Source organism: Lunatibacter salilacus (assembly GCF_009797935.1).
GTDB lineage: Bacteria > Bacteroidota > Bacteroidia > Cytophagales > Cyclobacteriaceae > Lunatibacter > Lunatibacter salilacus.
On record NZ_VOLC01000027.1, the window covers coordinates 1 to 57,671 of the forward strand.

The window sequence follows — 57,671 nt, forward strand, 5'->3', positions numbered from 1 at the left end:
CAGCAGCCTGACGGACATGGAAACGGTAAGCAGGGAGGAGATGGTGAAACTTTACTCCATGAGGTGGGGGGTGGAAGAAGGAATCAAGAACCTCAAGCCAAAGATGAAACTTGGACACTTCGGTTCCAGAAAGCCGGGGGGAATATATCAGGAATTCCACGCCCATATCTTTGTCATGAATCTGGTGGCTCTTACAGGGTTGGCCGCCGTTGAACAGATTGAAAAAAAGACAGAGCACAGAAAAAGGGATTATAAGTATAATTGGCAAAATGCCTTCCGGTTTGTACGGGACGCCATTGTAAAAATGTTCAGCAAAGATAAACTCGGTAACCTGCTCGAAGAGCTCGTAACCCTAGTAAGCAGCTCAATTACCGCCATTCGACCCGGCAGAAAATTTTCCAGGGTCGGATTGGGCAGGAAGAATCCGACGAACCCCAATTACAAATAAAAAAAAGCAAAAGCCGGGGAACCGGAAAAAATTCTACATATCGCCGCAAAAACAGACTTCTAAAAAAGTAGAGGATGAATGATCCATGCCCAATCTCAAGGATCAATCGGCTACCTTACAAAATATCGGTCAGACGAGGAGACAAAACCAACAAAAATCGACTAACTTAATACCATTGAGTATCCACTACACCCTACTATTTCTAATCTATTTGGAGTACGTAATCCGTTTCCTGCCATTTGCAATGGCATACGAAAGAATTTATTAGTAAACACATAACAGACATTTTGAATACTTTCTTATTGAGATTTGAAGACGGCTCCAAAAAAACCATTCCTTCCATTTATAGACATCTATATTCATTTGTAATTTCCGTGCGGATAAACTATTTTCAGCTATGGGAGAGGCTTACCAAATACGAGATCAGGAAATGCCCTATTTTTTAACCTTCCAAGTGGTGGGATGGGCAGATGTGTTTTCAAGAAAGCTGTATAGGGACTGTATCTTGGAAGATCTAACTTATTGTAGAAAGGAGAAGGGACTTTTTCTCTTTGGTTATGTTATCATGACCAATCACCTTCACTTGGTTGTTCAACAAAAAGATGGAAAATTGTCAGGTTGGGTACGTGATTTTAAGAAGTTTACAGCAAGAAATTGCTCAAAATGATACTGGAAAATCCGCAGGAAAGCAGAAAGGAATGGTTAAAGATGATTTTTGCTTATCATGCTAAATTAAACAAAAGAGCCGGTGACATGCAATTTTGGACACATGAAATCGAGCATGAGAAAATCGTCCCACGCTGGGATGATTATTTTCGCGAGATTCAATCTGGCCTTAAAAATCAATTATTATCAGATTAAAACCATGCGATTGAACTTTATCGAACCGAAATGATTGAAAGTAGAATGAAATATATTCATGAGAATCCGGTAAAGGCAGGAATAGTGGAAAAACCTGAAGACTATATGTGTTCGAGCGCAAGGAATTATGCTGGGTTAGAAGGTTTGATAGAGGTCGATTATTGGTAATTCCGTCCATTTCCAATTGCAAATTGGAATTAATAGAAGGGTGTAGTTGCAAACAACACCCAGCCTGGGGATATTGTCAAATAATCACTTGAATATTCTGTACTCATATCCGATGGTATAAGCCAAATATTGACCATGGTATTTGTGGAGACTTGCGTCAAATGTTTCCCCTTCGTAGACAACTTCATGAAAATTTCTTGTTACCAATGGGCTACTAGGATTAATCCCCCACATAATGTCCACAGAAATTCTTCCTCTTGAATTCAATTTATAAAATACGCCAACTTCCGGTCTTAAAAAGACACTGAATCTTCTGCTGACACTTTCATTGCCATAAATATAAATATCCGTAATAGGAAGTTTATCGCCAACCCGGATGACTCCTCCGAATTCGTCCCCGGCATATTCATAATTGTCAAAACTGGTATAGTTCACTGGTACGGATAATGAAGCCTGGAACCCAAATCTACTGTCTGATAGAGGGAAATCTTTCCTTATTGTAGGAACGATTGACCAAAATGCCAGGGTCGGACCGTTTCCTTTGGCTATTTTTCTTTCCGGTTGAAAAACATTAAGTTCTGCAGTTGACCGGCTGAATCCAGCCTCCATCCCGATATATAGATGTTCCAAAATCTCCTGTCTGGCGTACAGATTATAATTCCACAAACGTGTACTTCTCGATTGTAGAACGGCAAGTGAACCTGAATTCTCCCAATCGGTAATAAATCCGCCTACCCTTGCCCCAACATATATATCCTGGCTCAAGGTTATTGATGCCGAGGTTAAAAAAAGAACGAACGCAGAAATAATGTTTTTCATCATTCTTTTAATAGCCTTTGGATATTCTTCTCAAATTAAAACTCCAAGCAATTGAGCCGTCTGAAGCAGAACCATGGTTTCCTCCAATTTCTACGTAATACTGTGTGTTTAAGAAAAATTTACTTAAACTTCTGTTGGCTTCATAGTAAGTAGGTTTAAGATGATTTGTTAGCGCATTCGCATAACTGTTCCCTGATTTAAATCCTATATTGTTTTTTCTGCTTACATACTCGTAATTATAGTAAATATACATGGTAGTAGGCTCGCTGTTCCAGGTGAGGGGTGAACCACTGGGCCTCCGCATATGCTTTGCTTCAGAAAACAACCTAAAATAGACTCCTACACTTTGATAAACATGTTTGGCCTCCAGTCTATATGTGAAATTGCTTCCATTGGAAGTAGTCCCCTCAACATTCTGTTTGGAATCATTGTTGTTGTCACATTTATCCCAACCACATCCTGAAGAAATAGTAGGTGCATATGGATCGTAATTTAAAATTCTGCCATTTACTGAAGATTTTTCAACTGTAGATTCTGCATTTGCCAAAACAAGATCCAAAACATCCTCCTCAAAACTAAAAATCTTAACGGCGGAATCCTCGAAATTATTATTTAAAATATCTTCTTTTAAACCAAGGTTGTCGGTAACTACGACAACGCCTCTGTTAAAATCCAGGTGGTAGAGATTTTCACCAATCATCAACATCCCGTTTTCATCCAAAATATCCAGGAGGACAGTCCCTTCCAAATCTTCCAAAAAACGTTTTGTTTCATCCGTAACTCTTTTGTTTGGATCAGATGATGAAATAACGTAATCCAGATTTTTGCCGAGGCCCCGACTGGGTGTAGTATCCACTACACCCTACTATTTCTTACCTACTTGTAGGACGTAATCCGTTTCCTGCCATTTGCAATGGCTTACGAAAGAATTTATTAGTAAACACATATCGGCCATTTTGAACACTCTGTGGAAAAGTGAAAAGTGAATAGTGAAAAGTTGTTGATGCCTAAAAAGTATTGACCGTTTAACTGGTACATTTGACCCCTTCCTCAGTAACTGAGAACAAACAGGCACAGCTGGAAGGGCAAATACGGGAATATCATCCGTTGGGTTAAAAATCAGTTAAGGTGTAGTTGCAAACTCATACACCCGGGCGGGGCAGGAATTGTGGAAAAACCTGAAGACTATATGTGTTCGAGCGCAAAAAATCGAGCATGACGAGATATTTACACAATGAGATGATTATAGTAGCGAGATTCCACCCCGATAAACCGGGGCAAGTTATGACCATTAAAAGACAATTATAATCATATGACATTACGCTGGGTTAGAAGGTTTGATAGCCGTCGATTATTGGTAATTCCGTCCATTTCCAATTGCAAATAGGAACTAATAGAAGGGTAGGACGAGCCGTTAATAAACAGTCCTGAGGACTGTTTTAGGCTTGGGCCGGGTTGTAGGGATGGCAAGCACCCAGCCGGGGAATAGTCGGTTCCGAGACGAAACGCTGTATCAACCGCGGAGGGGTTTTGGTGGAAAGGGCTGGGCTGTAATTAAGGGCTTTGGCGGCCAAAACGCAAACTAAACGCTATTTCTCAATCCCCCGGGTTGAAACCCGGGGCTATTAAGTCGGCCATCCCTACGGGATTTTGGATTTGTTTGAACGATCACTTTGTGATTCCTCTTCGGTATCACAAAGATAAAAATTTTCTCAAAACCCTTGTTTCAAAAGATAGTACCTACACCCAGCCGGGGTTGAAAGTGAAAAGTGGTGGGTGACGAGTTATTAGGTTGACTCGTCTCCAGTCTCAAACAGGTGAGGGGTTGATAGGATTATGGGTAGATAGACTTGTCCCATCTAAGCGTGAGTAAGACCGATGGAAAAGCTGTGTTAAAAGAACCTGTAAATCTAATTATCTATTCGCCTTTAAGTCGATACGGGGGATCTATTTCTGCCGAGCATGGCATAGGAGTACATAAAAAAAAGTATTTGACCTATTCGAGATCTTCGGAAGAGATAACCTTGATGAAATTACTTAAGTGTACATTAGACCCTACCAACTTATTGAATCCCGGTAAGATATTTTGACCTATTTTTTTGAATTGCAGCGTATTTTTCAATATTCAAGTTATATTTCTGTTATTGTAGTTTAATTTTATCGAAGTCAAAAAACCAATAAACCCAATATACCATGCATCCTGTTTCCAGATACCTTGCGAAAATTACCAGTTTTCTTGTTCTAGTTGTATTGATGAGTTTTTCAAATCTGACAGAAAATGATCTGCTCAATGATCCCAAACCCGAAAATATAGTAAAATCTTCCAGGTATCTCTATGTTGCTGTACCCGGTATCCGAAATTATTTGGGGTATGGGGGACATGGGCTGTTGGTATTTGATATGGACAACAACCATGACTTTGTAAAGCGGATTCCTACACAGGGATTTATGGCCAGTGGCAAGCCATCCAATGTAAAAGGTATTGCCGTAAGTGTATCCTTAAACAGTATTTTTATAAGCACCTTGGAAGGTTTGCAACGCATGGATTTAGCTACCGAAAAGGTGGTATGGGAGCGGGCCTATGAGGGTGGTGCGGACCGGATGTCCATTACGCCAGACGGTAAAACGATGTATATGCCGTCGTTGGAAAAAGATTTTTGGAATGTAATCGACTGCGAGACGGGAGATGTAATCAAGAAAATAGATGTAGTGGAACGGGCCCACAACACCATAATCGGACTTTCCGGAATGCATGCCTATATGGCGGACATTTCCTCACCCCTATTGCATGTTGCCGAAACTGAATCACACACAGTGGTCAAAACAATCGGTCCCTTTTCACATGGAATCCGCCCATTTACAGTAAACAGCTCCGAGACGCTGGTCTATGTCAATGTCAACGAGTTGTTGGGATTTGAAGTAGGGGACTTAAATTCTGGAGAAGTTTTAGCCAAGGTAGTTGTAGAGGGGTGGGACAAGGGGCCCGTTCGACGGCATGGCAATCCTGCCCATGGAATAGGCCTTACTCCGGATGAAAAGGAAATCTGGCTTTGTGATGGCCACAATATGCGCCTGCATGTTTTCCAGGCAGATCCTCCTTATCAGCAACTTACTACAATTCCCCTTCAGGATATGCCGGGATGGATTACGTTTAGTTTGGACGGTAAATATGCTTATCCATCAAGTGGGGAAGTTATTGATGTTGAAACACGGGAGATTATTACGCTACTTAAAGATGAACACCATAATTATGTTGCCAGTGAGAAAATGATTGAAGTCCATGTGGAAGACGGCAAAATTATCCGGGCTGGGGATCAGTTTGGGTTGGGGAGGAAGAAGTATTAAATTACGAATCTGGAATTACGAATTACGGCTGATACTCCCGTAATTTTTCATTCGTAATTCGTAATTTTTTCAAACCTACAAATTCTTTATACTCTCCCAATCCCAATCGTCATTCAACTGGGCGATGGCGTGGTGAGCGGTCATATCAAACTCACACGGAACCACCGAAACATAGTTGTTCGCTATTGCCCACTCATCGTTGTCCTCTCCTTTGTCAAAATTGACGAAATTACCAGCAAGCCAAAAATACTTTCTTCCATTGGGGTCATACCGGACATCGAAATCCTCCTGCCATTTGGCTCTGGCCTGTCGACAGATTTTGATTCCCTTTATTGCTTCGTTTCTTTTGGGTGGAAAATTCACATTCAAGGCCACTCCCTTTGGCATTCCTTTTTCCAATACCTGTCTGGAGATTTCTTTTACATAACTTTCTACATGAGAAAATTCAGCTTTGGAGCTATAATCGCACAAACTAAAACCTATGGAGGGGAAACCTTCTATCGCACCTTCAATAGCTGCGGACATGGTTCCAGAATATAGCACACTGATCGAGGTATTACTGCCATGGTTTATACCGCTAACTATCAAATCAGGTTTGCGGTCCTTTAATACATAATGCTTGGCCAATTTGACACAATCAGCCGGCGTGCCGCTGGATTTGAACGAGACCACATCTTTAAAAATCTCCTCCTCGTAAAGCCGAAGGGTGTTTCCAATGGTGATGGCATGACCCATTCCTGATTGGGGGCTATCCGGTGCTACTACAATGACCTCACCTAGGTCTTTCATGATATCTACTAGTACTCTGATCCCCCGGGAAGTGATCCCGTCATCATTGGAAACCAATATAAGTGGTTTTGACATTTAAGATTCTTGTTGTTTTAACTGATTGTAATAAGAAGTAATCCGGAGCAAATCACCTCTTTTATCGTGGGATAACCTATTTTTCCGCATAAACAATCTTACCTCCGAGGATTTATCATCCATGATTTCAAACAATTCACGCTTCTTTTGCCCGTACTTGAATATTTCCTGATTTTCCAAAAAATAAAAGTCAAAAGCCAATCGGCTAAACCCCATCATAGGCGGTCCCCACATCGGTCCCATATACATGCCCCGCATCATACCCATGTTATTCATCCCTCTATTGTCTACGGTTATGAATTCCCGACAGAGCAATGTGACACCTTCGCCTTCGACGAGCAACTCAAAAAACATAGGCACTTTATAATCGGAAGTAGCTGCATACGGGAGACTATAAAAGACCCTGATTCCACCATAATATTCGTCAAAGATTTCAAAATAATTGATGGATACGGCGTTTAGCGTAGTGAGGGATTCGTCCTGCAACTTGACAACGTTGTTTTCCAAATCATACATTACCTTGCCCGTAAGTACTTCGCCGGTTGAAAGAAATACTTTTCCATTATGCCATATTTGGGAAGGGAATTCCTGAGCTTTAACCGAAGAAATGATTACGATACTTAATATTAGGAATATAATCGACTTTTTCATTTCGTTTAAATTTTGGATTCTGTCCAATTATACGGAATTGAATTTCAAATGTTGGGGTTACAGGGTTTCATCTTGGGTTGATAGGTTGATGGGTCGATAGGTCGATAGGGATTCCATGTCAATTGTTAGAAATATGAGGTCCCATCAGAATTTTTACAATTTGATTTTATTTGAATTTTTGCTTAGGATGAGGTGGCCCATTTTATCCCGTTTGGTTTGTAAATAAACCTCGTTGTGGGGATTGGAATCTATTTCCAAAGGCACCGTATCGACAATCTCCAGCCCATACCCCAACAATCCCGCACGCTTTGTGGGGTTATTGGTAATTAACCTGATTTTGGATATTTCCAGATCACGAAGGATTTGGGCTCCTACACCATAATCTCTTTTGTCCATCGGAAATCCCAAGGCTAAATTGGCCTGAACCGTATCCATTCCTTCTTCCTGCAATTTATAGGCCTTTAACTTGTTGACCAACCCAATTCCCCGGCCTTCTTGATTCATATAAAGCACGACTCCTTTTCCCTCCTGTTCTACAAGTTCCATAGCTTTATGAAGCTGGGCACCACAATCGCAACGGCAGGAACCAAAAATATCCCCCGTGACGCAGGAAGAGTGAACACGTACCATGATAGGCTCATCTTTGTCCCATTTGCCCTTGATTAGGGCCATATGGATTTCTTTGGTATTGGTCTGCTCAAAAGCGATAAGTTCGAAATTCCCCCACTGAGTGGGCATGTCCACACCAATTTCCCGTTTTATAAGGGATTCTTTTTGAAGTCTATAGGCAATCAAATCCCGGATAGATATGATTTTTAAATCGAACTTTTTGGCGACTTTGATCAGATCTGGGAGACGTGCCATGGTGCCGTCTTCATTCATGATCTCCACCAAAACACCTGCTGGCTTTAAACCAACCAATCTGGACAGATCAATAGCTGCTTCTGTGTGCCCGGTTCTCCGTAATACCCCTCCCCGTTTGGCTTTTAGGGGAAATATATGTCCCGGTTTCCCAAGTTCTGACGGATGAATATCCGGATCAATTAACGCCTGTATGGTTTTTGCACGGTCACTTGCCGAAATCCCCGTAGTACAACCGTGTCCGATCAGGTCTACCGATACAGTAAATGGCGTCTCAAATGCCGCAGTATTGGTATTGACCATCATTTCCAGACCAAGCTCATCACATCGGTCCTCAATCAGAGGTGCACAAATGAGACCGCGACCGTGGGTAGCCATAAAATTGATGATTTCAGGAGTCACCTTTTCTGCCGCACAGATAAAATCGCCTTCGTTTTCCCTGTCCTCATCGTCTACCACGATGATCACCTTTCCGTCTTTTATGTCAATTAAGGCTTCCTCTATGCTGTTTAGCTTAATATTTTCTTTCATTTTAACCAATTATCTTTCACTACTATCTTCCTTAACACAAATTAAGTCGAATTAAATCTTATTACGGGAAACTTGTTTAAAATTAGTTTGATATGACTGTGCCCAACTGTTTGTCAATCTCTACCTGATATTTTTTTAATTCCATATAAACACCTTGAAGATCAGTAATATCCTTTTCTGACGCTTCACGCATTTTTCCCATAAGCTCCTGGATCATCTTTTTGACTACCCCCTTTTTTAGCCGTAGAATGCCAAAATAGACAGTTTTGGCCAAATCATCGGCCTCCATGATGGTGAAGATCTGATGCCGCTTCTCCCACAGTGCCGAAAGCTCGTATTTTTGGGTAATCATATGGATGACTTCCTGTTTGATTTCCGGATCTGACGTTTTGATGAAATAGTCCGCATCGGGAAGGATACCTTCGAGGAGGGCGCTTTTGTAGGCGGTGAAAATCCGTATAAATACCGGCGTTTCAAATTTTAATTCGTTCGTTTCCTCAATCAAGTAATCACAGACCCGCAGCTCTTCACTTACTTTCTCAAAGCCGTAGTTGATCAACAAGCGCATGGTCTCTCGTTCCTGCCGGAGTAGTTGTTGGCCGATTGTTTTTGAAGGAGTGGTTTCTGCGGTGGGTAATAGGTCCTCTGGGAAGCTGGTGCCAGAAGGAGGTTCCTTTTCTTGGGGTCTGGGACGGTTGGCGTCTTTAAGAAATATTTTATTTAATTCAGCTAGAATTAATTCTTCCTCAATTTCGAGCAGCCTGGATGATTCCTTTATGTAGAGCGTGCGCAAAATGGGGTCAGGAATCTTTGAAATACTCTGCACTACCTGGCGCACAGCAGCGGCTTTACTAATCGGGTCAAATTGACCTTCCTGCTTGACAATGCCGATCTTAAAGCTGATAAAATCCTGGGCTTTTTCCTTTAAATATAACTGAAACGCATCCGCACCTACTTTCTGGGCATAACTATCCGGATCTTCCCCGTCTGGAAATACCACCGCCTTTACGTTTAGGCCACCTTCCAGAAGCATATCTATGCCGCGAAGGGAGGCCTTGATGCCCGCCGCATCCCCGTCATACAACACAGTCACCTGGTCGGAAAAACGTTTGATCAGCTTAATCTGATTTTCGGTCAGGGATGTACCCGAGGAGGCCACTACATTCTCAATTCCCGCCAAATGCATGGATATTACATCCGTATATCCTTCCACGAGATAGCAGTTCTCCTGCTGCCGGATAGCCTGCTTGGCTTGATAGATCCCATATAGGACATCGCTTTTGTGGTAGACTGCCGTTTCCGGAGAATTGATGTATTTGGGTTGGTTTTTATCTTTTTTGAGGGTTCTGGCACCAAAGGCAATCGGTTTGCCTCCCAAGTTGTGTATGGTAAACATTACCCTTCCGCGAAACCTGTCGTAAAATTTCCCGGATTGCTGCTCACGTTCCAAGATTAGCCCGGCCTTTTGCAAGGCTTCCTCGGAGAACCCTCCGGTTTTAGCCTTTTCAAGAAGGGTGTCCCAGGCATCCATGGAATAACCCAGATCAAATTTTTCTATAACTGCCGGTGTAAAGCCCCGCTCCTTAAAATAACTTAACCCAATTGATTTTCCTTCCGGAGATTGCAGATTTCTGACAAATTCGTCTCTGGCAAAACTAAGTGCTATATACAGGCTCTCCTTTTCATTATAAGCCTGTACGGCTTCGGGGCTTGCCTGATGCTCATCTTCTATTATATCGATGCCATATTTCTGGGCCAGATGACGGATAGCTTCTGTGAATCCAACCCCCTCAATATCCATAATAAATTGAATGGGGTCACCTGCTTTTCCGCAGCCAAAGCATTTGTAAATTTGTTTGGCGGGAGAAACCGAAAAGGAGGGGGATTTTTCCTGGTGAAAGGGACAGCAGGCCCAAAGGTTTTGTCCCTTGCGCTTAAGTTGCACATAATCGTTGACAACTTCTTCTATATCTACCCTTTCCCGAACGCTGTCGGTTGTGACATTACTGATTCCCATTTGTGATGATGCCTAATCTGCCAACAAAGATACGCCATATCTTTAGATTAGACTGTTAGATTATAAAACTCGTTTTCAAACCAATTTTATTAATGGTTGTTTCTGTAATGATGGTAATTTCTTTAAAGTTGACAGCTTTCAAGCAATTCAGAATTCATGACTGAACCCAGGTCATGAATTCGAGATTAATTTTAATAAGAAGGTAATTCAGACTAAATTGCAAAAAATTTCGTAAGTAATAGATATGCGTCTTTCAGAAGATAATGTATTGAAGGCTTTGTCTACCGTGAATGACCCGGACCTTAAGCGGGATCTGGTTTCATTGGGTATGATACAGGACTTGAAAATCAGTGAGAATAAAATTTCTTTCAAGGTAGTGTTGACCACGCCGGCTTGCCCCTTAAAAGAGGTCATAAAAAATGATTGTATTCAGGCACTTGTGAAGGCATTTGGAGAGACACCTGTGCTGGATATCAGTATGACATCCAACGTAACCACGACCCGAAATAATTCTCCTTTACTTCCCGGTGTCAAAAATATCGTAGCCATCGCCTCCGGAAAAGGGGGAGTGGGAAAATCAACCTGTGCGGCCAATTTGGCCGTAGCTCTAGCCCAACTGGGGGCTAAAGTGGGGTTAATAGATGCGGACATTTCAGGGCCGTCTGTTCCCACCATGTTTAACGTGGAAGGGGAGCAGCCCTCCGTAAGACAGGATAACGGGAAAAACATCATTTTGCCAATAGAGCAATATGGAGTCAAACTGATGTCCATTGGATTTTTAACTCCAGCGGACAGCGCGGTGGTATGGAGGGGACCCATGGCAAGTTCTGCGCTGAAGCAGTTTATCGGGGATGTAGATTGGGGGGATTTGGATTACCTGTTGTTGGATTTGCCTCCGGGTACCTCCGATATTCATTTGACCATGGTGCAAACCATTCCGGTGACCGGTGCGGTAATCGTAACTACTCCCCAGAAAGTAGCGTTGTCAGACGCAACGAAGGGGCTGACTATGTTCAGGCAACCGCAAATAAATGTGCCTGTTTTGGGTGTTATAGAAAATATGGCTTATTTTACACCTGAGGAACTCCCCGACAATAAGTACTACATTTTCGGAAAAGATGGTGGGAAGAGATTGGCGGAAAAGTTTCAAGTTCCATTCTTGGGTGAAATCCCCATCGTCCAAAGCATTCGGGAAAGTGGGGACAGTGGTTATCCTGCTGTTCTCAAAGAAGGTGTATCCGGTGAAGCCTTCAACCTGCTAGCTGAAAATGTGGCCCGACAGGTCGCCATCAGAAATGCTGAGAAGAAAAAAACAGAGGTTGTTCAGGTAAATTCCTAATCAAAAAATATGCTTAATCAATATATAGATCAAATCGAAAGCGCTTTGGACACCATCAGGCCGTATTTGGAGGCAGATGGAGGAAATGTGAAAGTTATCGACCTCACCGAGGACATGGTTTTAAAATTGGAGCTTTTGGGTGCCTGTAGTTCCTGCCCGATGTCCACGATGACTCTCAAAGCGGGTGTGGAGGAAGCCATCAAAAAAGCTATCCCAGAAATATTAAAAGTAGAAGCGGTAAATGTTGAAATCGCTTAACGCATCCTGCGGTATCCTAGAAAGTGTTAGAAAAGCAGTTGTCCTGACAGCTGCTATTTTCTTGTTGTTTCCTTTTTTTCCGATAGGTCATTCACAAACCTACTTTGGGATAAACAATTCACATCAACATGATGAGAAATGTGCCAGTGTATTTTTGGAAAAACAGCAGGAGAAGGAGTTGGGCATATTCGGTACAAGAGAATATTTCGAATCCTGGATCCAAGACAAGCAAAGTGAGCTTTCAAGGTTGGAAAAGTCATCTCGAAAAACCGATGAAACTGTACGTCAGATTCCGGTGGTGGTACACGTAATTCACACCGGGACGGCTTTAGGCATGGAGGCCAATATTCCCGATGAGCAGGTTTTTTCCCAGATTGAAACCCTAAATCAGGACTTTAGGCGATTAAACCTGGATGCAGTCAATACCCCGGAAGAATTTTTAGATGTTGCTGCTGACGCAAAGATAGAGTTTGTCTTGGCCCGCAGGGATCCTGACGGAATGCCAACCAACGGCATTAACAGGGTTGAAGGACCCAGAGATAGTTATCCGCTTGGATTCAATGCCTTTATTTCCCAACTGGCCTCCTGGCCTCCGGAGGATTACCTGAATATCTGGGTGATTCCCATGCAGGCTCCAAATATCGGTTATGCGACCTTTCCCATTTCCAACGAATTGGAAGGGTTGGATTTTCCCGCTTCTACCCGGCAAACTGATGGAGTTACCATTGATTACCGTTATTTTGGTAGTGGTGGAAATGCGCTTCCCAGTGTTTCCGGCAGGACAGCTACCCATGAAGTTGGCCATTTTTTCGGACTTCGCCATATTTGGGGAGATAGTAATAATTGCGATGTAGACGATTTTGTCACAGACACACCCGCTCAACAGTCATTTACCACAAATTGTACGGCCACTCCCCGAATTTCATGTGGATCCAGGGACATGGTCGAAAATTACATGGATTATTCTCCCGACAACTGCATGAATATCTTTACCCAAGGGCAGGTAGACCGGATGAATGTGGTACTTCAATTTAGTCCTCGGAGAAACTCCCTGTTGTTTAGCAATGCATTGAATCAACCGGAATTATTGGAGAATGATATTTCTGTGGAGCGTATTCTTGAACCTGAAAATTATGTTTGTGCTCCGGAAGTAACCCCACGGATATTCGTTGCCAATAAGGGAAGCAACCAAATTCAAGAATTGGAAGTAGCCATTCGGTTGAATGGTAATGAGGTCGAACTGAGGCGTTTTCAGCTTGCCCTGAACTACGGGGAGACAACCACCTTAAGTTTTAATCCCATTTCAATTCCAACCGGGAACTCAAATATTTTTGAAGTCGAGGTGCTATCTGTTAATGGAACGGAGGATTCCGACCCCTTAAACAACTACAAAAATTCATTTCCCCGACATATCGAACATATTTCACTACCTTTTGTCTATTCACCGGCTGACTTTAATAATTGGGATATACAGAATCCAGACAATTCAGTTACTTGGGAGCAGATTTCCCTTCCTATTGATGGGACGACGGAATCACTGATTTACCTAAATGCTTTCAATTACAATGTGCAGGGAGAAGTGGATTATTTTATTAGCCCCAGCTTTGACCTTTCCGAGGTGGACGAGGCTCAACTCACCTTTAAGTTGGCTTATTCCCCTTTTGACAATGAGCTATATCAGGAAAGACTCACTGTGGCTGTTTCTGTCGATTGCGGCAACACCTTTGAGGTAGTGGATTATTTATATAGTAAACGGTATGAATCCTTGGCAACACAACCGCTGACGTTCTCGGGGTTTACTCCGAGCTCCAATGATCAATTCAGACGTGAACTGGTTAACCTCAGTGCCTATTCGGGGCTTTCAGATGTAAGGATTGCCTTTATTTCTTCCAACGGTTTTGGAAACAATCTCTATCTAAAAGATATTGCCATCAACGAATCGGAAATCTACCGCTATGATTTCAGGATTGAAAGGCTGTTAAGTCCATTGCCTGTCACTGCGGGAAACCAGGAAAATGAAATCATCGCTGTACAAAACACGGGCAATCTTCCCATTCGCCGCTTTCCGGTTGATATTATGCTTAACAGTAGGGAAGAGGATAAGGAAACGTTCGTGATCGAAGATTTTAATTTGGCCCCCGGCGAGATAATCCCCATTTCGTTGCCAAACACGATCAGAAACGGTCAGAACAGGATGGACTATCGAATATATGAACCGAATTTTGACCAGAATGGTGGTAATGAAAGTTTGCTTACGAGGTATTTTGTTCAAAGCGACGCTGAAATACAAAGTCCATGGAGGCAGAATTTTAATGGATTGGAGGCAATTGGCTCTTGGATAAGGATTAATCCGGAAAGGAATTTTACTTCCTGGAGACAATTTCCGCTTGCGGAAGGAGATCAAAACGTACTGGGAGTGGCGTCCCCAGAATCCAGTTTGTCCTATTGGCTGGCTTCTCCTCTATTTGATCTAAGTGAAACCTCCGAAGCGAGCCTTGTATTTGATTGGACAGCAGGAGGTTTTGAAGCGGGGTCTCCAATTGCCTTGGAAGTACTCGTAAGCAGGGATGGCGGAGTTACCGGTGATGTGGTATGGAGCAAGTCGGGCGGAGAATTGAATCCACTTGGATCTGGCACCATGCCTTCCATCAATAACCCGGATGATTTTAGGAGTGAGTTCATAGACCTAAGTGCCTACGCAGGCATTGAAGATGAGCAACTGAGGTTGTTCTTAAGGTTAAGCGACGAGGGAGCTGCGGGGGCCAGCGTTTATTTAAATAATTTGGAGTTATTTTATTCCAATGAACCTTTCCGTGTGGACCCCGGCCTAAACAACGCCCTGATTTATCCGAATCCAGCAGAGGATAGATTTCAAATCGTCTTCAACTTGGACGAATTTGAGGATGTGCAGATTGAAATATTGACGATGTCCGGCAAGTTGGCCTATGATAAAACATTTGAAAACACGCTTAATCAGACGTATAGCTTTGGAACGGAGTTTTTGCCCAAGGGAGTCTATATTGTGAAAATTACCAGTGGCGCTGTTTCCGCAACCAAGAGGCTAATTATCAAGTAAATTATACAAGTTTACGGATAGTTTACGTTTCTTTTTACCATGTGTAGCGATTCTTCAAACCTTTCCAACGGTAGGGATTGAATTTTCATTAATTTTACGATTCTAACACTGATTAAATTGATGTATGACAGATCTTAAAGTCGGATTAAAAAAAGTAGGTATCAACCTCTTAATTATGCTAGGGATAATTATGGTTTTGCTCTTTACCTTCTTTGCAATTTACCTGCCCAGTTACACCAACCACGGTGAATCGGTCACTGTGCCTGAATTGGAGGGAATGCATTACAATGAGCTTGAATCGTTTCTAAAAGCCAGGGACCTCAGGTATGAGGTCACACTTGACAGTGGATTTGTGGCGGAATCGAATCCCCTTGCCGTGCTCAAGCAGAATCCCAAACCCGGCACAAAAGTGAAGCAAAACCGGAAAATATACGTTACCCTAAATGCGGAAAACGCCCCCATGATCAAAATGCCGGGATTGGTAAACACCCAGTTGAAAAATGCGCAGGAGGTTTTAGCCAATTACGGTCTGATTCGCGGTGATATCGTGTATGTGCCGGATATCGGAATCAATGTCGTATTGGAACAAAAGTATAGGGGAAGGGATATTAGCGAAGGTTTTGAGATTCCGAAAGGCTCACAGATTGATCTGGTAGTTGGTGATGGGTATGGTAATCAAAGTTTACCCATGCCCAACGTGATTGGGATGGATGATGCGGAGGCAGAGTTTCTTATTTTGGGATCCGGGCTCAGATTGGGAAATGTCAATTATGTCCAAACAGACACCGTCCCAAAGGGCACCGTCATAAGACAACTTCCTCCTGAGGGAGTCAACGCCAAAACGGGGGAACGCGTGGACATTTGGGTTTCTGAATTGGAAGAAATACTGTAATGGGAATAGTTGACAGGAAATTATGTTTGATTGCCCTCGGAAGTTCGGTGCTGATGCTTTGCAGTACACCGCTTTGGGCGCAATTCAAACAGCTTCCTGTTGTCCATTCCGAAAACCCAACTTCAGATCAACCCCAAGCAAGATTATTGGAGGAGCCTCTTGCGTTGCCATTCTGGGATGATTTTTCCAGTGGAAATATCTCTTCAGAGCTGTGGGTAAGCAGGGGGGTCCAGCCTTCTATGACCTTGGGAATTGATCCGCCAACAATCGGGGTATGTTTTTTGGACGGAGTAGATTCCCGCGGCAATCCCTACGAAAGGGATCGCCTTATCAACGGTGAAGGGGATCAGTTGATTTCAAAGCCCATTGACCTTTCCACCACCACGTCCGCAGAAGAAAATTCCGTGTTCCTTAGTTTTTTCTGGCAGCCGGGCGGCAAGGGTGAGATGCCCGATGTTACAGACCAACTGGAACTTCATATATTGAATAATGATGGACAATGGGTGAAAATTTGGGAGGTATTAGGGGGCGATGAATCACTTAGACAGCAATTTACCCAGGAACTAATCCGAATTACGCCTGAATATTTCCACGAAAAATTTCAATTCAAATTTCAATACGTGGGTAGGCTTTCTGGTCCCTTTGATACTTGGATCTTGGATTATGTGTACCTGAACAAGGGGAGAAATGCCTCGGATTATTTCTATGAAGATAGGGCGCTGACCAAAGTGCCTAACAGCCCCTTTGGGACATATACCGCAATTCCGCTTTACATGCTTCAGGGACAAGGAAATGACTTTCTAAGTGAAATAGTGGGGCAATTCAATAACTTGAGTAATCGCTTTAGAGCGATGGAGTTTACCTTGGAGCTACGCAATCGGGAGACAGGCAGGCTTATAAAAAGCATCAATGCAAACACTCCGATCAACCCGGTGCCCCAGGCTCAGGAGAGACGTGATTTCGCCACCCGGCTTTCAGAACCCATTGTCTGGACAGAAGAAGAACCCTTCGATTTGGAAACACGGCTGTACCTTTCGACAGGTGATGAATTTAAGGTCCGTCAAGGCGTCGGCAGGGACACGGTCTTTGAGCCATCGATCGATTTTAGGGTAAATGATACCGTAAAATTCATGCTGCCAGTACGGGACTTTTTGGCCTATGACAATGGCTCCGCAGACTATTCCGCAGGTATCAACCAAAGGTCGGGAATGCTGGCCTTAAAATATGAGGTGGAAGGAGATGCCTTTATTTCGGGAGTCAGTATTAATTTTACCAATTATCTCCAGCGTGGAAATGCGGTGGAACTGATGGTGTGGGATTCCTTGGGTATGCAGCCCATATATAAGGAAGAAGTCCTGATCCCTGAATTAGAAGATTTAAATGATTTTGCCTATTTCCCGATTGATACTACTATCCGCGTCTCGGGTAATTTCTATGTGGGGTTTACCCAGTTTACCAATGATTTTGTTTATGTAGGGCTGGACAAAACTACCGACACAGGAGAGGAAGTGTATTTTAATGTGTATGGCACTTGGGAGCAAAACACTACGGTAGTTGGAAGCCTGATGATCCGTCCACATCTATCTTTGACGCCCCCGTTTATACCGGAAGAAACAACAGAGGAGGAAGTAAGAGTTTATCCAAACCCTGTCCTAAACCGCCTGACGGTAGAAGGGAACGTGGATGAGATTCGGGTGTTTGATTTTCAGGGAAGGCAAATTAATGTGCCTATTGATTCTGAGGAAAACGGTAAAGTGCTTACTTTTGTGAACCAACATAAAGGGATCTATCTGATTCGGTATAGGCACCAAAATAAAATGAAATCCATACGTATTTTAGTAAAATAACACATGAAAGACATTACAGTGAACGAATTAAAAGAGCGGTTAGATAAAGGAGAAAAATTCGTATTTATCGATGTGCGGGAAGAGTATGAATATGAGGATGATAATCTGGAGGCACAGAACATTCCATTGGGAGAACTTCCTGACAAACTGGATGAATTGGAAGCCCACAAGGACGAAGAAATTATCATTCACTGCCGGTCAGGAGCCAGAAGTGGCAATGCCAAAAACTTTCTGGCCAGTAAAGGCTTCTCGAATGTTAGAAACGTGTTGGGGGGAATTTTGGCCTACCGGGCGTTGGAAGAAGAGGAAAATTAGTATCTTCCTCTTCTTATTTAATAATAAAGGGTTGAGGCGTAAAGCATATAATAAATAAGAACACCGCCAACCAACCAAGAATTTTTTGATTTTTGGTTAATGGCGTTGGATCCATAACTTCAGGGTGGTTAATACCCAAAACCCTGCCTATGAGAAAGGCAAAAAACAGCCAACCACTGTATCCTTCCACACTTGGGAAAGCACTCACGATACTGTATTGAACAGCAACGATCAACAAGGCTACCGTCCACTTATTGGTGTTGGATAGTCCCGATTTGCGGAAGCAGATATAGACAAAACCCACATAGATTGGGAGGGCAATTATCAGGTAATTGAACTCCTCCTGAGGGTTTATAATGCCAAGCCCGGCAAAAAACAAAAAGGTGGTATAGGCACCAAAGGAAATCCTTTTGTGATTTTTTGGAAAAAGGCCGAAGATGATATGTCCACCATCCAATTGTCCTATGGGAAGTAGGTTGATGGCCGTGAAAAACAAAGCCAAATACCCCGCAAACAGATAGGGGAAGTGAATGACCTCGGACATATTGGGCATTTTTTCCGGATCGGCCAAGGTATTTTCCATGGCCCAAAACAGCAGATTATAGCCTAGTCTCAGGTCCATGGCGTCTTCGTTTTCACCGTGCACATAGTTAGGGTCCGCATATTCGGGGTGGATTTCGTAAATGAAATCCGCTTCCGGTAAATTGGTAAACCCGTAGATAAGAATAAAGAGTGCCAAAACAAACCCTGCCAGCGGGCCAGCTACGCCAATATCGAAAAACTTCCTGCGGCTGCTGACAAAGCTTTTCATATGGATAATAGCCCCAAAGGTTCCTATGGACGGTGCACCGATAAAGCCCAGCCATGCCGGAATAAAATAGGGTAGGGAGGATTTGACCCGATGGTGAATGGAGGTAAACAAATGCCCCAATTCATGTACAAGCAAAATCCCGATAAAGGGAATGGAGAAATGCAGGCTTCGCAGGAAGAATTCCCAGTCCAGCGGACGTTCGCTGGACAGTATACTCCTCCCAAATAGCCATTCCCCACCCGCAAGGGTAGTAGCGATTAAGGTCAGCACAAATAGAAGCCCATGCTTCAGGTACTCTTTGGTACTATACATCTTCAAAAAAACGGATTAGGGCATTGGGATGGTCGATATGCACGGTTTTTATACCAACCTTTTCTGCTCCCTTAAGGTTTTCCGGAAGGTCATCAAAAAACAGGCACTCCTGGGCTTCTCCTCCGATCTGCCGCACCACTTCCCTGTATATCTCTTCCGAGGGCTTACGTAGACCCATTTCGTGGCTTAAAAAGACTTTATCGAAGAGCATTGACCACTCGGTATCGGTAAGTTTTTCACTAAACACTTTGTCCACCACTTTGAAATGTATGGAATTGGTATTGCTTAGTAGATAGAGTGGATATTGTTCTTTTAGTCTAAGCAACAGTTGGATCCGGTCCATGGGAATATCCACCAAAAGGGCGTTCCATATTTCGTCTATCCAGGCGTCATCCCAGTCTTGGCTGAAATATTCCCGCACCCCGTTTCGGAAGCTTTCCTCGGATATTTTTCCAGTTTCCAGATTAAAATGTGTATCCGAGATCAGAAATTTTTTTCCGAGTCCGTGATCCTTTTCCGGAAGGCGGCTGTTTAACTTATTGAAGGTAAGGGAATAATCAATGTCATAGATGACATTGCCCAAATCGAATATTAAAAACTTGATTCCATTTAGCTTTTTCATGCACGGCAAAGTTGCGAAATTAAAACCAAATATGTAACATTGCAGTCCCAAAAGCAAGGTAAGCCACTAGGAAAGGGCAAATTTTGGTTTGAAAAAAAAGTAGCAAAAGCTATCTGGTTTTTTGAATCAGAAGCATAGATAAGTGGTTTGATTTTTGGGGAAGATTGAATTTGCCGGTTGTTTTCTCTTGTAGGGGATGGCCAAAATTAATAGGGCCTATAGCTCAGTTGGTTAGAGCTTCTGACTCATAATCAGGAGGTCCCTGGTTCGAGCCCAGGTGGGCCCACGATAAAATCAGCCACTTACGAATTTATTTTCGGGGTGGCTTTTTTTATTTCAATAAACTGTGGCTACCCAGTCATTTTCCGTCTTCGAGTAGTACGGAACTATTAAATGAACACATTACATTAAAAGCATGGATTGAGTGACAATATTGAACAAGTTTTAACTGTCGTCGCATCTCGCTATCGAATGTCAAGTAACGACAACTTAAACCGGATGTCAGGTGAATATTTTAAATTGAAGCGGTAAAGAATGGTATTGTTATTAGCCTTCTGCTATGTCTGTCTTGGGGATCACTGTTTTTAATTCATCCCAATCAAATGCATACTGTTCATACGCAAGGCAATTTTCCACAAAATCAGCAACACGCATCATATCTTAGTAGATTTATGCGGAAGATAGTGAAAAGTGGTTATTTATGCATAATTATACAAGACGAATCAATGCCCTTCACGAAATTTCTTATCCAAATTTTACTGTAAGTATTTGATTTATCCAGTATATCAGAATTCGTTTCCGGTCATCTTGAGCTCTTTGGGACCAAATTATTCATTTAACCATTGGTCAATCTCCTTATTGGCATCTTCTTCGCTCAAAAATTGTCCTTGTTTAACCTGTTCACGGGCTAAACTGATTGCCTTTTTTTGGCCTTCATTTAGTTTATAGATTTCGATGTCATCCGACTATAGTCGGTATACTTCTTCAAGAATTCTTCCGTCTGGGTCTTTTGAATTTAGGCAATTAACTGCTTTCTTTCAGTTTTTCAGCGATAAACACTTTAATTAAACTTTGCCGGGTAATCCCCAATTTCTGGGCAGCTTTATCCAGCTCGTGCACCATCCATTCCGGAAAATCCACACCTACCCGCCTTGGTTTTAACCCGGGCTTAGTTGCGGTTTCTATCATCAGAAAGTCAGTCAAATCCTCATTTTCCTCAAACTTTTGATCTAATTCAGATGCTGTAATAGATTTCTTTTTCATTTTCCCTTGATTTCCTTACCGATATGATCCTTATGGAATTATTTCTAACGGTGTAAATGGCTGACCAAATACGTTCATCGAATAGCGCAATTAATAAATACCGTTTTTCATCCACTGTTCTTGCTTCTAAAACGACTCTGCTTGCATCCTCCCATAGTTGTTGTGCTTGAATAAAATCAATTCCATGTTTTAGTCTATTAGACTCGCTTTTTTTGGGATCAAATTCAAACATTATTTTAATTTAGGTTAAAAATAAGCAAAAAGTGTTTAATTATTGTACGGTTTTTATACAAAAGTAGAATTGTCGGATGCTGGGGTTTAATTTTACTAAACTGCCTTCTATTTAAGCTGGAGCATAGCGTCGTATGAAAAATCTGGATTTTTGCATAAAAATTTTATTTAGTCGCATCCATTATAGCCAAGATAATGGTCAAAGCGTAAAAAGTCACTTCATAATTTTTTCCATCAGCGGCAGTTGTAAAGTAATTCTTTACAACTGAATTTTCATCTAACGCTCTCTCTTTTTCAGTATGTTTTCAATATGTTGTTCTACATTTTGCTCCATATGTTTCCATGGAACTTGCCTTCAATTATTTATTGTTTTTTTTAATCAATTTTGCATCACTCTAGAATATAGTATTTTACAGGCTTGTCAGAACCACCAATGTGCAAATTTTGCACATTTCTTTTTTCACCAAGCTCACCTTCTTTAAAAACATTGCCTATATGTTTTGTGATGACACTTCTTTCCCGTTGAAAGAGTTCGCTCATTTGTTCTTGAGTTAACCAAACGGTCTCGTTTTCAAGACGGGTTTGTATTTTGGTCTTACCGTCTTCGGATTGGTATATGATGATTTCACTTTTCATAATTGTTAACTGTCAGTTGAGAATGGTTAATGCTTTTTTAACTTAAACTCATTAATAATTAACCATTTACAATTCATCATTCTCTAAGCTCCTGATTTATATAATTCTCGTTCCAATCCTTTAACCGCTTCCAGGTAGTTGGCTTTGCTTCCTAACTTTGATATTCTTGTAATCCCGCATATCATCTACTTTTCACTGATTACTGAAAGCCGCCCACTCCAAAGCCTCAGGAGCACGGTTGAATAAATCATCCAGTTCAGGATGCAGACTTCTTTGGCGGATCATTTCATGCCAAACGGTTTGGTGGTGTTCGCTCTTAAGTGAATCAATCAAGGGATTCAACTGGGCTGCTGTGGCACCGCTTTCTTTCTTTGCGACATATTCAAAAAGTCTCGCTTTAAAATTACCGAAAGCCACTTTCCTAGCTCTTACCAAGTGGTTTCTGGAATTTAAACCCAGAATTTCAATGGTGTACTCTGCTCTTCTATAGTCATTGGCATCCTCTATAAAAGGAACAAAGCGAAAGGTGCTTTGAGTGTCCAAAAACAAATATTCCAGTGGTTCATCTGCTCTTGGGTCTACTAATAGGGCTTTACCTTTGGGTGGTGCTGTATCCTTAGGAATTGTTTTTAGATTCAGTTCATTTCCGGTGGCATCTTCAAATATGGCGAATTTGTCGCTTTTTGGCTGATTGCAAGGTCCACAAGCATAACAATAATTTTCCCAAACGAAGCATTTTTCAGGGTAAAAATTCTTAGGGTAAATATGTTCTACCTGGTTGGCGTTGCTGTCCTCGCAATAGTTACAACGGATAGTACCACCAGACATTTCTGCCAGATTTCCCCGCACCACTTTAAAGGCATCATTGGATTTCTTATTATACCTGGCAAACAGCTTTTTACCTTCTGATGTTTTTTCAGAAAAAGTGGGCTTGTCATCAACGGCTTTTTGATATTGTACAAGGAGTGATGCAGCCTTTGCCGTCAATGGTCTATCATTTAGATACAACATCGCTGAAATTACTTGTAATAGTTTTTAAATGTTCCAATTCTTCCTGTTCCATGGAAGTGAGTTTTTGCTTGAACGATTTAAGGTTAAGTTGAGCCAACTTTTCCGTTAGATCCTGTCCACTTTGAGATTGCGTAATATTTTTCCCAAAAAGTTCTGTCCCATAGGCATCCAGCAAGTCACCAAAAATCAATCGTTCTTTTTCTGTTCCTGTAATTTCACCCGAAGAAAGATCCGAACCAGGAGCTCTCAATCTCCAAATAGTGCCGTTTTCAGAAGCTCTGCAAATTAGAGGGCTATGCGTGGTAACAATAAACTGAATGCCCGGAAATACCTTCAAGAACCATTCTCCAATTCGAGCTTGCCAGCTGGGATGCAGATGGGCATCGATTTCATCTATTAATACAACTCCTGGAAGGTCAATAGTGAAATCTCCTTTTTTGAAATTTTTGAAAACTTCTTGTTGCCCATAAGACCGAACCATTTGGCGGATCAATTCAAAGGTTAAGCTTAGAATTGAGCGATACCCATCACTCATTTGCGTAACATCCACTGTTGCTCCATTGCCATCTACAAAGAATACTCCATCACTGCTAATACTATCCAGTTTGGCACCGTGGGGTAGAAGGTCGCCTTCATTAAGAAATGCCTTGAGAGATGCTAAAATGTCGGATTCATTTTCGTCAACCGTTTTTGTGGAAAACGAAGCCTTTTCAAGCGTTTTAATATGCAGGTTTTTCAGCCAATCAATTGCCTCTGTTAGCGCCACATCCTCTCCAAAAACAGACAAATGGGCGGCAGCTCTTGGGTCAGAATAGTACACTTTCATCCATTCTTTCTCGCCTCCAGTAAATCTGCGGAAAGGACCAAATGCACACGAAAACCATCCATTGGCATTACTCCAGATATTTTCTACAGGAGCACCCTTATTGCCTTCAAGCACATAACCGTTTCTTTCTTTCCTACTCAAAGTTAATGTAGCTTCAAAGGGTTTAGTTCTGGGCCTGCTTTTCCCGATTTTGTTATCTTCATTGTTTTTCTGTATAGTGAGGGAGATAATTCCATTTTCTTCTTCACCTCGCCTTACCCAATCATTAAGGTTTAATCGAAGTGCTTTAGCATCATTTGGCCCAATAATCCCCAATGAAATTGATCTTACAATTGTGGATTTTCCTGCACCGTTATCACCAATGATGACATGCCATCCAGCTGGATTTTCAAAGTTCATTTCAAAGTTTGAAATAGACCGGATGTTTTTGATGTGTATTTTATTCAGATACATAGCTATCAACTTTATTTTTCCATTCGGGCATCGACAAAAAATATTGGATGCATTCGGTTTTTAATTCAAATATGCTCCTCTCGAAGCATGCTTAATTTTTCACCAAATTGACTTTCCATTATATTCATTTTGACATGTTCTCACTGAACAAATATAACATTTGTTTTTATAGCGGATCGGAAAAAAGCTGCACTATTGTTGACCCCGGTTTGTTTGTCGGTTTTTGAGAAATGCAAATGTGCCATTTGCTGCATGGCAAAATCGCATCAAGGGTTTGAAACGTTACCTCCATTCTTGATAACAAACGTGCGTATTTTCTCCTCATTTTGAGGAATAATGCTGTACCCGGCTTTTATATAAGTGAAATTCTTACCCCACTGAAAATCATTTACACGCCATATTCGCTACATTGGGCAGTTTGGATTACACTAGGTTTTTTGGATCATTTGTTGCATATAATTGCAGGTTGGGATGGCTTTCTAGGACAGGTGGGGTGAAACCCTTCAGTCAGGTAATAATATTGATTCAACAACCAAAAAACTAAAACATCATGAGCGAGCAAAACAAGAACAAGAAACCAACTGTAGATCAAGAAGAAGAAGCTAAAGACAGCTTGGATAGATTACAGGAGAATAATTCCGATGCGGAATATAACCTTACTCCCGAGGATAGAAGGGCGCTCGGACCAAAAGATCTGAGTATGGATGGGGGGGATGATGAGGAATTGTTGAGGAGAAAGCGAAAAGTTGACTTTGCGGGAGAGGACCTTGATGTCCCCGGTAGTGAATTGGATGATGAGCAGGAGGAAATAGGAAGTGAGGACGAGGAAAATAACCTATACAGCCTGGGCAGCGACCAAAACGAAGATATTGATAGGGAATAAATAGTATTTGGTTTAATTTGTCCTTTTCATTTTAGATTTTCTGTGGTTTTTGGGGATCTTGATTGCTATCCCAAAAATTATTCGTTTTGATGCATATTTAGAATTAGCGCGGATAATTCATCAAACAAATTAGGAGTCAATCAAAGCCTTCATCATTCCTGATCCGCGGCAGTTGTAAAGTAATTCTTTACAACTGAAATTTCATCTACCTCTTCTTTATCAGTATATTTATGTTCTGGTTTTCTCTATTTTTTTTTGAGGTGTCAAAAAGTTTTCAAATTGTCAATAGTGGCGTTTAGTGGAGACAGAATACAGGAATTCTTCCCGCATCGTTCTTACTTTTCCGGATAAAAAATCGGAGATTATTCCGCTTGAATCAATCGTTGGTTCCAACGCTAGGGTCGATGAACTTCATGCGGAAAATCAACATACCAATGCGGAAACTATGGGGAAAATTCTGGGATTAGGTTTCAAACTGGACAATGTGGTAAAATACATTTTGATTTTTAGAAAGGAAGAGAGTTAAGTTGCTTAGGCATTATAATGGGAGAAGCGATATGGGAAATCGTGAAAAATGGTTATATTAACACGATTAATATCACCCCACCTTTATGCAAGCAGCCCTTCGGTATCACTATGGCAGTCCTGATAGAATTTTGGTAACGGATTATCCTAAGCCTGTTCCAAAAGAATACGAGATCCTAATTAAAATCAAAGCCACCACAGTGAACCGGACGGATTGTGGGGTGCTAAGTGGTTCGCCCTATATTTTTCGTTTTTTTGTGGGTTGGCCTCACCCAAGAACACCCATTCTTGGGACTGATTTTGCCGGCGTGGCTGAAGAGGTGGGCAAAAAGGTCACCAAGTTTAAGGTAGGTGACAAAGTCTGGGGCTTTGATGATAACGGATTACCCTCGCAGGCTGAATTTATGGCGTACCGTGAAGACGCCAACCTTATGCTTATTCCGGAAGGAATCAGTTTCAAAGAGGCAGCCGCATCGGCTGAAGCCGCCCATTATGCAATTAATTTTATAAAAAAAGTGACCTTTACACCTACCTCCCGTGTGTTGGTGAACGGAGCTACCGGGGGAATTGGATCAGCGGCGGTGCAGATTTTACTTCATGAAGGCAGGGAAGTCACCGCCACGGCACACTCTAAACATGTTCAAATGATCAAAGAGTTGGGGGTAAAGAAAGTAATCCCATATGATAAAGAAGATTTTACAAAAACAACGGATAGATTTGACATTGTACTTGATGCCGTGGGGAAAAGTACCTTTGAAAAATGCAAACCCATCCTCAATGAAAAAGGAGTCTACCTTTCCTCCGAATTGGGGGATGGAATTGAAAACCTATATCTCCCGCTGACCACTTCCATACGGGGTGGCAAGCGGGTCATCTTCCCGCTACCAACTGATATTAAAGCCAGTTTGGCCTATATTCAAAGGCTGCTTATTGCGGGGTCCTTTAGACCTGTGCTGGACAGAAGTTATCCTTTGGAAAAGGCAATGGAAGCATACACCTATGTAGCAGCAGGGAAAAAGATCGGCAATGTAATCTTGGATCTGGAAAACGGAAAGGAAGAGGTTTTTATACCTTCCTAAAATCCCTCTCCCAATACCTTTGGGGTTTTTGAAACCCCGAAGGTATTTTCTCTAAAGACTGGAGCGTTGATGTCGTTTAGGTGAAAAAACCATCGAGGTTTGGAAAACCTCAAAGGTTTGATTTTTTTGAAACCCTGAAGGTCTATTGTCTAAATATTGGAGCGTTGATGTCTTTTAGGGTAAAAAAACCTTCGAGGTTTGGAAGATCTCAAAGGTGAAAAAACTTTCTCAGTTATCCGACAAGTCCACAAATACCAACACAGGATTGTCTTCGGGATCAAGGTGTTGTGCTCCCTCGGGCAAATCGTTCGGTTCCAATTCAAGCAAATGGGCTGCCTGTGAAATGAAAAGAAGTTCATCGCCAATAACCGCCACCGGATACTGAAATGCGGGAAGCTGAGTAGGGGAGAAAATCCGTTTGGTTCCCTTTTCCCCATCCCAAAGTAGATGGTGTCGGGCCAGCTGCCCCTCAACCTGTACATCGACGCCGATATAATGAAATTCTCCCGAGCGAAAATAGTCGGAAATGGCCGCAAAGCCTTGGGAATTGATCATCTCAAATCCCTCCATCCAATCCATCTCAAAGTACCGCTCCGGTATGGCATACCTTCCAAAGTCAAAGCCTAGAACAGTTTCAAGGGAATCGGAAATCGAAAAGACTTTTGGGGCAAAAACCTCGTGAAAATACAGGTTGTTTCCGGACTTGACGAAATTCTGCTCCTGCATGGGGAGCATTGACCCCGTATAGGTATTGGGAAGGTAGGTGTCGGTGATTTCCCCGGAGGAGGTAAGTTTCACAATGCGGTTTTCGGTCAGGGGTAGGTTAAATCCGCCGTATAGCACATAGTTTCCATTGTCTAATTTCGAAAATGAAAATCCCAGGTAGGTCGTTTCTATTGTTTTGATAATTTGGCCATTCTCGTTAAAAACTTGGATGCGGGAATAAGCTCCCATACTTTCCAAAACCACAAGCCGAGCATCGGAAATCAAAAAATCCGTAATGGCATTCAGTGTGTTGGGTCCTTCTCCAACGAGCGCTGCGGGGCCTAAATAGTTTCCTTCCCTATCAAATCGCTGAATGGCATTTCTGGTATTTTTATCATAGATATAAATATGATCTTCTGAGATTTTAACAGATAAATATTCACCCAATAGAATTTCAGGGCGAGTTTCTAACGGAATAATTTTTGTTACCTTATAGGGTGTGTTAACCTCCGTAAAATCCTCCAAACGCAGGATTCTGTCTACAATTTTCGAGTTCTGGTCACATGAAAAGCAAAATAGTAGGATAGCGAGGAAAAGGATAGGTTTATCCATAGGTCGGTTGTTGTTAGTTTAAAATTTAATTTCAAAATCTATAGGAATGAGATATTTTAAACCATATAAGGCAGGGATCCATTCCCAATTGAAGGTGAAAGAGCAACTTCGACGCTGCCCCAACCCAGCCCTCCCTTCTGTAACCGTTACGCTATCACAGGATTTTCAACTTTAGGGGAGGGTTTTAATTATTTAGTTCGAAATATAAACTCTTTGCTAGAATCATCAAAAGTCCCCCCTAAAGGAGTGATTTAGGGGGGCACCACGGAGACGGAACCTGATCTAGATCTCGAAGCCATATCGTATGGCGAAACAAGGCAGAACTTGCCAGGATCGGGTTTTGGCGGGAGATTATGGCTTCTCCAACTCTCACCGTTGCCAAAACACAATCGAATTATTTGGCTACTAAGATTACACCCCTCTGGGGCTAGACCGATATTAACCATATTTGTATGGGCTTCAACTACTCTTTTTACCTTGTGCCTTTTTGAATTGAGAGGAACCTTTGTTCATCTTTTTACGAATTAACCGTCCTTTGCTTTTCGGTAGCGAAAGATTCTCGTGAGATCGGTAAAACCTTAAATGAAATTATATGTCTCGTATGGTTAATTACATTTTTTTAAGTTAAGCATCCAAATTCACGGGCAACGGGTTTTTAAAACTAAAAAATTATTATCAAATATCCGCCTTTTATCGAATGTTTTAGAGGGTGGCTTCTCATATTGTTCTCTGGATATTCAATATACCATCTACGCTGTTTGCTAATATTTATACTGAATCCTTTTATCTCTTAACCAAACCCTTTAATTTTCGGCAAATTCATATCCCATGCCCCTAACCACAGACCAGCAAAGTATGCTGCGGAGTCACAAGCGTAACCTATCTCCTTATGTATTGGAAAAAGGTTTAATCCTCTATAAAGAAGGGAAGGTTACCTTTGATTATTATGAGGAAGAGTCTGGGTCCTTTTATTTTTTAGTAAAGGGAAATGTTGAACCTCTCTATCAGGTTACAATAAATCTCACGGAAATAGATTTTTCTTTAGATGATTTCATCGGGGAGGAAGAGATAGATTGTTCCTGTATCTATTTTGAAGAAAACTTAGAATGCAAGCATGTTGCGGCGTCCCTATTTTTTCTGGAATCGAATAAAAACAAAGTGTTTAATCATGATCCAGAAGAAGATTTGCTTCTTTTTTCTGAGTTGCCCAAAAAAGAATATATCCGACCGGAACCTAGGGAAAAATTGGTATTCCCAATAGTAATTCCGTGTGAGCCTTCAGAAATCCCAAAACTTGCGGATAAAATGACTATGGTTTCCGATAAAGATGTCGAGGGATGGTTGATAAATATTGATATTAAGGAGGAGGCATATGTTTATGAAGTAGAAATTCACGGGAAACAACACTATATACGGATTGATTATTCCCTAGGTAAAGTCAAAATCAATGGAACGTATACCCAGGAATACCTAGTTATTTTGGGCCTGCAATGGCTGAAATCACGGTATAAGTCGCCCAAATTAAATGAATTAAACTATTTGACAAAACAGCAAAAACAGCAGGCGATGTCAGATTATTTAGTTCGGGTTGGGCTGAAAGATCAAATAAAGGACCTGGACAACGCTTTCCATTTTGTGTTTGCGGAAGATCAGGTTTTTTTGAATCCAAGAGGCCCTTTAAGGGGTTTATATAATTTAGAAATCCTTTCGAAAGCGATGAACAAGCAAGTTTTTTCACCATTACGTACTTCGGAAAAGAAGATGGAAGTAAGAGAGGATGTCTTTTCGGAATGGGGGACCTACCACGCTGCCTTTGCTTTAGTAAATGATTTTCGGGGCAAGTTCGATAAGATCATCCCGATTATGGCCAAAGGAACCAAAGCGGATCCTAAAGCACTCAACACTAAAGTTACATTATTTGATGATCCCAACGATTTCCGACTTGCAAGCAGTCCAAATTTGGAGCATATTATGGCAGCAGCAAATAGAGTAAACAAAGCCATAAAAAGTAAAGATTTCCAAATCATTCACACGCTGTTTGGTGAATTTTTGCATGTTGCTTCTGCATATAGAATATTTGTATTTCAAGGAAACGCACGGGAGGCACAGTATCCTAAAAAAAGTAACTTTGGAAAATCTCTCCGGATTTTGCGCACCAGATTTGTGGTAAAAATCAGTAAGAAAGAATTACTGTATGATGTGAAATTCATTTTAAAAATGGGTGAAGAGGAGTGGGGATTGGAAGAATTAAATGATCATTTGGAAGTAAATACAACGTATGCCACATTCCTAAACTTGAACCTTTTTTATTTTCGGAGTCTAGCGGAAATGAAGGTGCTTGAATTTTTGAGAGAGTTTCCTCTTTTACACGTGGTGGAAAGTGACCTGGACTACCTCGTAAATGATATCTTACTGCCTATGTCCAAGAATGTAGAAATAATCGATGAATCCGGTTTGTTTCAGGAGGCTGATGGTTCTGGTAATTTACAGCGGGAACTGTATATCACGGAACTAACCGGATTGGTCATTTTTCGGCCCCAAGTCAAGTATGGGGAAAACGCCTATTCCAACCCCCTAGAAGGGAATACCATCATGGATCCGGAAACTAAAACGCTCTACCTGCGGGACGAAGATGTGGAGGATGAATATCTGGCATTGCTAAGGGACCTACACCCAAGCTTCGGACGGGGTGGGGGACAAGGATTTTTCCACCTGACCCACGATGCCTTTATGGAAAACCTCTGGTTTATGAAGGCCTTTGAGCGACTCAAAAAGGAGAGTGTCCGGGTACTTGGCCTGGATAAAATAGCGATAAAGAAATACTCCCCTTTCCCTCCAGAGATCAGCATGGAGTTTGGTTCTTCCCAAGATTGGTTTGAGGTGAGTGCCCAGGTAGTTTTTGGCAACAACAAGGTAAAACTGAAAGATATTAAACGGGCACTGGAAAAGGACAACAATTACGTTGAGCTGGCGGACGGAACCATCGGTATATTGCCGGAGCAGTGGGTTAAAAAGTTTGGTCGGCTCTTCCGCACCGGGGAGACAGACAAAGAGGATATAAAAATTTCCAAAACCCAGTTTAACCTCCTTGACGACATGGAGGAACTGGTGAACTTTCCAAAAATTATCGAGGAGATAGCAGAGAAGAAGGAAAGATTGCGGCAGTTTACGGAAATCCAACAAACTACCGTGCCCAAGAAGCTAAACGCTACATTGAGAAATTACCAATATGCCGGACTGAATTGGCTGAATTTCTTGCAGGAATATGGTTGGGGAGGAATATTGGCGGATGATATGGGTTTGGGAAAAACCCTGCAGTTGATTACCATGATTTGCAAAATGGTGGAGAAAACAGGCAAAAAGGTTTTGGTCGTTGCACCGACTACCCTGCTTTTTAACTGGAAAAACGAACTGGAGAAGTTTGCTCCGCATATCGATTACTTTGTCCATCATGGCGATAGATATGACACAGTAGAGGAATTGAGCAAGCATCAGGTAGTCCTGACCAGCTATGGATTGGTCATTAACGATCTGGAGTTGCTTCGGCAGATTGAGTTTGATGCTATCATTGCCGATGAATCGCAGGCCATTAAAAACACCCAGTCCCAACGCTACAAAGCGATTACAAAGCTTAAGGGTAAATTCAAAGTGGCACTTACCGGCACACCGATTGAAAACGGTTTGGCGGAGCTTTTTGCACAGATGAACTTTGTAAATCCTGGGTTCTTTTCGACCTTCAAAGGATTTAAAGACAACTACCTCCTCCCACTTAAAAAGGGCAATGCGGAGATATTGACCGAATTGCAACGAAAGATACAACCCTTCATCCTCCGAAGGACCAAAAAAGAGGTGCTTACCGAACTTCCAGAAAAGACGGAGGAATACCTGTATTGCGAGATGGATGCGGTTCAGCGGAAAATATACGATGCCTACCGCAATGAGTATCGGGATTTTCTGCTTAAGAAATTCGAAGAGGAGGGATCGGAATCCTCCAAAATGTATGTGCTGGAAGGACTTACCCGATTAAGGCAGGTGTGTGACTCTACACAACTTGTGCCCAACAACGAAGGGAAAAGTGCTTCTGCCAAAATTGAAATCTTGCTGGAACATATCACGGATAAAACCGGAAACCACAAGGTATTGGTGTTTAGTCAGTTTGTGAAGATGCTGGACATCGTGCAGGAGAAGTTGAAGGAGAACAATATCCAATACACCTATTTGGACGGGAAAACCAGTTTGAAAGAGCGGGAAGCCCGAGTCAATCAGTTTCAAAGTGATGACAACAAACGGGTATTTTTGATCAGTCTAAAGGCCGGGGGAACTGGATTGAATCTGACCGCTGCTGACTATGTGTATATCTTGGATCCATGGTGGAATCCTGCCGTGGAGAATCAGGCCATAGACCGCTGCTACCGAATGGGGCAGGAAAAACATGTCATTGCTTACCGCATGGTATGCACAAATACTATTGAAGAGAAGATCATGAAATTACAGCAGGCCAAAACCAAAATGGCAAAAGAAGTTATTGCTGAGGGGGATAGCTTTTTGGGTTCCCTGGATGGGGAAGGGATGTTGGCATTGTTTGATTAGAGGTGAAAAGAGCCGATTCTATTTTAAGTGCTGCTCTCTGTAAGCTTTTGGAAGCATGCCTGTGGCTTTCTTAAAAGCAGCACTGAAGTGGGTAGGGTGCTGATATCCCAGTTCTTCGGCAATTTCGGCAATCTTTAAATCCGACTGTTTCAAAAGATCCTTGGCTTGCTCCATTTTATACGCAAGCAAATAGCTAAATACACTGCTTCCAAATTGAAGTTTAAAGTGTTTTTTAAGAGTAAATTCATTGGTTCCCACTTCCAGTGCAAGAGATTTAAGGGAAATGCCTGTCTTCAGATTTTTCAAAAGTAACTGCCTAGCCATTTCCATTTTTTCCGCCTCTTCCGGCTTTAAACCAGGTTCAGGTTGGGATTTTGGATTCTGTAGGAGTTGGTCCATTTGATATAAAATCAGCTCAGTGACCTTTGCCTCGATAAAATAGTTTTTTAGCTTGGGATTCAATTTTTCCTCCAAAATCTGAAGAAGTAAAAGGTTAATTTTTTGGTCAAGGTAAATCGATGCCCGATGAAGTTGGGCTTGATTTCCTGTTTTCACTTTCGATTCAAACTCCTTCCATTGTAACGCATGATCATATGAAAAGGAAAAAAAATAATCCACCTGCGCATATACAATCATAGCCTCCAACTTGGATTCTGTCCTCGCCTCGACCAAAACGTTTTCCTTTCCAAAGTAGAAGCTGTTGCAGTGTCGATTTTCAATCGTAAATAACAAAGAATTTTTTTCTATCCCACAGTAGGCGCAGCTTCCCTGCAAACAAAAAATCAATACCACGTAGTTTTCCGGCATAACCAGGGTTCTCTTGGAACCGATGGATTTGTCGAGAGAGATGTATCGAAAATAAATTTTATCCGCAAAATACTCATATGCTTTTCCATCCTCAGTGGTAAATTCCCGTTCCTGATAGGGTCTTTTTTCTTCAGAACCTTCTTCTGAATTCTCCATATTTAATTCAAGCAGACTTTTAAAGTGGTTGAGGGGATTTATTCCTTTTATCGTCATTTTTTATTCCTGATAAGGTCACTGCATAGCCGGGCTGGCGTATACCTTTGCACAAAGTTAATCTTTTTTAGATTAAGTCTAAATAGTAATAATACTTCGTACATAAGAATTCAAAATTTATCATGATGAGACGTTTAAAAATAACTTTTATTTTAGCGCTGGGCTTCTCCCTACTGATGCTTTCGCACCAGCTTTCCGCCCAACGGGTCCACGTATTTGGAACAATTACTGAAAGAGACTCCGGATTACCACTTCCGGGGGCGGTCATTCAAGTTGAGGATACACCTGTTACTTCGGTTTCTGGAAGGAATGGAGAATTCCGGATGTATGCAGAAGTGGGAGATCAGATTACGATTTCATTTTTGGGATTTCTTACCCAGCGACTTCAGGTTGGTGCAGAAGAGCAAACACTTGACATCCGCATGGAAGAGGATCAAAAAATGCTCTCCGAGGTAGTGGTGACTGGAGCTTTGGGAATACGCAGGGCTGCTAAAGAAATTGGTGGTGGAACCCAAGTAATCGGTAACGAATACCTCAACCAAGGTAAAACGGTTAACCCACTCACCGGGCTCACCAGTAAAGTTGCTGGCCTTCGTATTAATATGTATGACAGCAAGGTGGATCCTCAAATCCAAATTGTGATGCGGGGATCAAGGTCCCTGAATAGAAATGCAAACGCTCCTATATATGTGGTCGACGGTGTTCCCATTCCCGATATCAGCCGACTGAATCCAAATGACATTGAAAGTATTACAGTATTAAAGGGAGCTAACGCCGCAGCACTGTACGGGTCGGAAGGAGTCAACGGTGCGTTAATGATCACAACGAAAAGAGGAACCAAGGGAAATACACGGGTAACCTTTAGCAATACGACCACTTTTAGTGATGTCTTTTTACTACCCGGTGCCCAAAATGAGTTTGGCCAAGGGCAAAATGGTGTCTATGATCCATTACAACATGAATCTTGGGGTCCACGATTTGACGGGACGATGAGGGATTTCGGACCCGAGCTTCCAGACGGTACCCAACCGCAGCTCCTATATGCCGCTCCGAACAGGGACAATCGGTTGAAGCTTTTTCAGCGGGGGATGAATTTGCAGAATGATATTTCCTTCTCCGGAGGGGATGATAATAGCTCTTATTTTCTGTCTCTACAGGATGTGCGGATTACAGGAATTCTCCCCGGTGACGAAAGTAACCGTACAGGTGCAAGATTTAATGGCTCCAAGAAATTCGGCAATCTGCGGACATCGTATAACCTAAACTATGTGACATTTTCCAAGTCCTTTGCTCCGGATGGACCTTGGCTTTCAACCTATACCTCACCCGCCAACCTGGACTATACTCAAATGGTGGATTGGCAGGATCCAAACAGCATAGCTTATCCAAACAATTACTTTACAGACCTGGTCAAAAATCCGTTTTTTTTACTGGACAATTATCGTCAAAACAATGACCAATATACCATCAACGGTAAAATTGAACTGGATTATGAGGTCAAGCCTTGGCTGAGTGTTATATATAGACTGGGATTTTATATGGATGTAAATGAGACCAGAAATACTACCGGAAAATTTGAAGGAATAGGTAGGAGAAATGTTAATGGCGCTGTGACTGATATCAACGATAACTTTCAGCGCTACAACGGTGATTTAATCCTAAACTTCCGAAAACAGTTTGGCAAATTTTCCAACAATCTGATCTTGGGACAGAATTTCCGGGCAGATAACAGCAAGCGGGTTACCGTAGGTGCTTCGAACCTGTTGTTGCCGGGAATTTATAATCCGGACGTTCGTGTGGGAGAATTGACGTCCGGTTCCGGAAGTTCCATAACGGAATACAGATCACTGGCGGTTTACGGCGAGTGGACAGGAGGGTATGACAATTTCCTCTACGTAACCCTGACGGGTAGAAATGACTGGGTATCTGTATTGGACCCCAGCAACCGATCTTATTTCTATCCCGGAGTAAGTACCTCCTTCCTGTTTCCGGAAGTAATACCGTTTTTAAAAGACAGCAAATTTCTAACCTTTGGAAAGCTATTCGCTTCATGGAATAGAACCGGAAATGTAACCTTGGCTCCATACAGGCTTAATAATCCCTACAGTCAGACCAATGGCTTTCCCTTTGGAACGTTGGTTGGTTTTACACCAAGTTCTGCATACCCCAATCCGGGCATACAGCCGGAGTTTGTTACCTCCTACGAAGTAGGTACGCAGTTAAGCTTTTTGGATCACCGACTGCATGTGGAAGGAAGTTATGTGTATTCTGATTCAGAAGGGCAGATTTTTAACGCTTCTGTTTCCAGAGCCACTGGTTATAGCACGGCCATTGTGAATGCCGGCCGATTAACCAACCGTATTGTAGAGCTGAGCATTATGGGCGATGTGCTGCAGCGGCAGGATCAAAAATTAAATGTGGGAATTACCTTCAGCCGGATCAACAACAACGTAGAGGAACTGTATGAGGGCGACTCCTATAATATTTTCCGACAGTCTTATGCGAATGTAGGCCAGTCCTATCCAAGCTTGATGGTCAGCGATTACCTTCGTGATCCCCAAGGTAGGGTGGTAATCAATCAAGAGACGGGATATCCTCAGGTATCTCCCGTTGAAACCCATTTAGGAACCATGGTTCCTCCTTACCAAGCAGGTGCCAGCGTGATATACAAGTTCAGAAACCTGAGTATAGCTGCCCAGTTTGACGGCCGATGGGGTGGATGGCTCTATTCCGAAATCATCCCCCGCCAATACACTGCTGGTACCCATCCCAGAACGGTTGCCTATGATCGGGAGCCTTTCCTGTATCCCAATTCAGTAATTCAGCAGGAGGATGGAAGTTTTGTGGAAAATATCGCTATCCTTTCTCCGGGTGACAAGGCATTTTGGGATTTTGAAGGAAAGATTCAGTCCAACACCGCGGTAAAATCGGATTTCTTCAAGCTCAGGGAATTAAATCTTACCTATGAATTGCCACAAAAATGGTTTGGTGGACAGAGGTTTCTTGAGGCAGCAAGCCTTAGCTTAATAGGTACCAACCTGTTTATCCTCCGGCACAAGGACAATGACCACGGAGATCCCGAATACTTGTACAACTCCACTGACGGCTATGTCAGTTTCAGGCAAGTACCTCCGTTCCGGACTTATGGATTCAATGTAAACCTTTCTTTTTGACCAAATCGAGCAGGACGCAGGCAACCCACGGAGGGATGATTATCATTGCGAGATTCAATGTGACCTCTAAAAAACAAATTATAAACATATTAAATGATCTTATCAAATAAAGTCATGCAATTACGACACACAATTACCCTTTTGGGATTTATTACGATACTCTTCCAATCCTGTGCGGATTTCTTAGATGTAAATGATAATCCCAACGCTCCGGTTTCAGAAAACCTGGCACTTAGTGCTAAACTTCCGGCGGCCTTGGTCGCCTCCGTTAATCAGGAACAAGGCCAACTTAACCAATTGGGAGCCCTGTGGGGTGGCTATTGGGGAACAAGCAGCGAAGGAATCAACTCCTTCTTTCACCAAAAAAACTACAATGGTCCCGGAATGCGGGACGTTCGGGATGGCTATCCGGTTTGGGAAACTACTTATACGACGTTGGTTTATTATCACCTGATCAGAGAACAGGCAGAGCAGGAGGGAGAGCCTTTTTACGAGGGCGTGGCCAAAATAATGCAGGGATGGCATTTTCTGCGCTTGGTTGATATATATAATAATGTTCCTTTTGAGGAAGCATTGCAGGGAACGACCAATTCAACTCCTTCCTATGAAGCCGGTCAAGACGTGTACCAAAAAGCAGTAAATCTCATTACCGAAGGAATCTCGGCAATTCAAATGGCACCAGCGGCGCAGGTGGCTGGAACAGACGATGTTTTGTTTAAAGGGAACAAAACGCTTTGGGCAAAATTTGGAAACACAGTAAAACTGCGGGCACTGATCCGCCAAAGTGAAAAGGACAATGCAGCCTATATCAACGCAGAACTTGCGAAGATTGCAGCTGAAGGCAGTGGATTTTTGGGGATGGGTGAAAGTGCCTTGATCCAGCCAGGTTATCTGCAAACAGCGGGCAAAATGAACCCCTTTTATGAAAGTTACTACCGGAATGTGCAGCAGGCAGCTACCGCAAACTACCAGGATATCCGGCCTACAACCTACTTGTTGGAAAAATATACGGAAAGGAACGATCCCAGACTTGGACAGCTTTATTTGGCTGTTAATGGCGACTATAATGGAGTTGTTTTTGGAGATCCTGTTGTAAACCAAGCCCTATATGGACGTGCAAATACGTCGGCATTAAAAGGTCCGTTGGAAAACAACGGACAGCCTGCCGGGCTTTTGAAAAGTCCCACACAGGCAAGTGTGTTGATGGGATCCTTTGAAAGTTTGTTTTTGCAAGCCGAAGCTGCGCAACGTGGATGGATCAACCTATCCGCAGAAGAACTTTATAATGCGGCTATTACGGAATCCTTCGTCTATCTGGGACTGAACGGTGCGGCTGCGGATGAATACTTGAATCAGTCAGAAGTAGCTTATCAGGGCACATTAGATCAGCTAATCCTTCAAAAATGGCTTTCCCTAAACAGTATTAGCAGTATCGAAGCTTGGAATGACTTCCGGAGACTTGGTATGCCCCAGTTTCCAAATTCCCTTGCCATAAATAATCCTTCCGTCCGACCCCAACGGCTGATGTATCCGGAGACAGAACGCATGACAAATCTGGATGAAGTCGTCAGTCAGGGCGATGACCAAGTCACCACCGCCAAAGTTTGGTGGGCAAACTAACTCTTAAACCACTATCCCAATGCAAAAAGAAAAAGAATCAGCCTGGGCCTTTACCCGAAGATGGCTAAACGAAATCCACCTTTGGATGGGTATTGCCAGTGGAATCATCATCTTCCTGGTATGCCTTAGCGGCACCATCTACACCTTTAAAGAGGAAATTCAGGAATGGATGGAACCGGAGAGGTACACCATTGCCGAGATTCCAACCAGTCAAAAACGTCTTCCACTTGCAGAACTGATTGCGGTGGTGGGTCAGGGAACAGGTAAGGAAGTGGGCAGCATCACGATTCCCCACGATCTGGACCGCACCTTTTTGGTAAATGTGCGGGGTAAGGAGGAAAAGGGTAGGGGTTCCAATGTTCCCGTCAATCCCTATACGGGGGAAGTGACTGCTTCGGGCGACCCGGTTGGTGGGGAATTTTTTATGACCATGTTCCGGCTTCACCGTTGGTTGCTATTGGATACGGAAATTGGGCGGCCGATTGTGGGTTGGGCTACGATTATATTTACGTTGATTATTATCAGTGGGATGGTTATCTGGATTCCGCAGAAGGTACGCTACTGGAAGCAGGGTTTGCGCATCAAGTGGTCCGGCAACTGGAAACGGATCAACCATGACCTGCATAATACGCTAGGTTTTTACTCCGCATTTCTGCTGCTTGTGATGTCCCTGACTGGACTTTATTGGTCCTTTGACTGGTACAAGGAAGGGCTGTTTAAGGTTTTGGGAGTAGAGCAGGGTGGAGGCGGCAGAGGACCAGGACGAGCTCCGGGCCACGAGGAAGAAGTGGAAAAGGCTGCTATTCCTACTTTGGAATTAGAGATGTATTTGGAGGCCGGAGATAAACACTTGGATTATGACGGAACATACAGATTGACACTGCCCAAGGAGACGGATAGTGAAATCACCCTTTTCAAATCCAAGGTCGGTTTTTTTGCGCCATCTGCTTCCGATAAGGTTGTCCTGGACAAAGCCACCGCACAGTTGGTAGCCGTGGAGCGGTTTAGGGACCAACCTTTAAATCAGCGCATCGCCCGCTCTATCAAATCCCTGCATATAGGGGATGTCTATGGTACCTTTACGAAGATTCTTTATTTTATCGCCTGTTTGATAGCCACCACTTTGCCCGTGACCGGCACGATTATTTGGATCAACAAGATGCGGAAAAAGAAAAAGAATAAAAGAAGTACGGTGGCGGTTTCGTAGTTCTTTGGGTTTATTTTTTTTTCTGATTCGTCCTGCATTCCGTTTGGGGTGCGGGATTTTTTTTGAAAAATGAGTCGTTGTTCTAAAAACACGTTATATTTGATAAAAGCTCGATAATATGGTTACAATAATAAAAAAAGGAACCAAAAAGGAAGATTTCGATAGAAAACTTTCGGGACTCAAGAACATGAAAAGGTTCGATGCCCACAAATACTGTGGGATTATTACCCTCAAGGAAGACCCACTTGCAATTCAAAAAAAAATGAGAGATGAATGGGAATAGCATCTTTCTGGGTACAAATATTGTTCTGTACTTAATTTCCGGAGATAGAACTCTGGCGAATTTGCTTGATAATAAAACAATCTACATATCTTTTATTTCTGAATTGGAGCTTTTAGGCTATAAAGAAATAAGTCCAGAGGAACTGAAAGTAATTGAAGATTTTTTAACCACTGTTTCCATAATCGATATAAATTCTGAAATCAAAAGAATTACAACAGGATTAAAAAGGAACTACAAGATAAAACTTCCTGATGCGATCATTGCCGCAACTTCACATTACATGAACCTGCCTTTAATGACCTCAGACAAAGCTATGACTAAGCTTTTAGAATTGAATATCCTTCAATATGAAAAATAGCTGCTACGGTTAATACTGTCTATAAAAAATTGCATATAGGATACTTCATCGACCTGATTTTTTTATTCTTAATGTAGTTTTTGGACATTGAACCAAGTTAACATGTGCGTCCTTTACCGTGTCCTAGCCAGGGATACTGAAATCACCCTTTTCAAATCCAAGGTCGGCTTTTTTTCCCCTTCTGCTTCTGACAAAGTTGTCTTGGATAAGGCCACCGGACAGTTGGTAACCGTAGCGGTTTAGAGACCAACCCTTAAATCAGCGCATCGCCCGCTCCATCAAATCCCTGCATATAGGGGATGTCTACGGGACATTTACCAAGATTCTTTACTTTATCGCCTGCCTGATAGCCACTACCCTGCCCGTGACCGGCACCCTAATCTGGATCAACAAGATGCAGAACAAGAAAAAGAAGAAGCCGAGTAAAGTAGCTATTCCTTAAAGTTTCAGGCTTATTTGTTTTTTGATTTGACCTGCGTTCCTTCTGGGCAGCGGGATATTTGGTTTTGGGGGAAGTTAGAGTTTTGGTATGCTTCCAATTTCGAAGTGCCGAAGGAACTTGGCGAATCTTGGCATTACAACAAAATATCCAGAATAAGCAAGATTAGATCGACGAAATCCCTAATTTCGTATCTCCGATGTCCAAAATCTGTGAACAAAGGAGATGGATACGCAATTGATAGAGGGAGCTGCGTATACACAATTTTTTTACCCAATTTACCAATAACCAATTGTCTTATTATAATTTTAATTCTGCTAATATTTAATACAATATGAAGCCCATCTTTTTAATGATTCTGTTTATTGCATTGATCTCATTTAGCTTAGCGGCTCAAACAGTGCCTATTAACGAGGAAAAGTTTATTCCCATTGGCGGTATAGAACAGTGGGTAACCATTCACGGGGATGATAGTGCGAACCCTGTTTTACTTTTCCTTCATGGTGGTCCAGGTAGCACCATGAGTCAGTACGATGATACAATCTATGGATCTTGGAAAAAAGACTTTGTTTTGGTTTATTGGGACCAACGGGGTGCAGGAAGAACCTACGGCCGAAATGCCCCCGACACGGTAACTGAAGATTACTGGATCGAGAATCCACTTACAGTCGAACGAATGACCGCTGACGGAATTGAGCTTTCAGAGTATCTTATCAAGCACTTGGGAAAGCAGAAAATAACGATTGTGGGAACCTCTTGGGGATCAGTGCTCGGAGCGAGCATGGCCTTACAACGCCCAAATCTTTTCGCTGCCTATATAGGCCACTCCCAAGTAGTCAATGGAGCTGAAGGATTTCTTCATGCATTTAACACGGTGACCAAGCTAGCGCAGACTGCTAACGATCAGAAATCCGTGAGCGAACTGAAAATCTTAGGCCCTCCACCGTATGAAGATGCCAGGAAGTCGGGACAGCTGATGCGTATCATCAAGAAGTATGAGCGGGAGCATTCAACACCTGCCCCCGATTCTTGGTGGAAGCTGACAAGCGGCTATGACAATGACAAGGACGCCGAAGATAGGTATAATGGGGATGATTATTCATTTCTCTACTTTGCAGGTCATAAAAAAATGGGCATCAAATCTATGGAGGCTGGGGTGAATTTTATGAAGGAAGGTCTGCACTATAAAATTCCAGTCTACTTCATTCAGGGCGAGGAAGATATCTTGACACCCAAAGAGCTAACGAAAGCCTATTTCGACAACGTGGAAGCTCCGAAGAAGGAGTTCGTGCTTGTGCCAGGTGCTGCCCACGGACATAATCAGGCTGTAATTGAAGCACAATATAGAGCTGTAATAGCGTCTTTAGGATTGAAAAGTGATACTGCTGATAAATAAAAGATAATGCCTATTCTGCCCAATATAAAACAGACAGAGGCTCAAATACAAACTTCCAAGAACTAATCGACTGGAAAAACGCCAAAAACAGAAAAGATCTAAGCTCAAGTAATTATTTGGACAGTTCTACTTACGGTAATTGTACTTTCAATTTTACTGATAGGCTGGTAAAATTTTAATTTTATGTTAAAAATATTGTTTTTCTTTTTTAATTAGAAGAGTATATAAGATCTTATAACGAATCTAGCTCAGCAAAAATTTGATGAAAGGGTTTCGGAATTGAGTGTTTTTGCAATCAACCGGGGTTCGGCTCCGCTCACCCCTCTATTGCTGCTCCGTTAATCATGCGGATTTCGGAAGGGCTATCAACTAATCATATTAGAATATCAGTTCGGTACAATCATCCTAACTTGGAAAAATTGGGACTTCTTTTTAAATTTAGGAAAACTTGATTTTATGCGCACCCTTAATGTTTCTATTTCTGATTCAGAGTTTGATAGGTATGGTATTAAAAAGGACACTCTTACATTTAGTGAGTTTGTTGAACTCATAAGTAGGGAGTTGATGAGACAAAACATGGATAAAACCGTGGAGTTGGCCGAAAAATACGGATTTGCCTCAATGACAATGGAGGAAATAAACGAAGAAGTAAAAGCAGTAAGACGTGCAAAAAGTAATCGTTGATACGAATGTCATCGTGTCGTCATTAATTCAATGAATGTCAAGCAGACTTTATAATAACGGGAAATACCAACGACTTTACTTTTTCAGATTACAACGGGACTAAAATCGTCAGTCCAAAAGCGTATTGGGAAAACCATTTACCTGAGTAATGCTAATGGGAAATATTAACATGGGGTTCCGCTACGCTCACCCATAAAGGATAAAAATCATTTCAGCATATTATCAGTTGTCGTAAATTTGCAAACCAACTTCAATCCAAATGCTTAACATTGTGAACAAAAAAACCGATTAAGATTCGTAATTTAGGGATATGGAAATTAGCTGAATGACAACAAAGGATAACATATTAAAGAAACTTAAATCCAATAAACTCGAACTCACGAAATTTGGCGTTCGAAATGTTGGCCTGTTTGGATCTTATTTGCATGACGAACAGTCAAGCGAAAGTGATATTGATTTGTTGGTTGATTTTGAACCGGAAAAGGAAAACTTTGACAATTATATGGCTGTTTATGATTTTTTCGAAGATCTTTTCAAAAATGAAAGGATAGAAGTTGTGACTAAAAATGGGTTAAGCCCTTATATCGGTCCACAAATATTACGTGAAGTAAAATATGTCTAAAGATCCAAGGGAATTTCTCAGACATATTCACGAAGAATGTTTGTATTTGGTACATGTAAGTGAAAATTTACAGTTTGATGATTTGTTATCTGACGAAACCCTGAAACGTGCTGTCGTAAGAAGTTTGGAGATTAGTTCAGTTGCTTTTTTTTGAAAGGTAATATTGATGCGGTATCAGCATCTGCTGGTTTTGTAGTTATCTGTGCTGGTTGTGACTAAAATTTCCCAAATTCAAATTTGGGATTATGCTTGATTAAACAAAGATGACCCAATTAATAGAGAACTTTTCCCCCAGTCAAAGATATACCAGCAAAGGTGAACCGGAATTAGGAATTGGCATTCTTACCGAAATCGGCAAAGGAAAGGTAAAAATATATTTTCCCAGATCGGATGAAACCCGCCTGTACGCTATGGAAAGTGCACCCTTACTTCGGGTTGTCTTTAAACCTGGCCAGACAATAGCGGATACAAAAAAACAGACTTTGCTTATTCAGCGGGTTGAATTGGAGGATGATTTATACATCTATTACGGCAAAGACAGAAAAGTCTCTGAAGCCGATCTTGGTGATGTGACGGCAACACATGGTGTAGACGATAGACTTTTTATGGGAGATGTGGACTCTCCTCAAGCCTTTGCCTTACGCAGGGAAACGCTTCAACATGACTATACACGAAGATTGTCCCCTGTAAGCGGATTTGTGGGCGGAAGGATCGACCTTATTCCCCATCAACTATACATTGCGCATGAGGTGAGTTCGCGGTATGCTCCCCGTGTCTTGCTTTCAGATCAGGTTGGTCTAGGGAAAACCATTGAAGCCTGTTTAATTCTACATCGCATGCTGTTAAGTAGGCGGATTTCGAGAGTACTGATCCTCGTTCCAGAGTCGTTGGTACATCAATGGTTTATAGAAGTTATGCGCCGCTTCAACATGTGGTTTAGTATTTTTGACGAAGAACGATGCGCCTCTCTTGATGGCAGTGCTCCTGATGGCAATCCGTTTTTAGACGATCAACTGATTATTTGCAGTACTCAGTTTTTGGCCAATTCATCGATACGAACCCGCCAAGCACTTGCCGCGGGTTGGGATATGCTCGTTGTGGACGAAGCACATCATCTGGAATGGTCTGTTGACAAGGTAAGTCCTGAGTATGGCGTGGTGGAGTTATTGAGTAAAGTGGCGAAAGGATTACTGCTCCTCACCGCTACCCCAGAGCAATTGGGTGAAGAAAGCCATTTTGCACGGCTCCGATTACTTGACCCAAACAGATATGCAAGTTATGATGATTTCATAAAGGAGCCTTCTGGTCATAAAAACATTGCCACCATTGTTGAAAAGCTGCATGTGGGAAAAAGCTTGCAACCGAAAGATATCACGTTTTTGGAATCCCTTTTTTCAAAGGAAAGAGTAAAATCGGCAATAACAGGAGGAGATTCAGCCAAGGATAACTTAATCGAAGATCTACTCGATCAGCACGGACCTGGCCGGGTATTATTCCGAAACACCAGGGCTGCCATGACTGGTTTCCCAAAGCGAAAGCCACATTTGATCCATGTTGACTCAGCCAAAGATCCGGATCTTTGGATTCAACGTCTGACTGATGAATTTACCCATGATATGTGGCAGGGGGATAGCTCAATAAAGCAGGATTTTTATTTTCAAGACGACCCTCGGGTACAATGGTTATTAACCACACTGAAAAAACTATCTCCCGCCAAAGTATTGCTTATCTGCAAGAGCAAAGAAAAGGTGCTGGCTTTGGAAGAAGTTTTAGCCAAGCGTGCCAATCTGAAAGTTGGCGTTTTCCACGAAGAGCTAACTATCGTTCAGCGTGACAGAAATGCAGCCTGGTTTTCGGAATTAGACGGAGCTCAAATCCTCCTCTGTTCCGAAATAGGAAGTGAGGGACGAAATTTTCAATTTGCCCATCACCTGGTTTTATTCGACTTGCCGCTTCATCCCGAATTGCTGGAGCAGCGGATAGGACGACTCGACAGGATTGGTCAGACAGAAGACATACATATTTACATCCCCTACCTTGTCAACAGCCCGCAGCACGTACTTGTAAGGTGGTTTCATGAAGGCTTGAACGCCTTTGAAGAAAACTTGGAGGGTGGGAATGAATTATCGAAATTATTTAGTGAAAGACTGCTGACTCTATGCAAGTCCCAATCTTTGTCAGAAGTAGGTCCAAAATTGGAAGCACTAATTACCGAAACATCCATTTTTAAAAATGAACTTCAGAAGAGGCTTACTGACGGACGTGACCGATTGCTGGAAATGAATTCTTTTCGCCCGAGGATAGCGGAAAAGCTGGTTGAAGAGATTTTACGAGAAGATGCTGATAATACCCTTGAAACTTATTTCACAAAAGTCTTTCACCATTTTGGAATTGAAATGGAAGACCTTTCCTCCCGAACCTATTTTTCGCATCCTGCTTCTGAAGCTACCGAGGTGTTTCCTTCTATTCCGAAGGAAGGTATGGGCATTACCTTTGATAGAAAACGAGCTCTAAGCCGGGAGGATATTGGTTTCCTCACTTGGGATCATCCCTTGACCACAAGCTCTATGGATATGGTGTTGAGTTCCGGAACTGGAAGTTCGAGTTTTGGAGTACTACGTGGAACAAACAGCCCTGGGCTGCTCCTGGAGATACTTTTTGTTCTTGAAACAGCTCAAGGCCAAAACGTTTATGTAGATCGTTTTCTTCCCAGTACTCCGCTTAGAATTGTGGTAGATCATAGCGGTAAGGATGTGACAGATTTGTGGGCTGTAGAAACCTTTTACAAAAAATTGACTCCTGGGAAGATTGATACCCTGCTGGATAATCAAACCTTGATGGACACGGTTCTGCCCAATATGATTGCTGCAGCCACGAAAATTGCTGAACAAAGGAGTGAAATTGAAATAGTTGATGGACTGCAACGCATGAACCTTACGTTGAATCATGAAATAAACAGGCTAAAAATTTTACAGAAAAAAAACAAAAACATCCGCACTGAAGAAATTCAAATCGCTCTTAATGAGCAGCAAACACTGACATCGCTTATCAAAGATGCACGGGTAAGGATGGATGCGATTCAGCTTATTAGAAAAGAGTGATTTATTGGCAATTGTTGAGAGCCTTCGAAAAGTGGACATTCATGAATACCAGTTAGAGACAATTGGTTTTCCCTTACTTCTATAGGAGCCGACATGCGAGGGGTGAGCGTACCCGAACCCCCTCGAATTTCGACATTGTTCCTCTCTCGAACTACTAATCTACTTTCATTTTTATTTGCAATACACCGGGAACTTGACGAAGAAATTAGATGGCAAATAATCAACAACATTTTTAATTAGTTGAACAAATGATTAAATTTCCCTGCTTGAAATGTTTTTCGATTAATAGGGATTTAAGCGGGAGAAAAAACGCCAAAACTCTATGAATATCTTGGGATCATTATCTTTTTTTATGCTAATGAACATGAACCGATACATAGACATGCCAGGAGAGGAGAATATGAAAGTAAAGCCGAAATCATTTTAATGAATGGAAAGGTAGAGGAAATTGTTGTCTCCAATGTGGGAGGAAAGGATCCGTTGAAAGGAAATGAAGTGAAGAATTTGAAAACCTTTCTTAAGTTTTATGCAGATGCGATTGTACAGAAGTGGATTGATTATTTTGTTTATCACAGAGATGTGAATTTTGAACGAATTATCAAAAAACTGTAGCCTATGAGGATTATAGAAAAATATACTAACCAGCCTAGACAAGAGAACTTGTTCATTACAGAAGCCAATTTTATCGGTGATTTTGCTATTTGGGTAACCTTTAATAACGGGCAAAGCAAATTGGTCGATTTCAAGCCATTTCTTGAGAAAGCTAAACATCCAGCCCTACGAAAGTATTTGGAAGAAGTTCAATTTAAGAACTTTCAAATAAAAAACGGGAATTTGGATTGGAATGACTTTGACATGTGTTTTCCAATCAGTGATATTTTTCGAAACGCTATTTTGAAAGAAGAGAAAAAGGCCTGCAACAGCTAGATTATTTATGTATTGGGAGGATTGAAATGTCAAATGTTAATACCGACCAAAAAATTTGAAAATGGCAGTCCTGAGAAATAATAAACTGATAATCTACAACTTAGGTGGATTGAAAGAAAGCATTTAAAAATTCAACAATATGAAGTCAGAGGAGATTAGAGATTTATTTTCCCAATTTGAAGCAGCCGCATCAGAGGTGGAAGGTGTTGAGTGTTGGAGTGCAAGAGAGTTACAAAATTTGTTAGGATATAGCAAATGGGAGAATTTTGAGAAAGTTATCCAAAAAGCGAAGGATGCATGTAGGAATGCCGGGGAATTAAACGAAAACCATTTTCCTGACATCAAGAAAATGGTCGAGATTGGTTCAAAAACTGAAAGACCCGTGGACGACATTGCTCTAACAAGGTACGCATGTTATCTTATTGCTCAAAACGGAGATAGCAGAAAAGAAGAAATTGCCTTTGCGCAAAACTATTTTGCCGTACAAACGCGAAGAGCTGAGTTAGTTGAACAGAGGATTCTAGAATTTGAACGAGTAAGAGCTCGTGAGAAATTAAGTCAAACGGAGAGGCAACTCTCGGGAATACTTTATGAGCGCGGTGTTGATAACCAAGGATTTGAAATCATTAGAAGCAAAGGCGACCAAGCATTATTTAAATTAAACACTCAAATGCTCAAACGTAAAATGGGCGTACCAGTGAGCAGGCCAGTTGCTGACTTTCTTCCTACAATTAGTATAAAAGCTAAAGATTTGGCAGCGGAAATGACAGGATTGAATGTGCAAAGTAAAGATTTGATAGGACAAACAAAAATTGAAAAAGAACATGTTGACAATAATTTTGCTGTAAGAAAAATGCTAACGCAAAGAGGAATTGTACCTGAAAACCTGCCGCCCTCAGAAGATGTAAAGAAATTGCAGCGAAAGCTTGAAGGAGATGAAATCGAGCATGACGCAGGCGACGCACGGAGGGATGATTATAATTGCGAGATTCCATGTGGCCATTAAAAAACAATTATAAACACATGAAAAAAAGCTCTTAAAAGGTACTAAAAGGAAAAACTAATTAAAAGAGAGGTATTTTAAAATTTACCTTTCATTCCTTTCAAAATTGTATCCTTACAAAAATTGTCACATAATTAATGGCCTCCTTTCGTATCTGTATCCCCTTCGCCTTTCTTGTATTCCAATTTTCAATAGCGGTTCAAGCCCAAAATGAGCCATTGCTGAAAGGGAAAATCCTGGCGGAAAGTTACTGCAGCACCTGTCATTCCTATGCCCCTCCATCCCTTTTACCAAAAGAGATTTGGAAAAATAAAGTTCTCCCACAAATGGCCGCACTTATGGGCTTTAAGGAAGTTCAGGATAGTCTGCGGGTTTGGGACAATAAGTCGGATGAGGAAATTGCAATTATTAAAAGACTCGGTGTATATCCCCCGACAAAACAAATTAGTGTCGCCGATTTTCAGGCTATCATGGATTATTTTGATGCCGAAGCACCGACCGTTTTGCCGCCACAAAAGTCAAAGGATATCCCGGAAGTACTGCAGAACTTTACAGCAAAGACACTTTTCATAGACGGAATCAAAAGTCCAAAATCAAGCCTAGTGGCAATTAATGAGGAAAGGGGGGAAGTCTTTATTTCAGACGCCAGCACCAATCAACTCTATGTAAAAGTCCAAAGCGATGAATTGTTTACGCTTCCCGATATCTCAAGCCCGGCTGTACAATTTATCAAAAAGGCTCCCAATGTTTATAATTTCCTCACCATCGGTTCTATCGCTCCCAGCGATCTTTCGCAAGGTGCTCTTTATGAAATGGATCTGAATCTCAATGCATGGAATCAGGTTCTGGATCGATTATCGAGACCTGTTTACGGGATTTGGGAGGATATTGAAAAGGATGGAAAGTCCGATTTTATAGTATGTAACTATGGCCATAATGGAGGGAATATTTCCATTTATATGGATGGTAATCTATCATCAAAACCGATCCAACTGGGTGGCTCCGGTGCTAGGAGGGTTGAAGTTCAGGATTTGAATAATGATGGAAAACTGGATATAGTGGCACTCTTTTGCCAAGGAAACGAGCGTCTATCCGTTTTTTATAATAAGGGGAATGGTCAATTTGATTTTGAGAAAGTGTTGCTACAGTTTCCTCCTGTAATGGGTTCAAGTTATTTTGAACTGCATGACTTGAATGGCAACGGGAATTTGGATCTGCTAATTAGTAACGGGGATAATTGGGATTATTCATCCGTCCCCAAGCCCTATCATGGGTTCCGCATCTATGAAAATAAAGGTGATGGCAATTTCGAAGAAGCGTGGTTCTACCCCCAATACGGAGCGGCAAAAGCAATGGCACTTGATTTTGATGGGGATGGAGATTTGGACTTGGCCACGATCGCATTTTACGATGATTTGGAAGATCCTAAGCAGCAGTTTATTCTTTTTGAAAATTTTGGGAATATGACGTTCAAACCGAAAATCGTTCCGGAGGCAGCTTTGGGAAAATGGCTGACCATGGATGTGGGAGATATTGATGGTGACGGGGACATAGACATAGTCTTGGGTGCCTATGTGCATAATGCATTGGAGTATAGTAAACTGCTTATTCGAGGCATCAACGAAATTCCCAGTATCTTGATTTTGGAAAATAATAATATGGATAGAAAAAAGTAATTGGTCCCAACGCAAAGCGATTGCTCTGTAGCCGAAACCAATTACAATACTATTACTACCGCCCGCAACCGCTGTTCGACATTTGCAATGTCGAAAAACAGATAACTGGGATTTGCAATCCTAAACGGATTTTCTAGGTTTTAATGGAAATTCAAAATCCTTTTATTTCTCTTCCAAATAGCAAATTGCGAGGAGCTTTAGTTACGGTATACTGCAACCTACATAGATATGATAATGTTATTGGGTTTTGCTCAATACTTTCTAAGCAAAGATCTAGAAATGAAAAGCAAAACGGAGTGCTCTTATAGGAATTAAAGATAGGCTAAAACTTTGGGTGGTTCTTTTGTCTTCTTCGGTTCGCCCCTGGTTTTTGGAGTAGTTATTTTGGTAATTTTGATTAAACCCAGCGGAAACCCCTGATTCAGCCGAAATTGAAAAGTTTCTTGAAAAATGGTGCTTCATGCCTATAAAGCCTATGGATGAAAAATTGAAGTTATTGTTGTCTTGTATATTTACCGACCCCGAACTTTCAAAATTCTGCTCATTTCTTGATTCTGAAAATCCAAAACCCAGGTCAACGCCATAATATCCCATATTTCTGGGCGTGAAGTTCTTTTGCCATTCTTTTCCAACTGTTAACCCAATACCATTGCTTCGGGTATTTATTAAATTTATTTGAGCGACATCTGATTCTGTGGTTTGGAATTGGCTGTTTAAATGAAGCCCAAATCTTAATGCTGCGTCTTTATCATTTTTGGTTTTGTAATGCTTTCTATAGAGTAATGAAGCGGGGTAATGTCCATTGATGATGGGTAAAATATCGAGGGAAAATTCATGCTGGGTTTCAGCGTAATCATAAAGAGGTTTTTCAGAGGATTCCTGCGCAAAAGATTGGTTAAGGACCGCTGAAAGCAGAAAAAGGAAAATGGACAATTTCTTCATAAAGAATTTGATTTAGTGTGAATAATTAATCTAACAACGTAGGTATGATTTTTTAGTTTTTAAATTTTAGTTGAAAATATTTAACCGATTGTTAACCATTGGGTTAAATTTTCTCCATAGGTAAATGAGGGCCTTTCGGAGGCTGAAAAGCATTGAAGCTATGGTAAGCTTGAGATTATTGGGATCTTCTTTGGTGTTGAATTGACTACGTAAAACTATCTGCTTTAGGAATTTTCTCAAAATCGCATTAGTTTTAAAAATAAGAGAAATTTATTTTATGCGAATACTACAAAGCCCCTTGGGAACGAACCGAACAAGCCAAAATTCCATTGGTAACCAATGGATTTAAATAAGCCTTTTTCAATTGTTGGGAAAACAGCGATGATAATAATTTATGTAACTTTAAGAAAAAAATCATGGGAAACGAAGCAATAAAATTGGAACTTATAGAGTGGGTTACGCAGCTGGAAGACAAGGATATATTGTCATATTTAAAAGTTGTAAAAGACTCAAAGGCAATAAATAAAGATTGGTGGGAGTTCTTATCAGAATCTCAGAAGGCGGGAATTGAAAGGGGAATGGATGATGTAACAAACGGACGTACCGTTTCTCATGCTGATATGAAAGATAAATATGGCTTATGAATTGAGATGGTCGGATGAATCGGTCAAAAATCACTTTCAATGAGAAAAATCCTTCTTTTAATTGTGATTTACCTTGCGTTTATCAGCTTGGGCTTGCCGGACTCGCTCTTGGGTGCTGCCTGGCCATCGATGTATGAAAGCTTAAACACGCCGATTCATTTTGCGGGAATTATCTCCATGATTGTGGCGGCGGGGACAGTTGTTTCCAGCTTGTTTAGCGCAAAGTTCATCAACCGCTATGGAGTAGCTAATATTACTACCGCAAGTGTCCTAATGACTGCTTTGGCTTTGTTGGGATTTTCATATTCGGAATCCTTTGCCTGGCTATGCCTGCTTGCTGTTCCGCTTGGATTGGGTGCGGGATGTGTGGATGTGGCACTCAACAATTATGTGGCGATCCACTATCAGGCAAGGCACATGAATTGGCTCCATTGTTTTTGGGGAGTGGGGGCAGCAATAGGTCCTATGATCATGTCTTGGTATCTTGCTGCTGGCCAATCATGGACAAGCGGATACCATACTGTTGGCTGGATCCAAATTGGTCTAGTGGTAGTGTTGCTTCTTTCCATACCTTTTTGGAGCAGTAAGGCAAATGAACATCATGACAATGATAAGGAGAATCTGGAATCAAAACCCTCTTTCAAAGGACTACTTTCTATACCGGGTCTTAAATCCGCTTTAGCGGTATTTTTCCTTTACTGCACGATAGAAGCCACATTTGGCTTATGGGGAGCGAGTTATCTTGTAATCGTCAGGGGCTTTGAAGCAGAAAATGCAGCGAAATTGGTTTCTTTATATTATTTAGGCATTACGGCCGGCCGTTTTATTTCAGGATTTTTTACGTTGAAATTAAATAATCAACGCTTGGTTTACCTAGGACAATCAATAATTGCTTTCGGGCTTGTAGTTCTCCATTTGCCCTTCGAGATTACGTTGATTGCCGGGTTTTTTCTGATTGGGTTGGGTTGTGCGCCGATATTTCCAAGTTTACTACATGAAACTCCCCGCAATTTCGGCGAAAAAAATTCGCAGGCCATAATGGGCATGCAAATGGCCAGCGCTTATGTCGGTATCACTATCATGCCCTTGATTTTAGGCAAGCTAGCCTCCTATGTCGGTTATATGTCTTTGATTTGGTTTATCGGTGTTGTTTTGATTGTAAAGATTTATATGCATGTAGATTTGAATAGAAGGGTATTAAATAGAAAAAGGGAAGTCGCAAGTTAGGTACTATTACAGATAATGGACAATTTAAAAATATCAATTCGACCTTCAACTGTTGATGACTTAGCTCAAATCCAAAAAATCTTTGTTGAAACAATTTTAACTATTTGCAAGGATGACTACTCACCGGAGCAAATTCAGGCTTGGACTTCTTCAGTGGAAAACACGGAACGCTGGTTAGAAAAGTTAAATTCGCAATATTTTGTTGTTGCAGAAGTACCGGGCCAAATTGTTGGTTTCGCTTCGTTGGAAAATGATAATCATATCGACCTATTATTTGTCCACAAAGACTTTCAGAGACAGGGAATAGCAAACAAACTTTATTCTGAAATAGCAGAAGAGGCCTTAAAGAAAAAAGCAACAACTCTGAACTCAAACGTAAGCCAAACTGCTAGACCGTTTTTTGAAAATAAGGGGTTTAAAATAATCAAACGGAACACAAAATTAATTATGGGTGTAGAGATCTTTAACTACAAAATGGCTAAGCCATTTTAAATTAAGCACTTAACAAGCTCTAACCAAACAATATGATTTTGATATTGAGGAAGAACAATATCATATTGTTGTGGATTTAAAAAGTATTGAAAAGATTAAAATCGGATAGTACTTTTTCTTAAACTAAACCTGTCCGAGAACAGACGCTAGTGTACGAAAATGTTCATGCGATATTAGCTAATAACATTCGTAACAGGCCCTAATAGCACATTAAGTCTATGGTATAATTTTTGCCAAACTTTTTTTCGTAATTTTTAGATTTGTAAACCGATTATTTCAACCCTTCTATGATTGGCACCCATCTTAAGTTCTTTACCAGAGTATTCTTAAAAGATAAGTTTTTTTCATTGCTCAATATCCTTGGTTTGGCCATGGGCATTGCGGTGAGTATTATCTTGTTTTTGATTCTGCAACACGATTTGTCCTATGACAAACATTTTGCCAACCATGAGCGGATATACAGATTGGGCGGTCATCTAAAAGCCACAGGTATTGACGTGAGGGTGGCCCGTTCGGCAAGGGAACTCGGCGGCATTATCAAAGATGAGTTTCCCGAAGTCGTAGCGTTCACTCGCGCTGTCTCCTGGAGCCACACCTTGGTTACGCATGAATCAAATGGTATGGAGACTTCTTTTTATGAAGAGGATGTTGTCCGCACAGATTCCACTTATTTTCAGGTTTTTGAACATAAATTTATTTCCGGAGATCCTGTCACTTGCCTGCATGACCTCAATTCCGTAGTGATTACAGCATCCACGGCCGAAAAATATTTCGGTTTGGAAAACCCTTTGGACAAGACCTTGCTGATCGATGATGACAATTGGAAGGTAACTGCCGTCATCCAGGATTTACCTGAAAATACCCATTTGGGATTTGATTTCCTTCTTTCCGGGTTGAGTAAGAGCAGGGAATGGGTAATCGATCAGGGGCAGATAAAATCTGAGGCATTCTGGAATCCTGATGTTTACACGTATTTCTTGATGACCGAAAACTACAATCCGCAAAATTTCTATGATAAGTTTCCCGCAATTTTTGATAAATACTTCAAATCCTTTGGCGATCAGGTTGGGGGGCAATATAATGCAATCCTCCAGCCTTTGGCAAGTATCCATTTTGATACATCACTAGTCGATGATGAGCCTACCGGAAACATGGCTTATCTCTACGCATTTACCGCCATTGGTATATTTATCATTCTTTTGGCCTGTATCAACTACATGAACCTTTCGACAGCCAAATCTGTAAACCGTGCTTCTGAAATAGCCATGAAGAAAACGCTTGGGAGTAGTAAAAAGGCCTTGGTTTTTTCATTTTTGGGAGAATCTATTTTTCTTTCATTGATATCGCTAGTGTTGGCCATTCTCCTGGTTTTCCTAATATTAAATTTCTCATCTTTCAATAGCCTAATCCAGAAAAACCTTGTCGTCAACTTTTGGCAAAATAGCTTCCTGTTATTCGTTTCTTTGGGAGTAGCGGTTTTGATAGGTATTGTATCTGGGCTTTACCCTGCTTTTTACCTTCCAAGTATTCCCACCATCAGTGCTTTAAAGGGATCCTTCAAAAACCAAAAGTCAAGTTTAAGACTTAGAAAGGTATTGACCACCGCGCAATTTGCCATTTCTATATTTTGACGCATCGCCAATTAAAGTCTTCATAAGAAATGGGGCTTTTGCGCGCTGGGAGGGTGCTGTTTACTACCGATCTTACAGCTCGATTTATTTTTTTATATTTAGGGTATGATCCAGACTCTTAACACGAAATTACTTCATCAGTCCCTCCAAAAAATAGTGGACAATAAAAATATTTTTAGCGTGGCTATGAAAGTGGAAAACGGAACAGGTGATATTTCCTGGTCGGGTGCTGCGGGAGACATGAACATCGATTCCAAGTATTTTATTGCTTCTGTGACCAAAATGTATATCACGGTCGTCGTGATGAAACTGATTGAGGAGGATAAAATTGCACTTGAAGACCTTATCAGCAAACATTTACCCGACCATTACTGCAATAGTCTTCATGTACTCAAAGGGGTAGATTACTCCAATCAACTTACCGTTAAACACCTCATCAGCAATACCTCGGGTATTCCGGATTATTTTTTCCACAAACAGAAAAATGGAAGAACTGTAGCGGATGAACTTTTGGATGGCCATGATAAACCATGGCCATTAGATAAGACCATTGATCTCATTAAAAACCTTAAACCAAATTTTAAACCTGGCGCTAAAGCTGCCTACTCGGATTCAAATTACCAGCTTTTGGGTAAAATTATTGAAGAAGTTACCGGACAACCGATTCAGGAGGTGTTGAAGCGTTATATTTTCGAACCCCTCGGATTGAAAAACACCTATATCTACCATGATCCAACCGATACCAGTCCTGCACCTTTTTACTATGGTGCTAAAAAATTATGGCTGCCCCAATACATGATATCCATTGCTCCGGAGGGAGGCATAGTATCCACAGTGGATGAAATGATGGTTTTTCTCAAGGCATTTTTCACCGGTAGGTTTTTTCCAGTTGAAAAATTAGCGTCGCTGAAGGATTGGAAGATGATTTTACCTCCTCCAGGATTGTTCCTCTTTGGTATAGGACTGGAGAAATTATGGATTCCCTGGATTTTTTCCCCAATCAAATACCCCGGGGAGATTCTGGGGTTTTGGGGTCAGACGGGCACTTTTGCATTTTATAACCCCAAGACAGATCTTTTCTTTTGTGGGGCAACCAATCAGATTAATGGAAAGGGGCATAGAAAAGCCACCGGCTTGATGTTAAAAACCATAAAAAGTATGCTATGAATCATGTGAAAAGAAAAAAGTTTTACCTCGCCCTTATTCTATTTTTCCTTGGAATGTTGGGCATGTTGTCTATGTTGACGATGGATATCCCTTTGCCAGACGAAATACTATCTGTACTCGAGGATCGGTTTACTCCATCTCAAATTAAGCTCCTGATATTGATTAACCCCACCATTATTTTGATCGTGACCATACTTGTGGGGACTCTATTTTATCAAAAAGTTAATCTCAGCGTTCCCATAATTGAGAAGTTGTTGGGCATCAGAGAAGATTCTATCCAATTGAGGGAAATACTTCTATATGGGATTTCAGGGGGGATTCTCACAGGAATTGCATTGAGCATACTCGGACTTTTTAGGTCAATCTCCCCTTCGGAATTCGAACTCCTCAGCGGACAACTCCAACTGACGCTTGCGGCGAGGTTTTTATATGGCGGGATTACAGAAGAAATCTTCATGCGTTTTGGTTTGATGACGCTTTTGGTTTGGTTGACAGCAAAACTTTTTAAGGGACTCAAGCCACAAGTATATTGGATTGGAATTTTTCTTTCTTCCCTCATATTTGCAGTAGGCCATTTCCCTGTAGTCTTTCAAACTGTAGGAACTCCCAGTATCGTCATGATAAGCTACGTACTTATTGGCAACACAATAGGAGGACTTGTCTTCGGATGGCTCTATTGGAAAAAGGGCTTGGAAAGTGCCTTCCTCGCTCATATTTTTGCACATGTGGTCATGGTGCTTTCGGAAAACTTTTTTTCATGAATCCGGGGTTCGGATACGCTCACCCCTCGGATATCGGTTACGCTCACCCCTCGGGTGCCTGGTACGTGGGTCGATTTAATGCTATTACGTGGCATGCGAAATTTTTGAAAAATTAGTATCTTTGAAGAAAACATATTCATCTCGCATTGGATGAATAGGGATAATGGAAGTATTAAAAGTTCGTTAACTTACTTCTAGTTTAAATATGAAAAGTCAATCAGATTATATGCCCGATTTATCCAAAATAGGGCTGGATGATTTTCAAAATGAACTTAAGACGGGTCGTTTGTTGCCTAGCAGAATGCCTTTGCTTACTGATATAGAATCAAATTTTTCCATAATTCAAAAAAAGGGTATTAATAATGCCGATAGACTCCGAGAGGAATTGAAAAGCAGTGAACGATTAGGGAAATTAGCTGAAGAGACTGGTATTTCCGAGGATTACCT

53 protein-coding genes and 1 tRNA gene (1 of these 54 running past the window's edge) are annotated in these 57,671 nt (G+C 41.6%); 38 read left to right on the forward strand and 16 right to left on the reverse strand.

From position 1 onward, the window contains the following. The 3 genes from FQ608_RS24980 to FQ608_RS24990 all read left to right on the forward strand — a co-directional run. Positions 1-448 (forward strand): transposase (locus tag FQ608_RS24980; RefSeq protein WP_158861228.1); only part of this gene is annotated, 448 nt, incomplete at its 5' end. Between the two features lie 397 nt (positions 449-845). Continuing rightward, the gene (locus FQ608_RS24985) at positions 846-1,115 is read left to right on the forward strand and encodes a transposase (RefSeq protein ID WP_158861229.1); all 270 of its coding nucleotides are present in this window, start codon (positions 846-848) and stop codon (positions 1,113-1,115) included. Further along, entirely contained in the window at positions 1,112-1,309 is a 198-nt protein-coding gene (locus tag FQ608_RS24990; protein ID WP_158861230.1) for a hypothetical protein, read from the forward strand. The genes FQ608_RS24985 and FQ608_RS24990 overlap by 4 nt, the downstream gene beginning before the upstream one ends. A gap of 252 nt (positions 1,310-1,561) precedes the next feature. On the opposite strand, the gene FQ608_RS24995 is transcribed toward FQ608_RS24990, so the two are convergent. Beyond that, a complete protein-coding gene (locus tag FQ608_RS24995; RefSeq protein ID WP_158861231.1) occupies positions 1,562-2,242 on the reverse strand; it encodes a hypothetical protein in 681 nt (226 codons plus the stop codon). A 61-nt stretch (positions 2,243-2,303) separates the two neighbouring features. Beyond that, on the reverse strand, positions 2,304-3,152 hold the full coding sequence (locus FQ608_RS25000) for a hypothetical protein (protein ID WP_158861232.1): 849 nt from the start codon (positions 3,150-3,152) through the stop codon (positions 2,304-2,306). 1,009 nt (positions 3,153-4,161) lie between these two features. Here FQ608_RS25000 and FQ608_RS25005 point away from each other — a divergent pair. Further along, positions 4,162-4,386 carry an FAD-linked oxidase C-terminal domain-containing protein gene (locus tag FQ608_RS25005; RefSeq protein WP_234364387.1) on the forward strand — a complete coding sequence of 75 codons (225 nt, stop codon included), beginning with the start codon at positions 4,162-4,164 and terminating at the stop codon, positions 4,384-4,386. A gap of 103 nt (positions 4,387-4,489) precedes the next feature. After that, the gene (locus FQ608_RS28230; RefSeq protein WP_199856470.1) at positions 4,490-5,641 is read left to right on the forward strand and encodes a YncE family protein; all 1,152 of its coding nucleotides are present in this window, start codon (positions 4,490-4,492) and stop codon (positions 5,639-5,641) included. Between the two features lie 75 nt (positions 5,642-5,716). On the opposite strand, the gene surE is transcribed toward FQ608_RS28230, so the two are convergent. From surE to dnaG, 4 genes are all read right to left on the reverse strand, one after another. Continuing rightward, positions 5,717-6,505, reverse strand: a complete 789-nt coding sequence (surE, locus tag FQ608_RS25015; RefSeq protein ID WP_158861233.1) for a 5'/3'-nucleotidase SurE — start codon at positions 6,503-6,505, stop codon at positions 5,717-5,719. Next, positions 6,506-7,156: a hypothetical protein gene (locus tag FQ608_RS25020; protein WP_158861234.1), complete on the reverse strand. Its 651-nt coding sequence runs from the start codon at positions 7,154-7,156 to the stop codon at positions 6,506-6,508. Between the two features lie 153 nt (positions 7,157-7,309). Beyond that, positions 7,310-8,548, reverse strand: a complete 1,239-nt coding sequence (locus FQ608_RS25025; RefSeq protein WP_158861235.1) for a bifunctional 3,4-dihydroxy-2-butanone-4-phosphate synthase/GTP cyclohydrolase II — start codon at positions 8,546-8,548, stop codon at positions 7,310-7,312. A gap of 82 nt (positions 8,549-8,630) precedes the next feature. Next, entirely contained in the window at positions 8,631-10,565 is a 1,935-nt protein-coding gene (gene dnaG, locus FQ608_RS25030; RefSeq protein WP_158861236.1) for a DNA primase, read from the reverse strand. Between the two features lie 244 nt (positions 10,566-10,809). Here dnaG and FQ608_RS25035 point away from each other — a divergent pair, with 244 nt between their 5' ends. The 6 genes from FQ608_RS25035 (at position 10,810) to FQ608_RS25060 (ending at position 18,292) form a co-directional block, all read left to right on the forward strand. After that, the gene (locus tag FQ608_RS25035) at positions 10,810-11,904 is read left to right on the forward strand and encodes an Mrp/NBP35 family ATP-binding protein (protein WP_158861237.1); all 1,095 of its coding nucleotides are present in this window, start codon (positions 10,810-10,812) and stop codon (positions 11,902-11,904) included. A 9-nt stretch (positions 11,905-11,913) separates the two neighbouring features. After that, entirely contained in the window at positions 11,914-12,162 is a 249-nt protein-coding gene (locus tag FQ608_RS25040; RefSeq protein ID WP_158861238.1) for a NifU family protein, read from the forward strand. Further along, on the forward strand, positions 12,146-15,238 hold the full coding sequence (locus FQ608_RS25045; RefSeq protein WP_158861239.1) for a M43 family zinc metalloprotease: 3,093 nt from the start codon (positions 12,146-12,148) through the stop codon (positions 15,236-15,238). Before FQ608_RS25040 ends, FQ608_RS25045 begins: the two co-directional genes overlap by 17 nt. Before the next feature lie 124 nt (positions 15,239-15,362). Beyond that, positions 15,363-16,130, forward strand: a complete 768-nt coding sequence (locus FQ608_RS25050; protein ID WP_158861240.1) for a PASTA domain-containing protein — start codon at positions 15,363-15,365, stop codon at positions 16,128-16,130. Further along, entirely contained in the window at positions 16,130-17,977 is a 1,848-nt protein-coding gene (locus FQ608_RS25055; RefSeq protein WP_158861241.1) for a T9SS type A sorting domain-containing protein, read from the forward strand. Before FQ608_RS25050 ends, FQ608_RS25055 begins: the two co-directional genes overlap by 1 nt. 3 nt (positions 17,978-17,980) lie before the next feature. Then, a complete protein-coding gene (locus tag FQ608_RS25060; protein ID WP_158861242.1) occupies positions 17,981-18,292 on the forward strand; it encodes a rhodanese-like domain-containing protein in 312 nt (103 codons plus the stop codon). 13 nt (positions 18,293-18,305) lie between these two features. On the opposite strand, the gene FQ608_RS25065 is transcribed toward FQ608_RS25060, so the two are convergent. Both FQ608_RS25065 and FQ608_RS25070 read right to left on the reverse strand, forming a co-directional pair. Continuing rightward, the gene (locus FQ608_RS25065) at positions 18,306-19,415 is read right to left on the reverse strand and encodes a site-2 protease family protein (protein ID WP_158861243.1); all 1,110 of its coding nucleotides are present in this window, start codon (positions 19,413-19,415) and stop codon (positions 18,306-18,308) included. After that, positions 19,408-20,037: an HAD family hydrolase gene (locus FQ608_RS25070; protein ID WP_158861244.1), complete on the reverse strand. Its 630-nt coding sequence runs from the start codon at positions 20,035-20,037 to the stop codon at positions 19,408-19,410. Before FQ608_RS25070 ends, FQ608_RS25065 begins: the two co-directional genes overlap by 8 nt. A 212-nt stretch (positions 20,038-20,249) precedes the next feature. Here FQ608_RS25070 and FQ608_RS25075 point away from each other — a divergent pair. Then, positions 20,250-20,323: transfer RNA gene (locus tag FQ608_RS25075), tRNA-Ile, on the forward strand. 737 nt (positions 20,324-21,060) lie between these two features. Here the strand turns inward: FQ608_RS25075 and brnA are convergent. The 5 genes from brnA to FQ608_RS25100 form a co-directional block, all read right to left on the reverse strand. Continuing rightward, a complete protein-coding gene (gene brnA, locus FQ608_RS25080; protein WP_158861245.1) occupies positions 21,061-21,300 on the reverse strand; it encodes a type II toxin-antitoxin system BrnA family antitoxin in 240 nt (79 codons plus the stop codon). Next, a complete protein-coding gene (locus FQ608_RS25085) occupies positions 21,272-21,532 on the reverse strand; it encodes a BrnT family toxin (protein WP_199856471.1) in 261 nt (86 codons plus the stop codon). Before FQ608_RS25085 ends, brnA begins: the two co-directional genes overlap by 29 nt. A 389-nt stretch (positions 21,533-21,921) precedes the next feature. Then, positions 21,922-22,167 carry a hypothetical protein gene (locus tag FQ608_RS25090; protein WP_234364388.1) on the reverse strand — a complete coding sequence of 82 codons (246 nt, stop codon included), beginning with the start codon at positions 22,165-22,167 and terminating at the stop codon, positions 21,922-21,924. 192 nt (positions 22,168-22,359) lie between these two features. Then, entirely contained in the window at positions 22,360-23,178 is an 819-nt protein-coding gene (locus FQ608_RS25095; protein ID WP_158861246.1) for an HNH endonuclease family protein, read from the reverse strand. Next, positions 23,162-24,457, reverse strand: a complete 1,296-nt coding sequence (locus FQ608_RS25100; protein ID WP_158861247.1) for an AAA family ATPase — start codon at positions 24,455-24,457, stop codon at positions 23,162-23,164. Before FQ608_RS25100 ends, FQ608_RS25095 begins: the two co-directional genes overlap by 17 nt. Positions 24,458-25,007: 550 nt before the next feature. Between FQ608_RS25100 and FQ608_RS25105 the strand changes: the two genes are divergently transcribed. From FQ608_RS25105 to FQ608_RS25115, 3 genes are all read left to right on the forward strand, one after another. Next, positions 25,008-25,340 (forward strand): hypothetical protein, encoded by a 333-nt coding sequence (locus FQ608_RS25105; RefSeq protein ID WP_158861248.1) that lies wholly within the window; start codon positions 25,008-25,010, stop codon positions 25,338-25,340. 298 nt (positions 25,341-25,638) lie between these two features. Next, positions 25,639-25,866 (forward strand): hypothetical protein, encoded by a 228-nt coding sequence (locus FQ608_RS25110; RefSeq protein ID WP_158861249.1) that lies wholly within the window; start codon positions 25,639-25,641, stop codon positions 25,864-25,866. Positions 25,867-25,951: 85 nt separating this feature from the next. Then, positions 25,952-26,944, forward strand: coding sequence for an NAD(P)-dependent alcohol dehydrogenase (locus FQ608_RS25115; protein ID WP_158861250.1), 993 nt, complete (start codon positions 25,952-25,954; stop codon positions 26,942-26,944). Between the two features lie 228 nt (positions 26,945-27,172). Here the strand turns inward: FQ608_RS25115 and FQ608_RS25120 are convergent, their stop codons facing one another. Further along, positions 27,173-28,261 carry a 6-bladed beta-propeller gene (locus tag FQ608_RS25120; protein WP_158861251.1) on the reverse strand — a complete coding sequence of 363 codons (1,089 nt, stop codon included), beginning with the start codon at positions 28,259-28,261 and terminating at the stop codon, positions 27,173-27,175. A gap of 828 nt (positions 28,262-29,089) precedes the next feature. Here FQ608_RS25120 and FQ608_RS25125 point away from each other — a divergent pair. Beyond that, on the forward strand, positions 29,090-32,851 hold the full coding sequence (locus tag FQ608_RS25125; RefSeq protein WP_158861252.1) for a DEAD/DEAH box helicase: 3,762 nt from the start codon (positions 29,090-29,092) through the stop codon (positions 32,849-32,851). 18 nt (positions 32,852-32,869) lie between these two features. On the opposite strand, the gene FQ608_RS25130 is transcribed toward FQ608_RS25125, so the two are convergent. After that, positions 32,870-33,814, reverse strand: coding sequence for a helix-turn-helix domain-containing protein (locus FQ608_RS25130; protein WP_158861253.1), 945 nt, complete (start codon positions 33,812-33,814; stop codon positions 32,870-32,872). 179 nt (positions 33,815-33,993) lie between these two features. Here FQ608_RS25130 and FQ608_RS25135 point away from each other — a divergent pair, with 179 nt between their 5' ends. From FQ608_RS25135 to FQ608_RS25200, 15 genes are all read left to right on the forward strand, one after another. Then, a complete protein-coding gene (locus FQ608_RS25135) occupies positions 33,994-37,044 on the forward strand; it encodes a SusC/RagA family TonB-linked outer membrane protein (RefSeq protein ID WP_234364389.1) in 3,051 nt (1,016 codons plus the stop codon). Positions 37,045-37,158: 114 nt separating this feature from the next. Continuing rightward, the gene (locus FQ608_RS25140) at positions 37,159-38,664 is read left to right on the forward strand and encodes a SusD/RagB family nutrient-binding outer membrane lipoprotein (protein ID WP_158861254.1); all 1,506 of its coding nucleotides are present in this window, start codon (positions 37,159-37,161) and stop codon (positions 38,662-38,664) included. A 19-nt stretch (positions 38,665-38,683) separates the two neighbouring features. Further along, positions 38,684-39,871 carry a PepSY-associated TM helix domain-containing protein gene (locus tag FQ608_RS25145; protein ID WP_158861255.1) on the forward strand — a complete coding sequence of 396 codons (1,188 nt, stop codon included), beginning with the start codon at positions 38,684-38,686 and terminating at the stop codon, positions 39,869-39,871. Between the two features lie 118 nt (positions 39,872-39,989). Next, positions 39,990-40,154, forward strand: coding sequence for a hypothetical protein (locus FQ608_RS25150; protein WP_158861256.1), 165 nt, complete (start codon positions 39,990-39,992; stop codon positions 40,152-40,154). Continuing rightward, entirely contained in the window at positions 40,141-40,512 is a 372-nt protein-coding gene (locus tag FQ608_RS25155; RefSeq protein ID WP_158861257.1) for a type II toxin-antitoxin system VapC family toxin, read from the forward strand. The genes FQ608_RS25150 and FQ608_RS25155 overlap by 14 nt, the downstream gene beginning before the upstream one ends. Positions 40,513-40,614: 102 nt before the next feature. After that, positions 40,615-40,755, forward strand: coding sequence for a hypothetical protein (locus FQ608_RS27675; RefSeq protein WP_234364390.1), 141 nt, complete (start codon positions 40,615-40,617; stop codon positions 40,753-40,755). A gap of 49 nt (positions 40,756-40,804) precedes the next feature. After that, entirely contained in the window at positions 40,805-40,954 is a 150-nt protein-coding gene (locus tag FQ608_RS27680; protein WP_234364399.1) for a PepSY domain-containing protein, read from the forward strand. Positions 40,955-41,285: 331 nt separating this feature from the next. Continuing rightward, positions 41,286-42,347 carry an alpha/beta hydrolase gene (locus tag FQ608_RS25165; RefSeq protein ID WP_158861258.1) on the forward strand — a complete coding sequence of 354 codons (1,062 nt, stop codon included), beginning with the start codon at positions 41,286-41,288 and terminating at the stop codon, positions 42,345-42,347. A 456-nt stretch (positions 42,348-42,803) separates the two neighbouring features. Continuing rightward, positions 42,804-43,031: a hypothetical protein gene (locus tag FQ608_RS25170; protein WP_158861259.1), complete on the forward strand. Its 228-nt coding sequence runs from the start codon at positions 42,804-42,806 to the stop codon at positions 43,029-43,031. 325 nt (positions 43,032-43,356) lie between these two features. Then, positions 43,357-43,653 carry a nucleotidyltransferase family protein gene (locus FQ608_RS25175; protein ID WP_158861260.1) on the forward strand — a complete coding sequence of 99 codons (297 nt, stop codon included), beginning with the start codon at positions 43,357-43,359 and terminating at the stop codon, positions 43,651-43,653. Positions 43,654-43,916: 263 nt separating this feature from the next. Beyond that, a complete protein-coding gene (rapA, locus tag FQ608_RS25180; RefSeq protein ID WP_234364391.1) occupies positions 43,917-46,754 on the forward strand; it encodes an RNA polymerase-associated protein RapA in 2,838 nt (945 codons plus the stop codon). 342 nt (positions 46,755-47,096) lie between these two features. Beyond that, entirely contained in the window at positions 47,097-47,366 is a 270-nt protein-coding gene (locus FQ608_RS25185; protein WP_262885540.1) for a DUF4160 domain-containing protein, read from the forward strand. 3 nt (positions 47,367-47,369) lie between these two features. Further along, positions 47,370-47,681, forward strand: a complete 312-nt coding sequence (locus tag FQ608_RS25190) for a DUF2442 domain-containing protein (protein ID WP_158861261.1) — start codon at positions 47,370-47,372, stop codon at positions 47,679-47,681. A gap of 139 nt (positions 47,682-47,820) precedes the next feature. Next, a complete protein-coding gene (gene dinD / locus FQ608_RS25195; protein ID WP_158861262.1) occupies positions 47,821-48,687 on the forward strand; it encodes a DNA damage-inducible protein D in 867 nt (288 codons plus the stop codon). A 134-nt stretch (positions 48,688-48,821) separates the two neighbouring features. Next, positions 48,822-50,360 (forward strand): FG-GAP repeat domain-containing protein, encoded by a 1,539-nt coding sequence (locus tag FQ608_RS25200; protein ID WP_158861263.1) that lies wholly within the window; start codon positions 48,822-48,824, stop codon positions 50,358-50,360. A 273-nt stretch (positions 50,361-50,633) separates the two neighbouring features. On the opposite strand, the gene FQ608_RS25205 is transcribed toward FQ608_RS25200, so the two are convergent. Beyond that, positions 50,634-51,302: a hypothetical protein gene (locus tag FQ608_RS25205; RefSeq protein WP_158861264.1), complete on the reverse strand. Its 669-nt coding sequence runs from the start codon at positions 51,300-51,302 to the stop codon at positions 50,634-50,636. A gap of 416 nt (positions 51,303-51,718) precedes the next feature. On the opposite strand from FQ608_RS25205, the gene FQ608_RS25210 reads away from it, so the two are divergent. The 7 genes from FQ608_RS25210 to FQ608_RS25240 all read left to right on the forward strand — a co-directional run. Further along, positions 51,719-51,946, forward strand: a complete 228-nt coding sequence (locus FQ608_RS25210; RefSeq protein ID WP_158861265.1) for a hypothetical protein — start codon at positions 51,719-51,721, stop codon at positions 51,944-51,946. Positions 51,947-51,985: 39 nt separating this feature from the next. Continuing rightward, on the forward strand, positions 51,986-53,173 hold the full coding sequence (locus tag FQ608_RS25215; RefSeq protein ID WP_158861266.1) for an MFS transporter: 1,188 nt from the start codon (positions 51,986-51,988) through the stop codon (positions 53,171-53,173). 15 nt (positions 53,174-53,188) lie between these two features. Beyond that, positions 53,189-53,665, forward strand: coding sequence for a GNAT family N-acetyltransferase (locus FQ608_RS25220; protein WP_158861267.1), 477 nt, complete (start codon positions 53,189-53,191; stop codon positions 53,663-53,665). A 287-nt stretch (positions 53,666-53,952) separates the two neighbouring features. Further along, positions 53,953-55,296 (forward strand): ABC transporter permease, encoded by a 1,344-nt coding sequence (locus FQ608_RS25225; RefSeq protein WP_234364392.1) that lies wholly within the window; start codon positions 53,953-53,955, stop codon positions 55,294-55,296. A 186-nt stretch (positions 55,297-55,482) separates the two neighbouring features. Then, complete coding sequence (locus FQ608_RS25230) at positions 55,483-56,463, forward strand: serine hydrolase domain-containing protein (RefSeq protein WP_234364393.1); 981 nt, start codon at positions 55,483-55,485, stop codon at positions 56,461-56,463. Then, the gene (locus FQ608_RS25235; protein ID WP_234364394.1) at positions 56,460-57,224 is read left to right on the forward strand and encodes a CPBP family intramembrane glutamic endopeptidase; all 765 of its coding nucleotides are present in this window, start codon (positions 56,460-56,462) and stop codon (positions 57,222-57,224) included. The genes FQ608_RS25230 and FQ608_RS25235 overlap by 4 nt, the downstream gene beginning before the upstream one ends. A gap of 205 nt (positions 57,225-57,429) precedes the next feature. Further along, positions 57,430-57,671 carry the beginning of a DUF4332 domain-containing protein gene (locus FQ608_RS25240; RefSeq protein ID WP_158861270.1) on the forward strand. The gene runs 448 nt beyond the window's last position, so the window shows 242 of its 690 coding nt (coding positions 1-242); it begins with the start codon at positions 57,430-57,432; the stop codon falls past the right edge of the window.

What these genes read in the sequence shown, in the direction of transcription:
- FQ608_RS25140 (WP_158861254.1), top strand. Translation starts at nt 37,159, where the DNA reads ATGCAATTACGACACACAATTACCCTTTTGGGATTTATTACGATACTC.
- dnaG (WP_158861236.1), bottom strand. Translation starts at nt 10,565, where the DNA reads ATGGGAATCAGTAATGTCACAACCGACAGCGTTCGGGAAAGGGTAGAT.
- FQ608_RS25225 (WP_234364392.1), top strand. Translation starts at nt 53,953, where the DNA reads ATGATTGGCACCCATCTTAAGTTCTTTACCAGAGTATTCTTAAAAGAT.
- FQ608_RS25125 (WP_158861252.1), top strand. Translation starts at nt 29,090, where the DNA reads ATGCCCCTAACCACAGACCAGCAAAGTATGCTGCGGAGTCACAAGCGT.
- FQ608_RS25035 (WP_158861237.1), top strand. Translation starts at nt 10,810, where the DNA reads ATGCGTCTTTCAGAAGATAATGTATTGAAGGCTTTGTCTACCGTGAAT.
- FQ608_RS25070 (WP_158861244.1), bottom strand. Translation starts at nt 20,037, where the DNA reads ATGAAAAAGCTAAATGGAATCAAGTTTTTAATATTCGATTTGGGCAAT.
- FQ608_RS25165 (WP_158861258.1), top strand. Translation starts at nt 41,286, where the DNA reads ATGAAGCCCATCTTTTTAATGATTCTGTTTATTGCATTGATCTCATTT.
- FQ608_RS25150 (WP_158861256.1), top strand. Translation starts at nt 39,990, where the DNA reads ATGGTTACAATAATAAAAAAAGGAACCAAAAAGGAAGATTTCGATAGA.
- FQ608_RS25065 (WP_158861243.1), bottom strand. Translation starts at nt 19,415, where the DNA reads ATGTATAGTACCAAAGAGTACCTGAAGCATGGGCTTCTATTTGTGCTG.
- FQ608_RS25095 (WP_158861246.1), bottom strand. Translation starts at nt 23,178, where the DNA reads ATGTTGTATCTAAATGATAGACCATTGACGGCAAAGGCTGCATCACTC.
- FQ608_RS24990 (WP_158861230.1), top strand. Translation starts at nt 1,112, where the DNA reads ATGATACTGGAAAATCCGCAGGAAAGCAGAAAGGAATGGTTAAAGATG.
- FQ608_RS25020 (WP_158861234.1), bottom strand. Translation starts at nt 7,156, where the DNA reads ATGAAAAAGTCGATTATATTCCTAATATTAAGTATCGTAATCATTTCT.
- FQ608_RS25115 (WP_158861250.1), top strand. Translation starts at nt 25,952, where the DNA reads ATGCAAGCAGCCCTTCGGTATCACTATGGCAGTCCTGATAGAATTTTG.
- brnA (WP_158861245.1), bottom strand. Translation starts at nt 21,300, where the DNA reads ATGAAAAAGAAATCTATTACAGCATCTGAATTAGATCAAAAGTTTGAG.
- FQ608_RS25045 (WP_158861239.1), top strand. Translation starts at nt 12,146, where the DNA reads ATGTTGAAATCGCTTAACGCATCCTGCGGTATCCTAGAAAGTGTTAGA.
- FQ608_RS25145 (WP_158861255.1), top strand. Translation starts at nt 38,684, where the DNA reads ATGCAAAAAGAAAAAGAATCAGCCTGGGCCTTTACCCGAAGATGGCTA.
- FQ608_RS25155 (WP_158861257.1), top strand. Translation starts at nt 40,141, where the DNA reads ATGAATGGGAATAGCATCTTTCTGGGTACAAATATTGTTCTGTACTTA.
- FQ608_RS25200 (WP_158861263.1), top strand. Translation starts at nt 48,822, where the DNA reads ATGGCCTCCTTTCGTATCTGTATCCCCTTCGCCTTTCTTGTATTCCAA.
- FQ608_RS24985 (WP_158861229.1), top strand. Translation starts at nt 846, where the DNA reads ATGGGAGAGGCTTACCAAATACGAGATCAGGAAATGCCCTATTTTTTA.
- FQ608_RS25090 (WP_234364388.1), bottom strand. Translation starts at nt 22,167, where the DNA reads ATGAAAAGTGAAATCATCATATACCAATCCGAAGACGGTAAGACCAAA.
- FQ608_RS25230 (WP_234364393.1), top strand. Translation starts at nt 55,483, where the DNA reads ATGAAAGTGGAAAACGGAACAGGTGATATTTCCTGGTCGGGTGCTGCG.
- FQ608_RS25220 (WP_158861267.1), top strand. Translation starts at nt 53,189, where the DNA reads ATGGACAATTTAAAAATATCAATTCGACCTTCAACTGTTGATGACTTA.
- FQ608_RS25085 (WP_199856471.1), bottom strand. Translation starts at nt 21,532, where the DNA reads ATGTTTGAATTTGATCCCAAAAAAAGCGAGTCTAATAGACTAAAACAT.
- FQ608_RS28230 (WP_199856470.1), top strand. Translation starts at nt 4,490, where the DNA reads ATGCATCCTGTTTCCAGATACCTTGCGAAAATTACCAGTTTTCTTGTT.
- FQ608_RS25235 (WP_234364394.1), top strand. Translation starts at nt 56,460, where the DNA reads ATGAATCATGTGAAAAGAAAAAAGTTTTACCTCGCCCTTATTCTATTT.
- FQ608_RS25170 (WP_158861259.1), top strand. Translation starts at nt 42,804, where the DNA reads ATGCGCACCCTTAATGTTTCTATTTCTGATTCAGAGTTTGATAGGTAT.
- FQ608_RS25060 (WP_158861242.1), top strand. Translation starts at nt 17,981, where the DNA reads ATGAAAGACATTACAGTGAACGAATTAAAAGAGCGGTTAGATAAAGGA.
- rapA (WP_234364391.1), top strand. Translation starts at nt 43,917, where the DNA reads ATGACCCAATTAATAGAGAACTTTTCCCCCAGTCAAAGATATACCAGC.
- FQ608_RS25175 (WP_158861260.1), top strand. Translation starts at nt 43,357, where the DNA reads ATGACAACAAAGGATAACATATTAAAGAAACTTAAATCCAATAAACTC.
- surE (WP_158861233.1), bottom strand. Translation starts at nt 6,505, where the DNA reads ATGTCAAAACCACTTATATTGGTTTCCAATGATGACGGGATCACTTCC.
- FQ608_RS25130 (WP_158861253.1), bottom strand. Translation starts at nt 33,814, where the DNA reads ATGGAGAATTCAGAAGAAGGTTCTGAAGAAAAAAGACCCTATCAGGAA.
- FQ608_RS25040 (WP_158861238.1), top strand. Translation starts at nt 11,914, where the DNA reads ATGCTTAATCAATATATAGATCAAATCGAAAGCGCTTTGGACACCATC.
- FQ608_RS25205 (WP_158861264.1), bottom strand. Translation starts at nt 51,302, where the DNA reads ATGAAGAAATTGTCCATTTTCCTTTTTCTGCTTTCAGCGGTCCTTAAC.
- FQ608_RS25100 (WP_158861247.1), bottom strand. Translation starts at nt 24,457, where the DNA reads ATGTATCTGAATAAAATACACATCAAAAACATCCGGTCTATTTCAAAC.
- FQ608_RS25120 (WP_158861251.1), bottom strand. Translation starts at nt 28,261, where the DNA reads ATGGATAAACCTATCCTTTTCCTCGCTATCCTACTATTTTGCTTTTCA.
- FQ608_RS25135 (WP_234364389.1), top strand. Translation starts at nt 33,994, where the DNA reads ATGATGAGACGTTTAAAAATAACTTTTATTTTAGCGCTGGGCTTCTCC.
- FQ608_RS25190 (WP_158861261.1), top strand. Translation starts at nt 47,370, where the DNA reads ATGAGGATTATAGAAAAATATACTAACCAGCCTAGACAAGAGAACTTG.
- FQ608_RS25210 (WP_158861265.1), top strand. Translation starts at nt 51,719, where the DNA reads ATGGGAAACGAAGCAATAAAATTGGAACTTATAGAGTGGGTTACGCAG.
- FQ608_RS27675 (WP_234364390.1), top strand. Translation starts at nt 40,615, where the DNA reads ATGTGCGTCCTTTACCGTGTCCTAGCCAGGGATACTGAAATCACCCTT.
- FQ608_RS25025 (WP_158861235.1), bottom strand. Translation starts at nt 8,548, where the DNA reads ATGAAAGAAAATATTAAGCTAAACAGCATAGAGGAAGCCTTAATTGAC.
- dinD (WP_158861262.1), top strand. Translation starts at nt 47,821, where the DNA reads ATGAAGTCAGAGGAGATTAGAGATTTATTTTCCCAATTTGAAGCAGCC.
- FQ608_RS25050 (WP_158861240.1), top strand. Translation starts at nt 15,363, where the DNA reads ATGACAGATCTTAAAGTCGGATTAAAAAAAGTAGGTATCAACCTCTTA.
- FQ608_RS25055 (WP_158861241.1), top strand. Translation starts at nt 16,130, where the DNA reads ATGGGAATAGTTGACAGGAAATTATGTTTGATTGCCCTCGGAAGTTCG.
- FQ608_RS25105 (WP_158861248.1), top strand. Translation starts at nt 25,008, where the DNA reads ATGAGCGAGCAAAACAAGAACAAGAAACCAACTGTAGATCAAGAAGAA.
- FQ608_RS25215 (WP_158861266.1), top strand. Translation starts at nt 51,986, where the DNA reads ATGAGAAAAATCCTTCTTTTAATTGTGATTTACCTTGCGTTTATCAGC.